At 64.9% G+C, this 45,692-nt stretch carries 44 protein-coding genes; 33 read left to right on the top strand and 11 right to left on the bottom strand.

Annotated elements, in window-relative coordinates; all coding sequences use genetic code 11:
• Window positions 1-158: 158 nt before the first annotated feature.
• The 5 genes from SY1_RS11465 to greA are packed head-to-tail and all read right to left on the bottom strand — an operon-like array spanning window position 159 to window position 5,024.
• Entirely contained in the window at window positions 159-1,190 is a 1,032-nt protein-coding gene (locus SY1_RS11465) for an NAD-dependent epimerase/dehydratase family protein (RefSeq protein WP_208873845.1), read from the bottom strand.
• Window positions 1,191-1,206: 16 nt separating this feature from the next.
• On the bottom strand, window positions 1,207-2,343 hold the full coding sequence (locus SY1_RS11460) for a hypothetical protein (RefSeq protein WP_015557117.1): 1,137 nt from the start codon (window positions 2,341-2,343) through the stop codon (window positions 1,207-1,209).
• On the bottom strand, window positions 2,340-3,317 hold the full coding sequence (locus tag SY1_RS11455; protein ID WP_015557116.1) for a glycosyltransferase family 9 protein: 978 nt from the start codon (window positions 3,315-3,317) through the stop codon (window positions 2,340-2,342). Before SY1_RS11455 ends, SY1_RS11460 begins: the two co-directional genes overlap by 4 nt.
• A gap of 5 nt (window positions 3,318-3,322) precedes the next feature.
• Window positions 3,323-4,522, bottom strand: coding sequence for a glycosyltransferase (locus tag SY1_RS11450; protein WP_208873844.1), 1,200 nt, complete (start codon window positions 4,520-4,522; stop codon window positions 3,323-3,325).
• Window positions 4,494-5,024, bottom strand: coding sequence for a transcription elongation factor GreA (gene greA / locus SY1_RS11445; RefSeq protein WP_243440685.1), 531 nt, complete (start codon window positions 5,022-5,024; stop codon window positions 4,494-4,496). Before greA ends, SY1_RS11450 begins: the two co-directional genes overlap by 29 nt.
• A 356-nt stretch (window positions 5,025-5,380) precedes the next feature.
• Between greA and SY1_RS11440 the strand changes: the two genes are divergently transcribed.
• The 10 genes from SY1_RS11440 (at window position 5,381) to SY1_RS11395 (ending at window position 17,308) form a co-directional block, all read left to right on the top strand.
• A complete protein-coding gene (locus tag SY1_RS11440) occupies window positions 5,381-6,100 on the top strand; it encodes a Bax inhibitor-1/YccA family protein (RefSeq protein WP_015557115.1) in 720 nt (239 codons plus the stop codon).
• A gap of 306 nt (window positions 6,101-6,406) precedes the next feature.
• The gene (locus tag SY1_RS11435; protein WP_015557114.1) at window positions 6,407-7,843 is read left to right on the top strand and encodes a Na+/H+ antiporter NhaC family protein; all 1,437 of its coding nucleotides are present in this window, start codon (window positions 6,407-6,409) and stop codon (window positions 7,841-7,843) included.
• 326 nt (window positions 7,844-8,169) lie between these two features.
• Complete coding sequence (locus tag SY1_RS11430; RefSeq protein WP_208873842.1) at window positions 8,170-9,936, top strand: ribonuclease J; 1,767 nt, start codon at window positions 8,170-8,172, stop codon at window positions 9,934-9,936.
• 86 nt (window positions 9,937-10,022) lie between these two features.
• Window positions 10,023-10,823, top strand: a complete 801-nt coding sequence (locus SY1_RS11425; RefSeq protein WP_243440684.1) for an undecaprenyl-diphosphate phosphatase — start codon at window positions 10,023-10,025, stop codon at window positions 10,821-10,823.
• A gap of 10 nt (window positions 10,824-10,833) precedes the next feature.
• Entirely contained in the window at window positions 10,834-11,481 is a 648-nt protein-coding gene (locus tag SY1_RS11420; RefSeq protein ID WP_015557113.1) for a Maf family protein, read from the top strand.
• A gap of 21 nt (window positions 11,482-11,502) precedes the next feature.
• Window positions 11,503-13,392 (top strand): DUF5693 family protein, encoded by a 1,890-nt coding sequence (locus SY1_RS11415; RefSeq protein WP_015557112.1) that lies wholly within the window; start codon window positions 11,503-11,505, stop codon window positions 13,390-13,392.
• Entirely contained in the window at window positions 13,389-14,390 is a 1,002-nt protein-coding gene (gene csaB / locus SY1_RS11410) for a polysaccharide pyruvyl transferase CsaB (RefSeq protein ID WP_015557111.1), read from the top strand. The genes SY1_RS11415 and csaB overlap by 4 nt, the downstream gene beginning before the upstream one ends.
• 327 nt (window positions 14,391-14,717) lie before the next feature.
• Window positions 14,718-15,797, top strand: coding sequence for a RelA/SpoT domain-containing protein (locus SY1_RS11405; protein ID WP_208873840.1), 1,080 nt, complete (start codon window positions 14,718-14,720; stop codon window positions 15,795-15,797).
• 54 nt (window positions 15,798-15,851) lie between these two features.
• Window positions 15,852-16,439, top strand: coding sequence for a glycerol-3-phosphate 1-O-acyltransferase PlsY (gene plsY / locus SY1_RS11400; protein WP_341524235.1), 588 nt, complete (start codon window positions 15,852-15,854; stop codon window positions 16,437-16,439).
• Window positions 16,440-16,522: 83 nt separating this feature from the next.
• Window positions 16,523-17,308 carry a M48 family metallopeptidase gene (locus SY1_RS11395; protein ID WP_015557110.1) on the top strand — a complete coding sequence of 262 codons (786 nt, stop codon included), beginning with the start codon at window positions 16,523-16,525 and terminating at the stop codon, window positions 17,306-17,308.
• Window positions 17,309-17,407: 99 nt separating this feature from the next.
• Here SY1_RS11395 and SY1_RS11390 read toward each other — a convergent pair whose 3' ends face one another.
• Window positions 17,408-17,779 carry a hypothetical protein gene (locus tag SY1_RS11390; RefSeq protein WP_015557109.1) on the bottom strand — a complete coding sequence of 124 codons (372 nt, stop codon included), beginning with the start codon at window positions 17,777-17,779 and terminating at the stop codon, window positions 17,408-17,410.
• 220 nt (window positions 17,780-17,999) lie between these two features.
• On the opposite strand from SY1_RS11390, the gene SY1_RS11385 reads away from it, so the two are divergent.
• Genes SY1_RS11385 through SY1_RS11375 form a run of 3 tightly spaced genes read left to right on the top strand, consistent with a single transcriptional unit; the run spans window position 18,000 to window position 21,529 of the window.
• Window positions 18,000-18,848 (top strand): hypothetical protein, encoded by an 849-nt coding sequence (locus tag SY1_RS11385; RefSeq protein WP_015557108.1) that lies wholly within the window; start codon window positions 18,000-18,002, stop codon window positions 18,846-18,848.
• Window positions 18,849-18,898: 50 nt separating this feature from the next.
• A complete protein-coding gene (locus SY1_RS11380; protein WP_015557107.1) occupies window positions 18,899-19,792 on the top strand; it encodes a tetratricopeptide repeat protein in 894 nt (297 codons plus the stop codon).
• Window positions 19,793-19,852: 60 nt separating this feature from the next.
• Window positions 19,853-21,529 carry a formate--tetrahydrofolate ligase gene (locus tag SY1_RS11375; protein ID WP_015557106.1) on the top strand — a complete coding sequence of 559 codons (1,677 nt, stop codon included), beginning with the start codon at window positions 19,853-19,855 and terminating at the stop codon, window positions 21,527-21,529.
• Window positions 21,530-21,607: 78 nt separating this feature from the next.
• On the opposite strand, the gene SY1_RS11370 is transcribed toward SY1_RS11375, so the two are convergent.
• Genes SY1_RS11370 through SY1_RS11360 form a run of 3 tightly spaced genes read right to left on the bottom strand, consistent with a single transcriptional unit; the run spans window position 21,608 to window position 24,255 of the window.
• Window positions 21,608-22,357, bottom strand: coding sequence for a hypothetical protein (locus SY1_RS11370; protein ID WP_015557105.1), 750 nt, complete (start codon window positions 22,355-22,357; stop codon window positions 21,608-21,610).
• 30 nt (window positions 22,358-22,387) lie between these two features.
• A complete protein-coding gene (locus SY1_RS11365) occupies window positions 22,388-23,602 on the bottom strand; it encodes an SPFH domain-containing protein (protein ID WP_015557104.1) in 1,215 nt (404 codons plus the stop codon).
• A 50-nt stretch (window positions 23,603-23,652) separates the two neighbouring features.
• Window positions 23,653-24,255: a DUF4234 domain-containing protein gene (locus SY1_RS11360; RefSeq protein WP_015557103.1), complete on the bottom strand. Its 603-nt coding sequence runs from the start codon at window positions 24,253-24,255 to the stop codon at window positions 23,653-23,655.
• A 482-nt stretch (window positions 24,256-24,737) separates the two neighbouring features.
• Here SY1_RS11360 and SY1_RS11355 point away from each other — a divergent pair, with 482 nt between their 5' ends.
• The 15 genes from SY1_RS11355 to SY1_RS11285 all read left to right on the top strand — a co-directional run bounded on the left by SY1_RS11355 (window position 24,738) and on the right by SY1_RS11285 (window position 39,333).
• Complete coding sequence (locus SY1_RS11355) at window positions 24,738-25,946, top strand: M26 family metallopeptidase (protein WP_208873839.1); 1,209 nt, start codon at window positions 24,738-24,740, stop codon at window positions 25,944-25,946.
• A 111-nt stretch (window positions 25,947-26,057) separates the two neighbouring features.
• Window positions 26,058-26,336: a glutaredoxin family protein gene (locus tag SY1_RS11350; RefSeq protein ID WP_015557102.1), complete on the top strand. Its 279-nt coding sequence runs from the start codon at window positions 26,058-26,060 to the stop codon at window positions 26,334-26,336.
• 32 nt (window positions 26,337-26,368) lie between these two features.
• On the top strand, window positions 26,369-26,707 hold the full coding sequence (gene rpsF / locus SY1_RS11345; RefSeq protein ID WP_279369737.1) for a 30S ribosomal protein S6: 339 nt from the start codon (window positions 26,369-26,371) through the stop codon (window positions 26,705-26,707).
• 14 nt (window positions 26,708-26,721) lie between these two features.
• On the top strand, window positions 26,722-27,249 hold the full coding sequence (locus SY1_RS11340; protein WP_015557101.1) for a single-stranded DNA-binding protein: 528 nt from the start codon (window positions 26,722-26,724) through the stop codon (window positions 27,247-27,249).
• Between the two features lie 95 nt (window positions 27,250-27,344).
• Window positions 27,345-27,623, top strand: a complete 279-nt coding sequence (gene rpsR, locus SY1_RS11335) for a 30S ribosomal protein S18 (RefSeq protein WP_015557100.1) — start codon at window positions 27,345-27,347, stop codon at window positions 27,621-27,623.
• 156 nt (window positions 27,624-27,779) lie between these two features.
• Window positions 27,780-28,694, top strand: coding sequence for a DUF2232 domain-containing protein (locus SY1_RS11330; protein WP_208873837.1), 915 nt, complete (start codon window positions 27,780-27,782; stop codon window positions 28,692-28,694).
• Between the two features lie 95 nt (window positions 28,695-28,789).
• Window positions 28,790-29,242, top strand: a complete 453-nt coding sequence (gene rplI / locus SY1_RS11325) for a 50S ribosomal protein L9 (protein ID WP_015557098.1) — start codon at window positions 28,790-28,792, stop codon at window positions 29,240-29,242.
• Between the two features lie 5 nt (window positions 29,243-29,247).
• Window positions 29,248-30,582, top strand: a complete 1,335-nt coding sequence (gene dnaB, locus SY1_RS11320; protein ID WP_015557097.1) for a replicative DNA helicase — start codon at window positions 29,248-29,250, stop codon at window positions 30,580-30,582.
• 308 nt (window positions 30,583-30,890) lie between these two features.
• Window positions 30,891-33,503, top strand: coding sequence for an ATP-dependent chaperone ClpB (clpB, locus tag SY1_RS11315; RefSeq protein WP_015557096.1), 2,613 nt, complete (start codon window positions 30,891-30,893; stop codon window positions 33,501-33,503).
• Window positions 33,504-33,742: 239 nt separating this feature from the next.
• A complete protein-coding gene (locus SY1_RS11310; protein ID WP_208873836.1) occupies window positions 33,743-34,666 on the top strand; it encodes a hypothetical protein in 924 nt (307 codons plus the stop codon).
• 79 nt (window positions 34,667-34,745) lie between these two features.
• Window positions 34,746-35,552: a Transketolase, N-terminal subunit gene (locus SY1_RS11305; RefSeq protein ID WP_015557095.1), complete on the top strand. Its 807-nt coding sequence runs from the start codon at window positions 34,746-34,748 to the stop codon at window positions 35,550-35,552.
• Between the two features lie 6 nt (window positions 35,553-35,558).
• A complete protein-coding gene (locus tag SY1_RS11300) occupies window positions 35,559-36,479 on the top strand; it encodes a transketolase family protein (RefSeq protein ID WP_015557094.1) in 921 nt (306 codons plus the stop codon).
• Window positions 36,480-36,529: 50 nt separating this feature from the next.
• A complete protein-coding gene (locus SY1_RS11295) occupies window positions 36,530-37,225 on the top strand; it encodes a cell division ATP-binding protein FtsE (protein ID WP_208873835.1) in 696 nt (231 codons plus the stop codon).
• On the top strand, window positions 37,212-38,102 hold the full coding sequence (locus SY1_RS11290) for a cell division protein FtsX (RefSeq protein WP_208873834.1): 891 nt from the start codon (window positions 37,212-37,214) through the stop codon (window positions 38,100-38,102). Before SY1_RS11295 ends, SY1_RS11290 begins: the two co-directional genes overlap by 14 nt.
• A gap of 10 nt (window positions 38,103-38,112) precedes the next feature.
• A complete protein-coding gene (locus tag SY1_RS11285) occupies window positions 38,113-39,333 on the top strand; it encodes a murein hydrolase activator EnvC family protein (protein ID WP_208873833.1) in 1,221 nt (406 codons plus the stop codon).
• A 518-nt stretch (window positions 39,334-39,851) separates the two neighbouring features.
• Here the strand turns inward: SY1_RS11285 and SY1_RS12875 are convergent.
• Window positions 39,852-40,001: a hypothetical protein gene (locus SY1_RS12875; RefSeq protein WP_208873832.1), complete on the bottom strand. Its 150-nt coding sequence runs from the start codon at window positions 39,999-40,001 to the stop codon at window positions 39,852-39,854.
• Window positions 40,002-40,388: 387 nt separating this feature from the next.
• Between SY1_RS12875 and SY1_RS12870 the strand changes: the two genes are divergently transcribed.
• The 5 genes from SY1_RS12870 to SY1_RS11255 all read left to right on the top strand — a co-directional run bounded on the left by SY1_RS12870 (window position 40,389) and on the right by SY1_RS11255 (window position 44,192).
• Window positions 40,389-40,631, top strand: coding sequence for a murein hydrolase activator EnvC family protein (locus SY1_RS12870; RefSeq protein ID WP_423868980.1), 243 nt, complete (start codon window positions 40,389-40,391; stop codon window positions 40,629-40,631).
• 134 nt (window positions 40,632-40,765) lie between these two features.
• The gene (locus SY1_RS11270) at window positions 40,766-41,998 is read left to right on the top strand and encodes a S41 family peptidase (RefSeq protein WP_015557091.1); all 1,233 of its coding nucleotides are present in this window, start codon (window positions 40,766-40,768) and stop codon (window positions 41,996-41,998) included.
• A gap of 93 nt (window positions 41,999-42,091) precedes the next feature.
• A complete protein-coding gene (locus tag SY1_RS11265) occupies window positions 42,092-43,387 on the top strand; it encodes an adenylosuccinate synthase (RefSeq protein WP_015557090.1) in 1,296 nt (431 codons plus the stop codon).
• A 30-nt stretch (window positions 43,388-43,417) separates the two neighbouring features.
• Window positions 43,418-43,894, top strand: coding sequence for a GNAT family N-acetyltransferase (locus SY1_RS11260; protein ID WP_208873830.1), 477 nt, complete (start codon window positions 43,418-43,420; stop codon window positions 43,892-43,894).
• Window positions 43,895-43,937: 43 nt separating this feature from the next.
• Window positions 43,938-44,192 carry a hypothetical protein gene (locus tag SY1_RS11255; protein ID WP_015557089.1) on the top strand — a complete coding sequence of 85 codons (255 nt, stop codon included), beginning with the start codon at window positions 43,938-43,940 and terminating at the stop codon, window positions 44,190-44,192.
• Window positions 44,193-44,299: 107 nt separating this feature from the next.
• Here SY1_RS11255 and lpdA read toward each other — a convergent pair.
• A partial coding sequence (lpdA, locus tag SY1_RS11250; RefSeq protein WP_208873829.1) for a dihydrolipoyl dehydrogenase occupies window positions 44,300-45,692 on the bottom strand: 1,393 nt, incomplete at its 5' end.

The raw sequence follows: 45,692 nt of genomic DNA, 5'->3' as shown, positions 1-45,692 counted from the left end.
GGGGCTGGGGGGTGTTGAGCCTGAGAAACAACCCCTCCGGTTCGCTGACGCGAACCACCTCCCCTGAAAGGGGAGGTGGTTCATATTAAACGCGAATTGGTATGACAGTTATCGACCGCTTTTTGCCCTGTTCCTGAGGGGCGGGGCTTCCCGATGCGTCAATCGGACGCCTGAGCGGCAAGCGCCTTCAGGCCATCCTCGAGGAACTGTAGGGGGCGGTAGCCAAGGATACGGGCGGCTCGTTCGATGGATGCCGAGGAGCGGCGGATGTCGCCCTTCCTTTCCGGCTCGTGGACCGGCTGGACGGTGCAGCCGGGCGCGAAGTTGGCTGCGACGAGCGACAGGAGCTCGTTCAGGGTGACGCTTTTCCCGCAGGCGACGTTGAACACGCCGCCCGCTGCGTCCGGAGCGTCGGTCAGGGCTGCCAGAAGGTTGGCCAGGACCACGTTGTAGACAGGGCAGAAGTCCCGCGTTGCCGTCCCGTCCCCATAGAGGACGGGGGATTCGCTCTTTCGGACGGCGTCGATCCAGCGCGGGATGACTGCGGCATAGGCTCCTTCGGGGTCCTGCCTTGCCCCGAAGACGTTGAAATAGCGAAGGCCGATGCAGTCAACGTGATAGAGGCGGGTCCAGAGGTTGGCGTAAAGTTCGTTTACGGCCTTGGTCAGCGCGTAAGGGGAAAGGCAGGCCCCCGTCTCCGCTTCGATCTGGGGGAGGCGTTGAGCGTCCCCGTAGACGGCGCTCGAAGAGGCGTAGACCACCCGGTGCGCGCCTCCCTTTCGCGCGGCCTCCAGGACGTTGACGAACCCCCCCGCATTGACAAGGCTGAACCGATCCGGGGCCTCTATGGAGCCTGGCACGGATGCCAGGGCCGCGTGGTGGAGGACGAAGTCGGCCCCCTCGGCCGCCTCCAGACACCGTTCGGGGTCGGTGATGCTCCCCTCGATAAAGCGAAGGCGGGCGCCGGAGTCGGGCCCGGCCGCCTCGACGGCGAGGTCGAGGTTTCGCCGTCGCCCCACGCTGAGATCGTCCAGTGCGGTGACCCTCTGTCCCATGGAGAGCAGGGCCTCCACAAGGTGCGAACCGATGAAACCGGCCGCCCCCGTGACCAGCCAGCGGTGCTCCTTCCCCTGGAGCGCGGGGAACATCGGGTGAAGCGTTCGATACTGCGACGTCGGCTTCTCGCTCAATGACGTCATCTCCTTTTCAGCTGTTGTCTTTCTCGGTCGCCGCGTCCAGCATCGCGACGTTCCACGTTCCGCTGAGGGACAGGGCGGAGTAATAGATGCGGTGCCGTCCGCTGCCCAGGGGCACCAGCGAGGATCGGTAAACCCTCTTTCCCTCAAAGTGGTAGGCGGGAGTGAAGGGCTTTCCTTCGACCTTCCATGAAAGCCCGTCGCCGCTGCCCATGAAGAGCTCCGCCTCGTAGCCGCGTTCGGCCGCCGTCGTCAGGAGGATGCGGAGGACCCCGTCGTCGTCGACCACGTCGAGGTGCCATGGGGCGTTCACGGGGAACGGCGAGCTGACCGCGGCGTGCACCGGATCGCCCCAACGGCGCCCGTCGGGGCCTGAGCGCCGAACGATGAAGCGCTCTCCGCCCTCGCAGTCCACCGTCCAGAGCGCGTACTTCCCGTTCAGGACCAGCGCGCTTGGCGAGAGAAACTTACGGTCCAGCCCCGTGGGGCGCCTTTCCTCCAGAACCGCCTCGGGCGGCGTCCAGTGGACCCCGTCCCGGGAGGTCGTCAACAGTATCCGGTTCTCCGTCTCCGAGTGGAAGACCGCCGTCCAGCGATAGTAGTACAGCAGCTCGCCGTCCTCCTTCAGGAGGAGCGAGGGGTCCGAGTGGAACTCCGCGCGGGCCCCGTTCCGCGGCTTGAGCGGGACTCGGGCCAGGGGAGGGTGCAGCCCTTCCGGGACCGTCCACTGGATGCCGTCGTAGGAGACACAGAACTCCGGGTTCTCGTGGTAGTCGGTCCCAAGGGGGTAGGGCGTCATGGCCATGAGCCACGTCCAGCCTCCGGCCCCCCAGCCCTGGGGGACGTGGAGGATGTCGGGGTGCGTGGCCTCGCCGGACCCGTCGGAGGTCGGCAGGTTCAGGAGGATGGGGGAGTGATCCGGAACGGCCCCGTTCAGGCGGGCGAAGGGGGAGCGGCAGATCCGTTGAGGGTTCCGCTCCATGACCCACAAGCGAAGCGACGGAACGCAGAGGCCTACGTGGCGCAGGCCCTTCTCCGCCTCGCGGACGAGGCCGTAGAGCAGCTGTCCCGGACTTTTTCTCTTGAGGATCAGGGCCAGCAGGACGAGTGCCGGCAGAGCGCAGAGCGCCGTCACGGTCAGCCTCATCGGATCGAGAGCTCCTCCCGCATCCTTTGGAACGCGGCGAGGGCCCGCTGCGGCGCAATGTCCGCGAGGCAGTCCCTGGGGCAGCCGTAGTTTCGGCAGCCGGCGAGGGGACAGGCGACGCGGACCTCCCGGAACCAGGGCATGCGGAAGCCCATCTCCCAGGCGTCCGTGACGCCGAAGAAGCCCAACGTCGGCGTCCCGACGAGGGCGGCCAGGTGGAGGGGGCCTGTGTCGTTGCCGACGGCGGCGGCGCAGGACTGCGCCAGGGCTGCCATGAGGGGGAAGTCGGCCCTCCCCACGAGGTTCAGCACGAGGGGGCTTGCGAGCGCTCCGACGATCTCCTGGGCCGTCTGCATCTCCCTCGTGCCGTGCCCGTTCAGGACGACGCCCCACCCCTCGCCGACGAGGGGACGAAGGAAGTCGATCCAGTGGGGGATGGGCCAGAACTTCTGGGGCTTGCTGGCGCCGATGATGCAGAAGAGGCGCCGGGAGGGCAGGGGCTTCAGCATGGCCTGCGCCTGAGCCCTGTCGCTTTCCGTCGTGAAGATGGCCGGTTCGGGGCGGCTGGTGAAGTCCACCCCCAGCGCGTCCAGGTACTCCCAGTGCGTCGTGGTGTAGGCGAACTGAAGTCCGCTGTTGTAGCCCAGCCGGATGGGGGCCTTGCTGAGGAGGGCGGTGAGCGCGGCGGCGGCGCCCCGGTGCTGGCTGACCAGCCACTGGTATCGGCCGCGTATCCGGCGGATGACGGAGAAAAAGCTCCAGGGGCGCTTGAGGTCCCAGAAGAGGAGGTCGTCGATGTACGGCTGTCTGCCGAGGAGGCCGCCGTACTCCTTCTGCGTCAGGAACGTCAGCCGCGTGCCGGGAAAGGCGCTCTTGAAGGCCCGCGCGCCGGCGGCGCACTGCAGCACGTCCCCGAAGGCGCTGAAGCGAATCCACAACACCCTGTCCCCGTCCTTCGGACGAACGATGCTCATGGCTCCTACCCCTCTCCGCTCTTTTGCAATCTGCCGTCGTCCTGCGCCGCCTCGAGGATGAGGTCGCGCCACAGAGCGGCGGACCTGGCCACGGAAAAGCGTTCGGCGGCCCGGATCAGGTCCGCGCGAGGCAGGGGATCGAGGAGCGCGTCCCGAATTGCGCGCACAAGCGCCAAAACGTCGCCCACGGGGACCAGACGTCCCCACCGACCGCCCTCCAGGATCTCCCGCGGTCCGCTTCGGCAATCCGTGGCTACGACGTTGGTTCCGCAGGCCATGGCCTCCGCCAGGACGCTGCCGAACCCCTCGCAGCGAGAGGAAAGCACCAGCGCGGAAGCCCGCGCCATCCACGCGTAGGGATTCGTCTGACGTCCTGCAAAGCACACGCAGTCCTCCAGGCCGAGCGTTGCGGTCAACGCCTCAAGCCGCCCCCGCTCAGGGCCCTCCCCAAGGAGGACGAGGCGAGGTGCGAAGCCGGCCTCCTCCCGGAGAATTTGGAAGGCCCGCAGCAGGTCGTCATAGGCCTTCAGGGCCACCAGACGACCCACGGCCAGCAGCACGGGGACCTCCCCGCCCATCCACGGGTGGTCCACCGGAGCCTTCGCCTGCTCAAGCATGGAGGGGGCCACGATGGGGTTGTAGATGACGCGGGCCTTCCCGGCGGGGACGACGCCAAGGGCCGTCAGGTCCTCCGCGACGCCCTGCGACACGCAGACGACGCAGCGTGCCTTGCGGTAGAGGGATCGGGCGCGGAGCCTCCGCCGCAGGCGGGAAAGCGCCGAGCCGTCCGCGATGCGCTGGCTGAGCGTGCTGTGCTCCGACGCGACGAGGGAGAAGGGGAAGCCCCACAGCACCTTTGCCCACGCGGCCAGCAGGTTGGTCGTGTGTCCGAGGGAGATCACGACGTCCGATTGCGCTGCCCTGAGGGCCCGGCCCAGTTTGGAGGTGGGGAGGAGCAGGGCAAGGGGTTGGCTGGTGCAGCCGAGTTCATGGACCTCGATGGTCTGTGGTAGGAGGCTGCGGAGGGCCCCGCCCCGACGGAGGACGAGGCAGAGGGGATGGACGCCCAGGTCGGAAAGCCCTCTGGCAAGGTTCACCGCGACGCGCTGAAGCCCGCCGATCTCAAGGTCGGGGCAGAGGATGAGGACTCTGGGAAACGCCGCTCGTTCCGGAGCGTCAGTTCCTTTTTGCCTTGATGCCGCCACGGTCGATGCTCGTGATCTTCAATCGGCGCGTGCCGCGGGGGATCTTGACGTGGACCTCGTCGCCGATGGCGTGTCCGAGGATCGCCTGGCCGACGGGGCTCTTCTGGGAGATGCGCTGCACCGCCGAAGTGCTTTCCTTGTTTGAGCTGGAGAGCTCCTCGGAGCCCACCAGGGTGTACGTGTAGTCCTTCTTCGAGTCGAGGTCCTGAAGCGAAACCGTCAGGCCGATGCCCACCCGATTCGTGTCCAGGTTGGCCTCATCGACGACGTTGACCTTGGAGAGCATCACCTCCAGCTCCATGATGCGCCCCTCGACCCTGCTCTGCTCGTCCTTGGCTGCCGCGTACTCCGCGTTCTCGCTGAGGTCGCCGAAGGCGCGGGCCTCCTCGAGCTGACGGGCGACCTCCAGCCGACGGACCGTCCGAAGGTTCGTCAGCTCCGCCGTCATGCTCTCAAAACCGCTCCGCGTCACCACCGATTGATTGTCGTTTTTCCTGCTCACCACTTGAAGCCTCCTGAAAGCTCTGTCTCCACGATCCGGTCCAGTGCCGCCGAAATCATTGGCTGGGGCGTATTTTAACATATTTTTCAACCCTCCGGGCGACAGGCCTTGAGCGCGCGCAGGGCCCGGCTGCTCCCGCTTCGTCCACGAAGGCAGCGAAGGGGACGTTTTGAGATCGCCGTCGCTCCGCCTTTCGCCCCATGGCGTTCGGATTGGTGGTTTGATAAAATAAACTCAACCTAGAGAGCGCGTGGGGCTTGCCCCCGCCGCTGTGGCCCTGGGGACCTCGAAGCGCTCGTGGGGCACCGGCTTTAAGACAGGACATCGAATTTTATTTTCGTAAAGGGGAGATTGCAATGTCGCAGGAGTTTACCAGGGAGCTTTCCTACTCGGTCGCGGACTCGCGCGTCGATCTGGTCAACGCGCTTTTCCGTCGCGTCTATCAATGGATGGCGATCGGACTGATCCTGACGGCCGTCACCGCCTACGGGGTTGCGTCCAACGGGACCCTGATGAGGGTGTTCTACGGCTCGCCGATGCCGCTCATCGTCGTCGCCGTCGCCACGTTGGGCCTCGTGTTTGCGCTGAGTGCGGGGATCCGGCGCATCTCAGCCGGCGCCGCGTCGGCCCTGTTCGTGATCTACAGCGTGTTGAACGGCCTGCTCTGCTCGGGGGTGCTTCTGATCTACGCTCAGGAGTCCGTGTACGCCGCCTTCTTCTCCACGGCGGGGATGTTCGCCGTCATGAGCGTCTACGGGCTTTACACCCGGCGCGACCTGACGTCGCTCGGCAGCTTTCTGTACATGGGGCTCTTCGGGCTCATCATCTCCGCCCTCGTCAACCTGTTCGTCCGGTCCACCATGGTGGAGTTCGTGAGCAGCATCATCGGCGTCATCGTCTTTTTGGGGTTGACCGCCTATGATACGCAGGCCATCCGCCGGATGGGGGACGAGATCGAGGACGGGGAGGACGGCGTTACGATCCGCAAGGTGGCCGTCCTGGGCGCCCTTTCGCTCTACCTCGACTTCATCAACATCTTCCTCTACCTTCTGCGCCTCTTTGGAAAGCGCCGCTGACGATCGCTCGATATCGTTGGCAAGAAACTGAGCTTTAGGTTAAAATAAGCAGGGAGTCCCCGTCGCGGCGAGACGGGGACTCCCTGCTTTATGGACGGCAGGGTGAGCCGAGTCCGTTCGAGGCCGCCTTTGCTGTCGCCAGCTGCCGAAGTGGACAGGGCGGGCGCCGGGGGTGCAGGTACAAAAGGCACCGCAGGTGCGGTATGGCCAAGTTGACGTCCACCCCACGACAGCTTTTAAGATGGCATGGATTGTCCCCGTCCACGCAGGACGGCATTTTAGCGGAACTCTTGAGGAGGAAACGGCATGAGTGACAGGAAACTGGAGTTTTACGGCGGGGAATGGATGGCGTTTTTACCGTTTGTGATCTTTCTTTCCCTGATCCTTTTGACGACATTTTTCTGGGGGTCCATCTCCGATGGAGCTCTCTGGGTTCCTGCATTTCTGGCGTTGATCGTCACCTTCTTTTTCTCCAGGGATAAGGCGCATTACGCGGATGTGGTTATCTCCGGCATCGCCAGCAGGGAGGCGATCACGCCGGTGGTCTGCTGGCTGTGGGCGGGCGTGTTCTCCCGGCTGTTGCGCGTCTCCGGACTTGCGGCGGCCATTGCCGGCTACGCTGCAGGGCTTGGCGTGGGGAGCACGGCGTTCCTTGTCATCACTTTCCTGGCGTCCTGCCTGTTCGCCACGGCCAGCGGCACCGGCTTTGGCACCATCGCGGCGGCCATGGGGGTCCTGTACCCGGCGGGCGTCGAGCTGGGCTGTCATCCTGCCCTCCTGGCCGGGATCATCATATCGGGCGCCGCTTTCGGCGACAACCTGGCCCCCGTCTCGGACACCACCATCTGTTCCGCCACCTCGCAGGGGGTGGATGTGCCCGGTGTCGTTCGCTCCCGGTTCAAATATTCCTTTGTCGCAGCCTGCATTACCATCGCGATAACCGTCTTTCTCTCCACGAAACTGGACACAGCGGCCTCCGCGGTCAACGCGAATTTCTCTTACGACCCCAGGGCCTTCTGGATGCTTGCGGCGGTGATTTTAACGCTTGTTATGGCCATGAGGACGGGAGACATCATCATCGCGACGACGATAGGCATTGTGGCCGCTGCGGTGGTTGGCGTGGCCTCCGGCCAGTTTGACTTTCTGCAGGTCGACGCCGTCAATCCCGCGCAAACGGCCCTGATCGCGGTTCACGGTGAGGGGCTGGACCGGACGGTGGACGGCATCTTCTACATGGGCCTGGCCAGTATGCTTCAGGTCTGTATCCTGGCGCTGCTCCTCTTTGGCTCCATCGCCATCATGCGCGCCGGCGGGGGGGACAAAAAACTCCTGAACGCTCTGGGGACGGTGGCCTCCACCGCCTGCGGCGCGGAGGTCGTGATCTCCCTGATGGTCATCATCCTGTCGGCGGTGATGGGGCTGAACGCCCCGGCGATCCTGGCGGTTGGCGCCTCCTTCGCCAAACCGCTGTCGGAGAAGTACGGCTTCACGGGATATCGGGCGGCGAACCTGCTGGATGCGCAGTCCAACACGCTCGTTTACTCCATGCCCTGGACCCCTGCCGTGATCTACACCATCAGCTTTGCGTCGGGGACGAAAGCGCCCCTGGCGGCCATTCAGGTTACGCCGTTCGTCGTCTACGGCTACGTGCTCATGTTCGTGATGTTCGCCTCGATTTTCCTTGGGATTGGCCGAAATGACGGTTCTGAGATACTGAAGAAGAGGGCGTCGCAGGGGGAGTGAGCCTTTCCCGCTGTGCGGCAGGGCGAGTGGGCCCGACCGCGACGGCAGGAATTGACCCGCGCTGCGGGTGGGGTTTCAAGTAACAGGGGAAACCATCAAGATCGTCGAGTAAAAGTATTGTTGAGTGAAAGTGAAGTTTGTTTTCGCTCGGCAGATGAGGACGCCATAAGATGAAGCTGCGAGGGGCGGACATGCCGGCGTCGGCCCCCGCTCGCAGCCGAACGGGGCGATTCGTAGTGAACGCAGGTCTGCCTGAGAGCGGCGGACGGTATCAATCATAAATAAATTTACGGACATAAATAAATTTACGGAGGCAATGCGCATTCATGGCAGAGAAAACTGCACGGTCGCGCCGGAGGCCCAGGGCGTCCGGCGTTGGGAAGGGCAAGGAGCACTTGAGCTTCATCCCCCTGGGAGGGCTCGGCGAGATTGGAAAGAACATGTACGTGGTGGAGTACGGGGACGACATGATCGTCATCGACAGCGGGCTGATGTTCCCCGACCAGGAGCTTCCTGGCATCGACTACATCGTGCCCGACATCTCCTACCTCGAGGCCAATCGCGAGAAGGTCCTGGCCGTCCTCATCACCCACGGGCACGAGGACCACACGGGAGGGCTCCCCTACGTCCTTCCGCGGCTGAACGTCCCGCTCTACGGGACCAGGCTGACGCTGGGGCTGATCAAGAACAAGCTGCAGGAGGACCTGCCCAACTTCCGGCCGAAATTCAACGAGGTCAAGGCGGGCGACGTCGTCCAGATCGGCCCCTTCAAGGTTCGCTTCATCGCCGTCGCGCACTCCATCCCGGACGGCGTGGCCCTGTCCATCGAGACGCCGCTGGGGCGCATCGTCCACACGGGGGACTTCAAGCTGGACTCCACCCCCATCGACGGGCGCATAACGGACTACGGCGCGTTCGCCGAGGAGGGAGACAAGGGAGTGCTCCTCCTGACGTCGGATTCCACGAACGCGGAGCGCACGGGCTTCACCCCCTCCGAGCGCATCATCAGCGGCACCCTGGACCAGCTCTACCGCAACTACAGGTCTCGGCGCATCATCATCTCCTCCTTCGCCAGCAACGTCCACCGCGTTCAGCAGGTCGTGGACGTCGCCATGCGCTTCAACCGCAAGATCGCGTTCCTGGGCCGCAGCATGATCCGCAACGTGGAGCTGGCCCGCGAGCTGGGGTACCTCAAGCTGGACCAGAAGATGATCGTCCCCGTCGAGGACATCGGCAGGGTCCCGGACAACCAGCTGGTCATCATGACGACGGGCAGCCAGGGGGAGCCCTTCTCCGGCCTCGTGATGATGAGCCGCGGGGAACACCGCATGGTCACCCTCGGCAGCCACGACGCCGTGTTCCTGCTGGCGTCCGTCATTCCAGGCAACGAGAAGCTGGTCAACAACACGATCAATCGCCTGTTCGCGCTGGGCTGCGAGGTGGTCTACGAGCCGGGCAGACAGATACACGTCTCCGGACACGCCTCCTCGGAGGAGCTGAAGATCGTCCTGAACCTGGTGCGCCCCGACTATTTCGTCCCGGTCCACGGGGAATACCGCCATCTGGTGCGCCACTCCCAGCTGGCTCAGGAGGTGGGGGTTCCCCCCCGGAACGTCTTCATCATGGCAAACGGCGACGTGCTCACCTTCACGAAGGGGCTCCAGCCGAAGCTGAAGGGACACGTGCCGTCGGGCGCGGTCCTGATCGATGGAAACGCGGTGGGCGGGCTGAAGAGCGACGTCGTGAGGGAGCGTCGGGACCTGGCCGAGGACGGCGTGCTGGTGGTTGCGGCAACCCTTGGCGAAAAGGGGGCGCTGGCGGCCCCCCTGGCGATCGAGACGCAGGGCGTCTTCATCTCAGACGACCACAAGCGGGTGTTCGACGAGATCCGGGCCGCCGCCGAGCGCGGCATCAGGGAGTTCGCGGGCAGTCGCTCCGTCGATCGGGAAGCCGTTGCGAAGGTCATCCGCAGCCGGGTCCGCGACGTCCTGCGGCGCCGAAACTACTCCTATGCCGTGGTCCTGCCCGTCATCTCCGTGATCGGGGAGGACCACGGGGCGGACGACACATGGATGGAGAAGGACTTTTTCTAGGGGGATGCGGCGCGCCCGGCCGGCGGACGGTTTTGCGGATTATTCCCTGGTTTGACGTTTGAGGTGATGCAGCGGTGGCTTTTAACGTGGAAACCCTTGTGCTGGGCGCCGTGCAGGGGCTCTGTGAGTTCTTGCCCATCAGCAGTTCCGGGCACCTCGCCCTGTTTCAGATATTCTTTGGCCTTGACCAGGGAGGGCTCCTGTCCTTCGACGTCCTCCTGCACTGCGCCACCATGCTGGCTGTCCTCGTCTTCTTTTGGAAGGACGTCGTCACGATCGCCGGACAATGGCTGCGGGGGCTCCTCTTCAGCGCGGAACGGGAGCGGGAGGGGTGGAGGATGGGCTGGTTCATCCTGCTGTCCTCGGCCGCGACCGCCCTGGTGGGGCTGCCGCTCAAGGGGACGGTGGAACGGGCCATGACCTCGCCCCTCGCCGTGGGCGGCGGGCTGCTCCTGACGGGGACGATCCTTGCCCTGACGCCCCTCTTCGCGGACCGGCAGGGGAGGCTTCGCGCCGCTGCGGCCATCGTCGTCGGCCTGGCTCAGGGCGCGGCCGTCCTGCCCGGAATCTCCCGCTCCGGCGCGACGATCGCAGCGGGACTTTTGATGGGGCTTGCGGTCGGCGAGGCCTTTCGGTTCTCCTTCCTGATCTCCATCCCCGCGGTCCTAGGGGCGACGCTCCTGGAGCTCCTGAAGATCCATCGCGCCGGAACGGTCGCCGCGCTTCCGGAGGGCTGGGCCTGGGCGGCCGCGGTGGCCTTTGTCCTGGGGTGGCTCTCGCTTCGCCTTCTGCGCCGCCTGGTCTTGTCCGGGCGGTGGGCGTATTTCGGGCTTTACTGCCTGTTGGTCGGATCGGCCGCCATCCTCGTGGCCCTGGACCTCTTTTAGGGGGAACCTCATGACGGAGCGACCTGTTGTCGTGCCCCTGCGCGTGAGGCTGGCTTCCAGCAGCCCCCGCCGTCGGGCCCTGTTGTCCGATTTGGGATGGGACCTCGATGTCCTGTCGCCGGACGTGGACGAGTCCCACCGTCCGGGGGAAGGGCCGGCGGAGCTCTGCGAGCGCCTCGCCCGCCTCAAGGCCGGGGCCTGCGCTGCGGACAGCGACCTCCCCGTCGTCGCGGCGGACACCGTCGTCGCCATCGACGGCCTGGCGCTGGGCAAGCCGACGGATCGCCGCGAGGCCTGCGCGATGCTGCACAGGCTTCAGGGACGGACCCACGAGGTGATGACCGGGCTCGCCGTCTCCTGGCGAGGACGGCTTCTCTCCTGCGTGGAGCGGACCTCCGTCACCTTTCGCCCCTTGAGCGAGGAGGCCGTCCGCGCCTATGCCGCCTCGGGCGAGGGCGACGACAAGGCGGGGGCCTACGCGATACAGGGGCGTGGGGCGCTTTTGGTCTCTGAGATTCGGGGAGACTACTTCAACGTCGTGGGGCTCCCCCTCTGTCGCCTTGGCCAGATGATGGAGTCCCTCGGCTTTTGTCTGAACGGGATGCTGGGATGGGACCGGCCCGGCGTTTGCGTGGAAGAACGCTCTTTCGGTTTCTGAGGGTAAAGTGGAGGTTTGAAGATGTCTCGTCGTTGTTTCTTATGGCTGACGCTCCTGTTCGCTGTGGCTTGTGCCCTCCCCGGCCTGCTGCCGCGATGGCGCGCCGAAGGCGCGAACCGGACGGTGGCGATCGTCACCGATTTTCGATCGATCCTGCCCCTGGCGCGCAGCGCGGGGCTCTCGACCTCCGAGGCCCTGAGCCGGCTCAAGGGGAAAGGGTTGAGCGGCCTCATGGTGAGCGAGCTGACGGGGGAGGACCTGGAGAACGGGATCGGCCCGGCGGTGATGCTGAGCCTGAGGCGGGGCGCGGGGGAGGGCCAGGGGACGCTGCTCTCCATCATGCCGGAGAGCCCACACGCCGAACGCCTGTCGCGGTGGCTGCGCATCCGCCTGGTGGCGTCGGCTGACGCGCTCTCTGCGGGGCCGGTGACCCTGCCGATCCCCATCAACATGATGAAAAACGTCGGCGTCGTCCCGGACGTCGAAGGGCTCGATGCGGCAAAGGAGGCTGGGCTCCCCATCTTTTATCGCCCCGCTCAGACGCTCGGCTGGCTCGTGGCAAACGCCGCGGCCGCGCTTCGGGCGACGGCGGATGCCTATCCCATCGCCGCCTTCGCCCCGGCAGGGGAGATCGTCCCCGGCTATCCCGACGTCAGCGGCCTCGCCTCCGTCTCCCATGAGCGCGACCTCCCCGTCGCCTCCGTCGAGTTCTCTCGTCAGGTCGGGGCCGGCGCGCTCGACGCCGCGGCCTTTCCCCTCCTCCTGCCCCTGCACAGCGTCACCAACGAGGAGTTGATGGCGCGCAACATCACAAGTCGGGCGCTGCGTGAGCGGCTCCTGCGCGCCGCCGTGGAAAGGAGCGTTCGCCTGCTGGTGGTGCGCCCTTCCCCCCAGAACATGGGGACCGCCACCTTCGATGACGTGGCTCAGGAGATCGCCGCGCTCGCCGACACGTTGATCTCCCATGGCTTCACCATGGGTTGGCCCCGTCCGGCGTTCGGGAGCGGATGGGGTGCCGCAGCCCCCTGGCCCGCGGTCGCCCTGGCCGCCCTCCTGCTCCTGATGTCCTGGCGCCTCGCAGCCCGCATGAACGCCTGCACGTCGGGGCCGATCGGGCTGCGCGCCGCGTCGTTCTTTGCCGCCTCGACCGCGGTCCTGGCCCTTCTGCTGTTCAAGTTCCCCGCGGCAGCCCGCCTGGCCGGGGCCTTCGCCGCCCCCCTCGTCGTGACGGAGGCCGCGCTGACCGCGCTGGACTTCCAGGGACGCCCGCCGCTGTGGCAGAGGGTCGTCGAGGCCTTCGGAGTTGCCGTCGTGGGGGGGCTGGCCCTGGCCGCCCTCTTCAGCGTCCCGTCCTACATGCTGAGGCTCAAGACCTTCTCCGGGGTGAAGCTGACGCTCCTCCTGCCGCCGCTCCTGGTGCTGGTCCACGACCTCAGGAACCGCGTCCACCCGGAGTCCCTGACGGACCTTCTCCGTCGCCCGCCGCTGTGGGGGGAGCTCCTGCTCGGCGGGGTGCTGCTGGTCGGGCTGGCCGTCATGCTGTTCCGAAGCGACAACGTTCGGTTCATCCCCGGCTTTGAGGCCCGGATGCGCGAATTTCTCGAACGTTTGCTCGTCGCGCGGCCCCGAAGCAAGGAGGTCTTCCTCGGATACCCTTGTCTCTTGCTCCTGGCCTTCCTCGTCAAGAGAGGGCTTTGGGCGCAGTATCGGGAGGTCCTGCGCATCGGGGTGGTCCTGGGCTTCTCGTCCGTCGTGAACAGCTTCTGCCATTTTCACACGCCCATCCTGTTCATCCTCCTGAGGGAGTTCAACGGGCTCTGGACCGGGCTGCTGGTCGGAGCGCTCCTCGTGGCGGTCGTTCGCTGGCTCATGCTGCCCCTTCTGAGGACGATGCGCCCGTTGGCGGAATGAGCCGCCGCTATCGCGTTGCCCTGGCCGGCTATTACGGCTTCGGCAACCTGGGGGACGAGCTCCTGTTGCGGGCCTCGCTGGAGGCGTTGGAGCGCTGCGGCGTCGGGCGCGATCGGGTCGTGGTCCTGTCCAGCGTCCCGGCTGAGACGTCCTGCATCCTGGGCGCGGACTCCGTGGACCGCTGGAACCTTTCCGCCGTGCGAGGGGTCCTGCGGTCCAGCGATACGCTGCTTTTGGGCGGCGGAGGGCTCTTTCAGGACAGCACGAGCCTGCTCTCGTGCCTCTGGTATTGGGGGCTGGTCCGTCTGGCGTGCCTGTGTGGGGCGCGCCCCTGGGCCCTGGGGCAGTCGATCGGCCCCCTGAGGCGACACGCGGCGCGATGGCTGACCCGGACGGCGCTCGCCTCCTGCACGGTGCTTCAACTTCGGGACGGCCCCTCCATGGAGTGGGCACGGCGCCTGGGGGTTCGGGCGACGCCGGGAGCGGACCTGTCTCTGGCGCTTGAGATGCCAAAAAACGCGGCCCCTGCGGGGAGGGAGAGGCTCCTCGTGAACCTGAGGCCCGTCGCGGGGCCTCAGCGGTTCGTCGAACTTGCCGCGTCGTGCGTCGATGCCTTTGACGGCGAGCGGGTGGGCGTTGCCATGTCGCCGGAGGACTATGAGCTCCTGGAGGGGGCGAGGCGGATGGGGCGGCTGCGGATCGAGCGCACGGTCCTCGCGGAGAGCGCGTCGGACGTCGCGCCCCTCTGGAGCGCGGCGACGGGCGCCGTCGGGATGCGGCTGCACTTCGCCGTCCTGTCGGCGATCTACGGGACGCCGCTGGCCCTCCTCTCCTACGACCCCAAGACGGCGGCCTTTGCGGAATGGGTGGGGCTCTCCGGGGTGGGGAACCCTGCGGAAGGGGCCGTGAAGCTGGTCCGCCCCCGCCTCCCGATCGCCCCTGAGAAGGTTCGCGAGGACGTGGATGCCCTTTGTCGGGCGGCGCTTTCGGAGGCATGATGGTGCCTCCGCCTTCCCCAATCTTCAAATTCAAATTTTCAAGCCGGATGGGCCGGAACGCGCATCCGTGCTTTTCATTAGGAGCCTCCTGCGTTATACTTAAGGAACGTTGATGAAATCGTTTTGCCCGTCCTCGCAGGGGGAACCGGTCAACCGCACCGCGATTCAGTGAGGCATTGCATTTTAGCGGACCGCCCTCGAATCGAATGGGGGCAACGGGCGGTCACCGCCTTGCGAGCCCCACATAATTTTTGCAATAATAGATGAAATGACTCGTGCGCATGGAAGCTAAAGCGGCGTGCAACTCGTTCTCTGGCGGTGATTGTATTGGACAAACGTCGTATTGATGAGCTGGGCATCAGTTATGTTGAGAAGTTCTCCCTTTACGAGGAGTACGCCTCACGCATACGCAATCTGGTTCAGGACCTTATCGAGGGAGAGGGGGTGGAGTTTCAGGCGATCGAAGGATGGGCGCAGAAGCCGGACGAGCTGCTCAGAGCCCTGAACGCGCTGGACGAGGACAGCCTCTCAGGGGTGGACCTGGTGACGGTGCGGGTGCTTTTGCGCTTCCCGGAGGACGTTCAGCAGATCGAGGAGGTCGTCCGTTCGGAGTTTGACGTCGACATGGGGCGCTCCATCCCCTCAAGCGGGTTGGAGGACCCCTTCCGCTTCGGCTATCCTGCGGTGGTCTACACGCTCTCGCTCTCGGAGACGCGCTCCACGCTCCGCGAGTGGGCGAAGTACAGGAACCTGAGCTTCCGGCTTGAGTTGAGGACGATGCTCCAGGACGCCTGGGCCGCCATTGCGCCCAGGGTGGACCTGAACGTCAGCACGGTCTCCGAGAAGAAGCTGAAGCGCAAGCTGGTGCGCCTGGCGGCGCTCTTGGAGGAGGCCGACGAGGGGTTCCTGGCCCTTCGCGCGCAGGTCGGCGACGAGGCGCTCCTCGTGCCGTCCGCGCCGCAGGGCCGGCGGCGGCCCCAGGAGCCGCTTGTCGCCGAGCGCACCTTTACCGATGATGAGCTGTACCACTACTTCAAGGAGGATCCCAGCCTGCTGGGTACCTGGAACGCCATCGCGCTCAAGGCGGGGTTCCCGCCCTTCGTTCCGGATTCGGACTACCTGAAGGAGAGTTTCGGCTGCCTCTGTCGGATCTTCCGCGCTGCGGGGATCGACACGATCTCCGACGTTCGGGAGTTCCTGGGGGAGATGGAGGAGGACGACCGGGGGCTGAGGCAGCTTCAGGGCGTGCGCATGGACGTCCGGCGCAGGGACGTCTCGTGGCGCATGGACCCCTTCTCCGCTCTTTTCCTGCTGGTCCTGAACTCCAAGTGGGACGTCCTGAAGGACAAGGACCTCGTGAAGCTGGGGATCAAGCGCGGCAACGATCGCATTTTGGGCATCGACTGAGCCTGCCTGCCGCGCAGGCCGCTTTTGCGGAGGGGGGAATGGGATTTGCAGGTTGTGCTGCTTTGGATGCTCATCTCGTATTTGATCGGCTCTCTGCCCACGGGCTATCTCGTCGTGCGCCTCACCCGCGGAATCGACATTCGGACGGTGGGGTCGGGCTCCATCGGGGCGACGAACGTTCGCCGCGCCCTGGGGCAGGGATGGGCGGTCTTCGTCACGATCGTGGACATGTCCAAGGGGGCGCTGGCGCTCCTGCTGGCTGCGCACGCCGGAACGACCTCCCACGAGCTCGTCGCGCTCTCCGCCTTCGCGGCGGTGGTCGGACACAACTACCCGATATGGCTCAAGTTCCGCGGAGGAAAGGGCGTCGCGACCACCTACGGCACCATGTTCTTCGTCTGGCCCTACAACTCCTTCGCCATCGTCCTGATGTGCGGCGCGATATGGTACGGCGTCATGTCCTGCACCCGCTACGTCTCCCTGGCCTCCATGCTGTCCCTCCTGATGCTGCCCGTCTTCTTCTGGATGCTGGGGGCCCCGTGGCAGTTTCAGCTCCTGGCCCTGGCTCTGGCGCTCCTCTCGATCTTCCGTCACCGCTCCAACATCTCCCGCCTGCTGCAGGGGAAGGAAAACCGCGTTTGACGGGGGCGACGACCTTTGACGCAAAACGCTGTTCCGACCGACCCTGACGAGGCCGTTCTGACCGCGCCTGCCGTGCGGCAGCCATGGAAACGGTGAGGTGCTTTCTCGACCCCGTGCGGGGAGATCGGGGAAGTGCCGTTCGTTTCACGGCGGACCTGAGCGGCGGGCCGGGGGGAAGCTTCTCCGGAACGCTGCACCGCGCCCCCCGCAGGAGGACGGTCCGCCTGATCGTGGACGAGCGTGGCCTCACCGTCCTCGTCCCGCGTCTCTTCCGGCCGGAGAGGGACCTGGAGGGCCTTTTGGAGCGAAACCTGGATTGGATCCTTCGAGGGTTGAGCCGGCTCCTCCCGCGCCCTCGCGACGCGGGGCGGGGCCCCGTCGCTCTGCCGGGGGTGGTGCGCCTCCCGGCCCTCTCCGAGGAGTGGCGGGTTGAGGTCGTGGAGGCCGGGTGTGCGTCGGCCTCCGAGGGGGTTATCCCCCTGGCTTCGGGCCTCGGCCGGACGGAGGCGCTACGGGCCCTGAGGGAGTGGGTGCGCCTTCGTGCAAGGCAAACGCTGCCGCCCATGCTGCTGGAGTTGGCGGCGGAGCAGGGGCTGGTCGTGGCCCGCGTCCTCGTGAAGGAGATGCGCAGCCGCTGGGGCAGCTGCTCGGTGCGCCACAACGTCAACCTGAACTCCAGGCTCCTCTTTTTGTCGCCCGACCTCGTGAGGCACGTCATGCTGCACGAGTTGTGCCACATGGCGGAGATGAATCACAGCCCGGCCTTCTACGCCCGGCTCCGGTCCATGGACCCGGAGACGGACCGACACCGGCAGGAACTGCGCTCCGCGTGGAGCCGACTGCCCCCCTGGGCCTCCGAACCGCTGTAGTCGCTATTCCTTGAGAGAAGAGAAGCGCACGGACTCCCGCCTGAGCCCGTGCGCTTCTCTCTCGCATTTTTCAGGACAGGTTTAATTCGTCACATGGGGTCACGCGACGGCGTTCCTCTCCTGAGCCTTTCGCTTCATGGCGCCGGCCTCTATCATCTTCGTGCGGTTGGCGTTCTGGAGCGCCACCTGCGCCATGAGCTCCCGGCTGTTCTCCCGCTGCTCCTGATTCCTTCGCTTAATGGCCTCCTGTCGCATACGGATTCGCCTCAGCTTCTGGGATTTTTCCACCATGTCGGTGTGTCGGTCCCACGCCCGAAACGTGGCCTCCGAGGTCCTTGCCCTGGCCTCCTCAACCTGCTTCAGCGCGTCCTCGACGCTGGCGAACCCCTTGGTCTCGACGACCTCCCCCGCGCCGGACGGAGTACGCGTCGAACCCTGGAAGCCGCTCATCTCACGGTCCACCCTCAGCATCGTTTCCTCACCTCCTCGACGGCAGATCGCCTTTTGCGCCTATTATAGCATCGGATGCGAATCGACGTGACGGAAGTGCGCGAGAAGAACGAGAGAACGGGGCTTGCGTCGGGTGCGATTTCCGCGATTCCCTGTATAATGAATAAGAGCGACATCTCTGGTGCCGTAGGCGCCCCTTTTGAACGCGAGGGCGGCGCACGATGATGGAGAGTGATCTTGTATGCGACGGTCGTTTAGAAAAAGCGCTGCGCTCGTTGCGGCGTCGGTGTGCCTCGTGTTTTTCGGCGCGTCGTCCTCCGGGGCGTCCTTCGTCTACCCTGGCCCCTGTCCTGCGTCCCCCGTCGGGGTTGCGGTGTGGCCTTTTTCTCAGGGCGGAGCGGTGATCGCAGCGTATCAACAGCCCTACGCCATGAATTTCGAGGTTTGGAAGCCCATGGGGTTGCCGGCCGGGTGGTACGCTACCTTTGACGGCTTCCCCGTCGCGCAGGCGGCCCAGAACCGCTGGGTGTACGGCCAGCTTGGGCCGGACGGGGCGCTCGTCCCGACCTGTATCCTGGTGGGGTCCGTCGTCCCCGGGCAGGTCCCCGGTCTGACCCGCATCGCGGCGACGGGGCTGTGCGGCCGATACGTCAACGATCCCGAATTTTGCAAGATCATGAACTACCGCTGTGACCGCATGGGGATCATCGGGGACCCCATGGCGCGGACCGTGGTCGCCTGGCGTTCGGGGAGCGAGGGCGCCTGGGTGTGGCTTGGGGATCGCTGGAAGAAGATCACGCCGCAGGCGGGGGAGTACACCTGGCAGGCGCTGAAGCGCCGGCGCCAGTGGATCGGCGGGGAACTCCGCAGGAACTGCATCGGTTGGCTTTGCCCGGAGACCTGTGACCTTGCGGACCTGGCGCGTCAGTGGGGGCTTTTGTGGGGCGGCGAGGTCCGGTTTGACGCTCTGGGCGGTTATCGCGGCGGCAACGGCGCGGAGAACGGCAACCGCAGGAGCCTCCCCGCAACCAGGGCCCCGGAGACGCCGGAGAAGAAGCCCGACAACGGCGGCCACTGGGATGTCGAGTAGGGCAGAGCGAGAGGGGCGGACGCCTGCCTTTCAAGGAGAGTGATTTTTGCATGGGCGAAGATGAAGTGGACGTCGAGGCCCTTCTGGACAGGGCCTATGAGTCCGAGGACGCGGAGGAAGTGGAGGCGTTGGTGACGCGGGCCCTGGAGATCGAGCCCGACAATCCGGAGGCGCTCTTGCTGCGCGCCGACCTGACGGAGGACGACGAGGAGCGCCTGTCGATCCTTCAGGGGGCGCTCGAGGCCGTGGAGACGGTGCTGAAGGAGGAGGGGGTCGGTGAGGAGGCCTACGAGGACAACCCCCTGGGGACCGTGTCCCTGGCGTTGATGCAGCGCATGGCGTTCACGCTCTATGGCGTCGGGGACGACGAGCGGGCCATGGAGCTGATCGAACGCCTCCTGCGCCACGACCTGGACGACAACGGCGCGGTCAAGAGCCTCTACTACAGAATACTGATCGAGCAGAATGCCTGGCAGCTCATCCTCAGCAAGACGATGCAGGACGAGGAACACCAGTTGGGCTGGGCCTATTCCAGGCTCTGTGCGGCCTTCATGCTGGGGCCGAAGGGAGCGGAGCGGGGGACGGCGGCGCGCATGTTCTGGGAGGCGCTGACCATGTCCCCGAACGTCCCCTTCTACATGCTGGGGTACTTTGCGGAGCCCGTGGACGACTCCGAGGCGGAGGAGGAGGACTTCAACTTCGCCTCGCTCTACGCGGACGTGTGGTCCACGTCGCGGGACCTCCTCAACTGGTTCTCCCGCGGGGTGATCCTGTTTGGTTTGCTCTCCGGCCGTTTTGGAGAGGAGAGCGGTGATATGCTTGAGATCCTGACCTCCCTTGGCGGACGGCAGGAATACGAGGCCATGGGCAAGCTCCCGATGGAGGGCGACGACGTGGCCGTCATCGAGGCGTTGGCGGCACACCACTGTCTGGCAGGACAGTGAGGGGCGGCGCGTGAAGCCACGCGCCCGAAATCCTTAAGAGAAACGGAGTGACTGATTCAGATGGCAAACGTACCGAGCGACATCGAAATTGCGCAGGCGGCAAGGCCCCAACCGATTGTTGAGGTCGCGAAAAAGCTGGGCATCTCAGAGGACGAACTGGAGTGCTACGGAAAGTACAAGGCCAAGGTGCTCCCTGAGGTGCTGAGGGAGCGCGAGAAGAAGCCCGACGGCAAACTCGTCCTCGTCACGGCGATCACGCCGACCCCGGCGGGCGAGGGCAAGACGACCACCAGCGTCGGGCTGGCGGATGGGTTGAACAAGATTGGCAAGAGGGCCTGCGTGGCGCTTCGCGAGCCCTCACTAGGGCCCAGCTTCGGCGTGAAGGGCGGCGCTGCGGGCGGCGGCTACGCCCAGGTGATCCCGATGGAGGACATCAACCTGCACTTTACGGGCGACCTGCACGCCATCACCACGGCGCACAACCTCTGCGCCGCCATGCTGGACAACCACCTTCAGCAGGGTAACGAGCTGAACATCGACCCGCGCCGCGTCGTGTTCCGCCGCGTGATGGACCTGAACGAGCGCGCGCTGCGCAACATCGTCATCGGGCTTGGCGGGAAGGCGAACGGCGTGCCGCGCGAGAACGGCTTCGACATCACGGTCGCCTCGGAGGTCATGGCGATCCTGTGCCTGTCCATGGACCTGACGGACCTGAAGGAACGCTTTAAGAAGATGGTCCTGGCCTACACCTATGACGGAAAGCCCGTTACGGCGGGCGACATCGGCGCGGCTGGCGCCATGGCCGCCCTGATGAAGGATGCCATCAAGCCCAACCTGGTGCAGACGCTTGAGGGAACGCCCGCGTTCATCCACGGTGGCCCCTTCGCCAACATCGCCCATGGGTGCAACAGCGTGCAGGCGACGCGGCTGGGCCTGAAGTCGGCGGATTACCTGGTGACGGAGGCCGGGTTCGGCGCAGACCTCGGAGCTGAGAAGTTCCTGGACATCAAGTGCCGCGTCGCGGGGCTGAAGCCCGATGCGGTCGTCGTGGTCGCCACGGTGCGCGCGCTCAAGATGCACGGTGGCCGCAGCAAGAAGGAGCTGGGCACCGAGGACCTGAAGGCGCTGGAGGCGGGGATCCCCAACCTGCAGAAGCACATCGAGAACGTTCAGAAGTTCGGCCTGCCCGTGGTGGTGGCGATCAACCGCTTCCCGCTGGACACCGAGGCGGAGCTTGCCCTGGTGGAGGCGAAGTGCAAGGAGCTGGGCGCCTCCTTCGCGCTGTCCGAGGTTTGGGAAAAGGGCGGCGAGGGCGGCAGGGAGCTGGCGCAGAAGGTCGTTGAAGCCTGCGAGAAGCCCTCGCACTTCAAGTTCATCTACGACGCGAAGATGAGCCCGAAGGAGAAGATGGAGGCCATCGCGCGTGAGATCTACGGGGCGGAGGGCGTGGACTTCACGCCTCAGGCCGAAAAGGACCTTCAGGTCATCCACGAGTTGGGCAAGGACGACCTTCTGGTCTGCATGGCCAAGACGCAGTACTCCTTCTCGGACGACGCGACGAAGGTGGGGCGTCCCAGCGGCTTCCGCATCACGGTGCGCGAGGTGCGCCTCTCCGCTGGAGCCGGGTTCCTGGTGGCGGTCACGGGAGAGATCATGACGATGCCCGGCCTGCCCAAGAAGCCCGCGGCGCTCTCCATCGACGTGGACGAGCACGGAAAGATCACGGGCCTGTTCTGATCCCGCTTTTGAAGCGGAAACGGCCCGTCGCCGGACGCGGAAACGTTGTGGCCCTGAGGGAACCTCAGGGCCACAACGCTATTTTGCGTTGATAACCTCCATGTTGCGCTGTTTCAGGGCGCTCTCCGCGGCGTGGCAGGCTGCCAGCACCGCCTGCCACTTTTCGACCCGATCCGCCTCCGTGCCGTTCGTGAGGGCAGCGACGGCCCCATCCAGGGCGCTCAGGGCGCCGATCAGGACATTTTCCGTGCTCCTGGAGGCCGGGGTGGGGTCCGCGTACTGAAGGGAGTCCGCCAGGCGAAGGAGGGGGGAGAAATCCTCTCCGGGCAGGTTGAGGGAGAACTCGAGGTTCTTGACCAGGTCCTGGAGGTGGCTTGCCTTGAGCGAGAGGCTCAGGCGTCCCTCCCTCTGGTCCCTGCGGTCCGCGCCCCCGGGCTTCAGCATCGCCATGTGGATCAGGAGGAGGGGGAGGAGGAAGGCCGCTGCCCCTCCGACGTGGATCAGGAAGTACGTCGTCGTCGAGAAGTGAAGGTAGACGTTGGCGATGGAGGCCCCGACGACAAAGATGAAGTAGGCCGCCACGACGATCAGGTGGGAGAAGTTGCCCGGCGCCTCCCGCCCGTCGGAAAGCGCGACCTTTGAGGAGAAGAGCAGGCCCAGGATCAGCGCAAAGGCGAGGGAGACCATGGATATCCAAAACGTCGTTCCCCGCTCCTCCGGCGTCGTGAGGAAGAAGATGAAGACGCCCGCCGTGACGGCGATGAGGGAAAAGGCGAGGACGAGGTTAAAAGCCTGGTGTAGCTTGTCGATAGCGCTTTTGATGCTCATGGCGATCCTTCCTTTCGTGACGAATGCCGCTTACGGCAGAAGTGATTTCCCGCACTCCGGGCAGAATTTCGACGCCGCTTCGAGCCGCGTTCCGCAGTTGGGGCAGGAGAGCGGCAGTCCGCAATGTGGGCAGAACTTGCCGTCCTCCGCGCAGGGCTTGCCGCACTTCGGGCAGTTGCGCGTGGAGGCCGGGGCCTGGTTCTCCTCCTCCGCAAGCCGCGCCCCGCACGCAGGGCAGAAGGAGCTTGCGGGGGGGCAGGGCTTGCCGCACCTGGGGCAGCTTGCTTCCGAGGCCGCAGAGGCTACGGGCGGGCTGGCGGGTTGGGTGCCCTGGGTGACGTACTGCCCCATCTGGGCGGCCATCTGTCCGATGGCGCCGCCAAGCCCCATGCCTGCACCCAGGCCGACGCCCGCAGCCATCAGGGACCCCCCGCCGCCGTCTCCGGTGTTCTGCGCCGTCGCCTCCAGCACGTCGAAGGAGCGCTCCTGCTGGTAGCTGTACCCCTTCAGGTCCATGCGCGCCCGCTCGCTCATCGCCCGCTTCAGGTCCTTAACGGCCTCGTCGTCGTCCGGGACGTTGATGGAGCCGAAGAAGAAATTTACGGACTCGATGCCGTATTCGTCGAACGCGGGGCGCAGGGCTTCCGTCGCCTCGTCCGACATGTCCTGGAGGTAGGCGTTGATGTCGAAGATGGTGATCTTCTTCTGCGATATATAAGTGGCGATCATGTCGCCGATGCGGCTCAGCAGGAGCCCCCGGAACGAGTTCACCAGGTCCTCGCGGGTGATCTGCACGCGGGTGCCCGCCAGCTTGAGCAGGAACTGCCGGCTCTCCTTGACGCGGATGCCGAACTGGCCGTAGGCCCGGACGGGCAGCGGGACCTGGTATTCGGGGTCGCGGAGCAGGATGGGGGTCTGCGTTCCCCACTTCACGTCCAGCACGTTCACCTTGTTGATGAACCACACCCACGCCTTGAAGGGGCTCTCGCCTCCCGTGGGCAGGTTGATGAGGTGCCGCAGGATGGGAACGTTCTCGGTGGAGAGCGTGTAGCGTCCGGGACCGAAGAGGTCCAGCGCCTGCCCGTCGCGAAAGAGGATCGCCTCCTGAGTCTCCTGGACGATCAGCTGAGTCCAGTTCCCCAACTCGTTGCTCCGCACCGGGTCCCTGGCGTCCGTCCAACGCCACGCGAAGACGTCGCCGCTGTCGATCTTCTCATTCCACTGTACGATCTGTAGCAAAGCCATGATGGGCCGTCACTCCATTCTCGATAAATTTTTAAGTTTGCCTGCCGCGCCTAGACGGCGGGCTTCAAGAGCTCCATGAAGATCATCTTGTTGATTTGGGTTTGAAGGTAGAGGGGCCCGAAGACGACGAGAAGGGCCGCCGACGGCGCGATGGTGTGAACGACGACGGCCTTATCGAGGTATTGGGCGGCATGGGCCTGAAGGATGTCCTTGACGCGGAAGGCCAGCCAGATGGAGAGAAAGAAGCTTGCGCCGAACACGCAGTGGTTGTATGCCGAGGCCGTCTCGGCGTCTACCCCGATCCCCTCCCAGGCACCTGGAAGGCTCAGGGCGCCGAGGTAGAGGACCAGCTGGACGATCGTGGCGAAGGCGGGCAGTTTTTTGGGGGAGTTCATGCGGTTCAGCGATCGTGCCCTCGTCAGATACCAGACGGGGCTGTAGATGCCCATGGTCGCGATCCATAGGAAGGGCAGGGACAGGTCTGAGACGTGCTTGATGGCGGCGAGCCCTGCCAGCTTCTTCTTCCGCTGAAGTGCCTGTTTCCGCTGGATCTTTTCGTCCAGGAGCATCTCGTCGTAGGGCGTCGGGGAGCCGCAGAAGGAACAGAGCTCTATTCCCGCTTCCAGAGGGGCTCCGCAGTGCTGACAGATCATCGTCGTTTTCCTCCTAAAAATTGCTGAACGGGCGAGGCCCGCGCCGCGACACCTATTTTCGTCCGCGTTTCGCCGCTTTATTTTGCAGAACGGCGGGGGTTATGTCAATATTGAGTTGCGTTTTCATGGGTGGTTTTTCCTGCCGTATTGAAAACAAAATCGTGAAGGGGACGAGATGGCGAGAACGAACGACGGAAATTCGTATGGTGGAGTGCCCAAAGATCGCCTGAGTTGGGATAAAATAGTAAAGAGAATGCCTTGATCGAAATGGAGTGCAAGGTGGTCTTGAGCTTTTGAGTTTCAAAATATAAAGCGAAAGGATGTCAAGGTCGATGGTGTCTGTCGAGAGATCGCCGCGTGAGGGAAAAGCGGGAAAGGGCCTGATGAGGGTTGGCTTTGCTCTCTGTCTTTTATGCGTTCTGAGTTTCACCTTTGTGTTGCCTGAGCTTGCCCCTGTCTCCGCCGAGGGCGCTCCACGGGTTGTGACCAGGACGCCTGACGGAAAGAGGACGGTGCGGAAGGCGAGGCTACGCAGGAGAGAGGCCGGCAAACGAAAGGCGGTCTCCCCCTTCACGGGAGGGCGGGGCACCGCAAAGAGCCCATGGACCATCGGCACGGAGGCGCAGCTTCGCGCCTTTGCCGCTTTGGTCAATGGCGGGAGGAACTACGCGGGCAAGTACGTTCGGCTGACCGCCAACGTGGACCTTGGAGGAAGGGCCTGGGTTCCCATCGGCTTCTCGCGCATCGGTAGAACCCTGGCGTTCAGCGGCGTCTTTGACGGCAATGGGCACACGATCAGCGGCCTGTCGCTGAAACACGCGGGGAAGGACCCGGTGGGCCTGTTCGGCACGCTCTCGGGAGCCTACGTCTGCAACCTCACCGTTGAGGACGCCGAGGTGAACGGAGTGACGGAGGTCGGGATCCTGGCCGGTGCCGCGCAGAAGTCCACGGTGAAGAACGTCTCCGTGTCCGGCTCCGTCGCCGGCAGCCAGAACGTGGGCGGCATGATCGGCAACGCGATGGAGTGCCGCCTCCTGCACTCGGAGTTCATCGGCAGGGTAAAGGGCGCGGGGGCCAGTGCGGGCGGCATCGCCGGCGGCGCGTTCGGATCCGTCCTGATGAACGTCTCCGTCTCCGGCAGCAGCATCGAGGGGCGTGAGAACGTGGGGGCCATGGCGGGGACGTTTCAGGCCGGGCTCCTTCAGAATGCTGCAGTCGAGCGCTGCACCGTCGCCGGAACGGAAAACGTCGGCGGCGTGGCGGGGGCCGCGGCCGGTCCCATCCAGTTTCAATCCGTGGCCTTTGACGGCAACGTGGAGGGCGTGGAGAACGTGGGGGGAGTTCTGGGGTTCAATGCCCAGGGCACGGTGAAAGACGCCTCGGTCCAGGGCAACGTCATGGGGACGAATCAGGTCGGCGGCGCGTTCGGCCTGTGGCGTGGGGGGACTGCCATGCGCTGTCTCTCGACGGCCTCCGTGAACGGCAGGGCCAACGTCGGCGGGGTCACCGGGCAGATGGAGAAGGGGCTGCTGGATCACTGCACGTCGGACGAGGAGGTTCGGGGCGGCGATATCGTGGGGGGACTGATCGGTCGCTACGTCGGCGGCAGGTACACGAACTGCCAGCCGTCCGTGGTTGTACATGCCGGGCTCAAGAGCGGCCGCGAGATCGGAAACGAGAGCGAAAAATAATTCGTGAGAAAACAGAGGAGGCGGCCTTTTGGAGCCGTCCCCTTCGTTCATATGAGTCATATGAGTTGTGATCCATAATTTGTCCGGAATTTGGGGAGGTGCGCTGCAGCGATGAAGAAGGTCACGTTTTTTTACCTTGAGGCCTGCCCCTATTGCAAGAACGCCCGGAGGGCCATGGATGAACTGAAGGCCGGGGATGCCCGGTATCGGGCGATCGAGATGGATTGGGTGGAGGAGAGCGAGCGCCCGGAGGTGGCTGAGAAGTACGATTACTACAGCGTGCCGACGATGTTCATCGGTTCGGAGAAGCTGTACGAGGCGCATAAAGGAGAGGAGTACGAGGAGTGCAAGACCAACGTCAAGCGCGTCTTTGAAGCGGCGCTTGCGTAAACCTCTGTCTGTCGTTATAATAAAAAAGTTTTATGCCCTGCCTCTTCTTCCGGAAGAGGCCATCAGACCACAGGGAGGAGGTGACAGACGTGCGGCATTACGAGATGTTGACCATCCTTAGCGCTGAACTTGAGGACCCCAAGGAGGAGGTCGGCAAGATCGAGGAAGTCGTGCGCAGTCTGGGAGGCAACGTGACCCAGACGGATGTCTGGGGAAAGAAGGCGCTGGCCTACCCCATTCAGAAGAAATCCGAGGGGAACTACGTGCTCTTCAATTTTGACCTTGAGCCGGCGGCGACCTTTGAGCTGCGCCGTATCCTTGGATTGCGTTCCAACGTCTATCGTCAGATGATCATCCTTTTGGACGAGTAGGGGAGGGAACGGCCATGGCCAGAGGGTTCAATAAAGTGGTTCTTATGGGCAATCTCGCCCGCGATCCAGACGTTCGCTACACGGTGGAGAGGCGGGCGTGGGCCCGTTTCACCGTGGCGGTCGGCTATGCGTGGAAGAACAAGAGCGGGGAGTATCAGGATGGAACGGACTTTATATCCGTCGTCGCCTGGGGCCCTCTGGCGGAGCGCTGCGGCCGCTACCTCAAGAAGGGAAGCGGCGTCCTCGTGGAGGGCCGGATACGTTCGCGCAGCTACGACGCGCGCGACGGGTCCGGGAAGAAATACGTGACGGAGGTGGAGGCGGGGGAGGTCGTCTTCGTGGGTGGAAAGAGGACCTCGGACGAGGGGGTCCCCTACGACCCCCAGGCTGCCCCCGATTCCTCCTCGCCGTCCTCCTTCTCCAGCGACGAGGATTTCGGCAAGAGCATCCACGAGAAGGGGTTCAGCGACGACTTCCCGATGGATTTTGCGGAGATGGAAAAGGACGCCAACAAGAGCGCCGAATCGGACATCCCCTTTTGACGAGGGCGTCCGAGAGGACCTTCGTGGGAGCTGCCTGTCCGGGCAAGCGCTCCTCTGTCGGCGGTCCGTGGGGATTTTTAAGGAGGATATCTTAGATGAACGGAGAGAGGGAGAGCAGGCCCGCAGGCGCCGCCGCGCCGCGCGGCGGTATGCGCAGGGGCTCCAAACGACGCCCCAAGTTCTGCTATTACTGCGTTGAGAAGCAGGAAAAGGTCGACTACAAAGACGTTGAGAAGCTGCGCAAGTACATCAGCGAGCGGGGAAAGATCGTTCCGCGCCGCGTCACGGGGAACTGCGCAAAGCACCAGAGGCTTTTGACCGAGGCCATCAAGAGGGCGCGCTACATGGCGCTCCTGCCTTACTCGCTGGACTGATCCTCTCCTGTTGCGCGAGGGGGCATCTGTTCTTTGACGGGATGTCGGCTGAAATTTCATGGGGAGAAGCCACAGGGCTCTCCCTTTTTCATTCCTTGAAGGGGGTGGACTATGCCGGGGCCGGAGAGCGTTTTTAAACAAAGAACCCTTGGCCGTGTGGTCTTTTTTTCCCTTTTGACGGTCCTTCTCTTGAAGGTGAAGGACTACGTTCCGGCGGTGACCTTCTGGGGGTTGTTCTTCTCCCCACTGCCGCTCGCCCTCCTGGGGTGCCGGGAGGGGCGCAGGTCGTTGGGGCTGGGAGTGCTCCTGACGGGGGGGCTGACGGCGCTCCTCCTGTCGATCCCTTCCGCCCTGTACTTCGTAACCGCTTCGGCTCCCCTCTCCGCTGCCCTTGCCGCGAGTTCAAGGAAGAGCTGGAGCGGAGGAGAGGCACTTCTGGCCTGCACCTTCGTGTCCGTCACAGAGAAGCTGTTCTTCTTCTTCCTCCTCTGGGCGCTGACGGGGCGCAACTTTTTGGCCCCTGACGCCGGACAGGTGGAGGAGATGATGGGGCGGCTGTACGCGGGCTTCTCGTCCGGTTTTCGAGAGACGATCTCGACGCAGGAAAATATGAGACAGGCCGCTGCGTTGCTGCCCTACATGACGCCCTCGATGCTCCTTCTCTACGCGGGGTTGGATGCGCTCTGCAACTACAAGCTGTGCGGGTATTTTCAGCGAGGTCAGGCGCACCGCCCGCCCGCCCTGCCCGCCTTTACGGAATGGCGTTTCCCAAAGTCCCTGCTGTCGGCGTTTTTCCTCGCTTTCGTCATCAACCTCCTGTGGGGGCTGGACGACTGGAGGGCAGGTGCCCTGTTTGCGGCCAACCTGGAGCTGGTCCTGAACGTCCTCTTTTTCGTCGAGGGCCTTTCCCTGGCCTTCTGGTGGATAGGGCGACGAGGGGTGGGCCCCGTCCTTCGGACGTTGGCCGCCGTCCTGTTCCTGATCCCTCTGGCGTGGCCGTGGCAGGTGCTCATGGGCATCGGCGACATCGTCTTCGACTTCAGGAGCAGGGCGACGCGCCGCAGGACGTAGGGTGCGGGTAATGCCTTCAGGGAAGCGCCGATCGGCCTTAGGTCGGTGTTTTCCCGACGCGGGGACTTTTGTGCTTTTTGAAGGGAGAATCTTTCATGCAGGTGATTTTAAAGGCGGACGTCAATAAGGTGGGCAGCGCCGGCGCGCTTGTGAACGTCAGCGACGGGTACGCCCGCAACTTCCTCTTTCCGCGGGGGCTTGCCGTCGAGGCGACCCCCAGCAAGGTGGCGGCGTGGAAGGAGGAACAGGCCAACAAGAGGAAAAAGGAGGCGAAACAGCTCCAGGAGGCTGAGGAGACGAAGAAGGGGCTTCAGGGAAAGGCCGTGAGGATCGAGGCGAAGGCGGGGGAGAATGGGAAGCTCTTTGGGAGCATCACCACGGCTCAGGTGGCCGAGGCCCTGAGCCGGCAGTACGGTCGGACGGTGGACAAGCGCGACATCAAAATGGACGACGTCATCAAGCAGCCGGGCAGTTTTCCCTTCGCGCTGAAGCTGCACGCCGGCGTCCACGCGGACATGACGCTGTCTGTGACCACCCAGAAAGACTGAACCGAATGCAGCTTTACGACAGGGTCCCGCCCCAGAACCTGGACGCGGAGCGGGCCGTTCTGGGCGCGTGCCTTCTCGAGCACGAGGCCCTGGGGGTCGCCCTGGAGACCCTGAGGCCGGAGGATTTTTACGACCTCAACCACCGAGCCGCCTACGAGGTGATGGGGGAGATGTTCAACGCCAGCCGGCCCGTGGACCTTGTCACCATCGGGGATGAGCTGGCCCGGCGCGGCGTCTTTGACAAGCTGGGGGGACAGCCCTTCCTCGCCGCCCTGGTGGCGGAGGTCCCGACGACGGCCAACATCGCCTTCCACGCGGGCATCGTGCGGGAGAAGTCCGTCCGTCGCCGGCTGATCGACGCGGGGAGCAAGATCGTCAGCCTGGCGTATTCGAGCGAGCTGGAGAGCGCCATGATCGTGGATGAGGCGGAGCGAGCCGTCTTTGAGGTCTCCCAGCGCAACAATCGGGCCGACTTCCGCCCCGTCAGCGACATTCTGGGCAGGACGTTTCAGAACATCGAGCAGCGCTATCAGGAGAGCGGATCGGACGTCAGCGGCTTCGAGTCCAGCTTTGCGGATCTGGACCGTTTGACGGCCGGTTTTCAGCCCGGAAGCCTGAACATCATCGCCGCGCGTCCCTCCATGGGAAAGACGGCCTTCGCCCTCAACATCGCGCAGTTCGGGGGCGGCGGAAGCCGGTCGGCCGTCCTGATCTTCAGCCTTGAGATGTCCGCGGAACAGCTGGTGCAGCGTATGCTGGCGGCGCAGTCCGAGGTGGACCTCCAGGCGATGAACACCGGGACCATGAGCAGGGGGGACTGGGACGAGCTTCAGAATGCCGCCGGCGTGCTGACGCAGAGGCCCATCTTCATCGACGACAGCTCCATGCTGACCACGATGGATTTTCGGGCGCGCTGCCGCAGGTTCAAGTCCCGCTACCCGACCCTGGGGCTCGTGATCGTGGATTACCTGCAGCTGATGAGCTTTGGCGGCCGTCAGACGGACAACCGCCAACAGGAGGTCTCCGAGATCTCCCGCATGTTGAAAGGGGTCGCCCGCGAGTTGGCCTGCCCCGTCATCGCCCTCTCCCAGCTGTCGCGCGAGACGGAAAAACGCCCCGACAAGAAGCCGATGCTCTCGGACCTCCGGGATTCGGGAGCCATTGAGCAGGACGCGGACACGGTGATGTTCCTCTATCGAAGGGACTACTACGAGGAGACCCAGCCTGGGGTGGACAGCGAGGCTCAGCTGACCCTGGCAAAGAACCGAAACGGCCCGACGGACACGATCACCCTCGTCTTTCAAAGGGAGATTACGCGCTTTCGCAGCTGGAAGGGTTAAGGAAAAGGGGACCGGTCGATGGACGGTCCCCTTTTCCTTGCAGGTGTCGCGCGCTGACGCCCGCCCCGCGTTTTTTGGGATTGCACCCATCTATAAGGCCATAGGGGGCCGGCGGCCTCCGCAGGCACGCGCCCCCGCACCTGCCGCCCGGTCGTCGGTTCGAAAGGCCGATTACGAAAAATAACCGATTGCGGGCATAAAACCTTTCTCTATAATTTTGGTCATTATTGGTCAGGGATTGAGGCCTACGGGGCCTTTGACCAGGGACGATAGATCAAGAATATACCCTTCATGGGGAGGTTATAGGCATGGACTTCAATAAATTGACGACGAAGAGCCAGTCCGCTTTAGCGGCGGCGCAGGACCTTGCGGCGGCCCGCAGCCACCAGCAGGTGGACGTGGAGCACCTTCTGCTGGCGCTCTTGCAGGACGCGGAGGGGCTGATCCCTCGGATGCTTCGCCGCATGGAAGTGGACCCCAAGGTGCTGGAGAAGCTCGTCTCCGACGAAGTGGCCCGTATGCCGCGCGTATCGGGCAGCGGGGCGGAGCCGGGAAAGGTCTACGTGACCCCGCGGCTCAGCAGGCTCCTCGCCGCGGCGGAGGAGCGCGCGAAGGCGCTCAAGGACGAGTACGTCTCCGTCGAGCACCTGTTCCTGGCGATGCTGGACGAGGGGACGAACACCAACCTGGGGCGCATCCTGAATCGGCTGGGCATCACGGAGGACCGCTTCCTGAAGGCGTTGACGGAAGTTCGCGGCTCTCAGCGGGTGCAGAGTGCGGACCCCGAAGCCACCTACGAGGCCCTCGCCAAGTACGGGCGCGACCTGGTGGCCGCGGCGCGGGAGGGGAAACTGGACCCGGTGATCGGGCGCGACGAGGAGGTCCGCCGCGTTATCCGTATCCTGAGCCGTAAGACGAAGAACAACCCCGTGCTGATCGGCGACCCGGGGGTCGGCAAGACGGCCATCGTGGAGGGGCTGGCGCAGCGCATCGTGCGCGGAGACGTGCCGGAGGGCCTGAAGGACCGGACGGTCTTTGCCCTGGACATGGGGTCGCTGGTTGCCGGGGCGAAGTTCCGCGGCGAGTTTGAGGAGCGGTTGAAGGCCGTCTTGAACGAGGTGAAGCAGAGCGAGGGGCGCATCGTCCTGTTCATCGACGAGCTGCACACCATCGTTGGGGCCGGTGCGGCGGAGGGCGCCGTGGACGCGGGCAACATGCTGAAGCCCATGCTGGCGCGGGGCGAGCTGCATTGCATCGGGGCGACGACCGTCGATGAGTACCGCAAGTACATCGAGAAGGACGCGGCCCTGGCGCGGCGGTTCCAGCCCGTGACCGTGGATCAGCCCGACGTGGAGGACACGATCTCCATCCTGCGCGGCATCCGCGAGAAGCTGCAGGTCCACCACGGCGTGCGCATCCGCGACAACGCGCTGGTGGCGGCTGCGGTCCTCTCGAACCGCTACATCACGAACCGCTTTTTGCCCGACAAGGCCATCGACCTGGTGGACGAGGCCTGCGCCATGATCCGGACGGAGATCGACTCCCTGCCGTCGGAGCTGGACGCGGCCAGCCGGCGCGTGATGCAGCTTGAGATCGAGGAGACGGCCCTGAAGCGAGAGCAGGACGCGGCGTCCCAGGAGCGCCTCAAGGTGCTGCAGAAGGAGTTGCAGGAGGCTCGCACCGAAGCGGACGCCCTCCGCGCCCAGTATGAGGCGGAGAAGAAGAGCATCGTGGGCATCCGTCAGCTGCGCAGCCAGATCGACGAGGTGAAGGCCGAGATCGAGAGGGCCGAGCATCAGTACGACCTCAACCGGGTGGCGGAGCTTCGCTACGGCAAGCTGCAGAAGCTGGAGGAGGAGCTGAAGGCCCGCGAGGCGGAGAAGGAGGGGCAGAACGCCCCCGGAAGCCTCCTGCGCGAGGAGGTCACGGAGGACGAGATCGCGGATATCGTCAGCCGCTGGACGGGGATTCCCGTGACGAAGCTCCTGGAGGGGGAGCGCGAGAAGCTCCTGAAGCTGGACGAGGTCCTCCATCGGAGGGTCGTCGGACAGGACGAGGCCGTTCAGTTGGTGGCGGACGCCGTGCTGCGCGCGCGAAGCGGCATCCGGGACCCGCGCCGGCCCATAGGCTCCTTCATCTTCCTGGGGCCCACCGGCGTCGGCAAGACGGAATTGGCCAAGACCCTGGCGGAGGCGCTGTTCGACAGCGAGGAGAACATCATCCGCATCGACATGTCCGAGTACATGGAAAAGCACTCCGTGTCGCGCCTCGTGGGGGCACCCCCCGGCTACGTGGGGTACGACGAGGGCGGTCAGCTGACGGAGGCCGTGAGGCGGCGTCCCTATTCCGTCATCCTGTTCGATGAGATCGAGAAGGCCCATCCGGACGTGTTCAACATCCTCCTGCAGGTCCTGGACGACGGACGCATCACGGACAGTCACGGCCGCTTGGTGGACTTCAAGAACACCGTGATCATCATGACCAGCAACATCGGGTCGAGCGCCCTGCTGGAGGGCATCACGGCGGACGGCAAGATATCGGAGAGCGCCAGGAGGAAAGTGATGGATGCGCTGCGCGGGGCCTTCCGTCCCGAATTCCTGAACCGCGTGGACGACATCGTCTTCTTCAAGCCGCTGACCCGCGACGAGGTCCGTCAGATCGTCCGGCTTCTCCTGGGACACCTGGAGGAACGGCTGGCCGACAGGCAGATCGCGCTGCACTTCAGCGACGAAGCGGTGAACTTCATCGGGGAGGCGGGGTACGATTCCGTCTACGGCGCGCGCCCGCTCAAGCGGTACATCACGCACAACGTGGAGACGAAGCTGGCACGGGCGCTCATCGCCGGAGGTATCCGGGACCACTCCGAGGTCGACGTCGGCCTGAAGGACGGAGAGCTCACCTTCTCCTTTGCGGAGAAATAAGGGGTGGGGTTAAGAGCGGGCAGCAGGCCAGACCGATGAACGGCCGCTGCCCGCTTCGCGTTCGGATGGGGAAAGGCCTACCGGCTGACCTTCACGCGCAGGGAGACGTCCTCCCTGCGCGGAATGAAACTGGATGTGTTTTTGTAGAGGGGTTGTGGTATGCTTTGATTGTCAACGCGCGTTTTGACCTGCGTTTTGCGGAGGGCGCGCGGCGTGACGAATCGTGAGGGGGGAACAGGTTGATCTTTGAGTTGATGTCCAATGGAACCCTGGCGAAGCTGCCGCAGGCATCCGCTCCGGAGGGAATCACCCCCCCAGAGGGTCCCTTCGTGATGTTGCTTTTGCCCCACAACCGCTGCCTGGTGGGCGTACCCTCCGCAGGGGCCGGCGACTCCTGGTCCTGGGGAAAGCCGGGCGGGGGGATGTCGGCCGTGTCGCTTTACGAGAACGAGGCGCTCACGCTGCCCGTGGACGCTTCCGCGCTCATCAGCCTTCCGAAGGACACCGTGACCTTCCTGCGGGGGGAGCTGCTGGCCCAGATGGACCCTCCGGGGAGCCACGTGTCGACGGTCCTTACCCTGAAGGGTTTTATGAAGGACCACGCCGCCTTTTTCGACGACTTCCCCTTTCAGGACGAGGCGGCCTTTGCCCTCTGTCTGAACGACGACGAGGTCCTGCGAAAGGCGTATTGGGCGCTTCGCTTTGCCATGGCGCGTGGGGAGTACGACGCCGTCACACGCCTCAAGGCTTGGCTCAAAGCCGGTCCTGAGCTGCTCGGCGACCCGGAGAACGGGGCCCGGATATGGTTTTCCATCCTGAACCTGCCCGCCGAATCGGACCTCCAGGAGCTGGAGGCCCTCTCCTTTTCGCGGGGGGACCTGAAGCACATGGCGTCGCAACGAATTACGCCGATCTTCCTGTACAACCCGCGCGCAGGGTACCTCGTCCTGGACCGCCTCACCCGAAGCGAGTTCCTGACCTGGGCGTTTCTGCCCTCCGCCCTCTGGACGGAGCTGAGGGAACGCCGAAAGCTGCCCATCCGCGAGGTGGTGCTGGGCCTGTGGGGGCAGCGCGATGTCGATCGCGCTTTGGAGGACCGCTCCCGCTACATGAGAGGGCCCGGCGGCGTCTCCTTGAGCCGGCCTCAGGTCGTCCGACCTTGAAGAGCGCGTTCCCGAACGCCCCGATTCAGGGCTCTAGGGGCGTTTGGACCTTCACCGAGCTCGGTGGCGGAGGAAGCGAATGAAACCGGGGGAGGGTTGCGGGACGGAGGCGCTTCAGGAGAGGGCTCTCTGCGTGCGTCGGGATATCGCCGGCATGCCGGGAGCGCTTCACGACGGTTACCTCTTTTCCGCCGTGTCCAGCGTGGACCTTCTGGTCTGGCTCTACGGCCGGGTGCTGCGCGTTTGCCCCGAAGCACCCCTCGACGAGGGGCGGGATCGCTTCGTCCTGAGCCGCGTCGCCGCCGCGCCCGCCCTGTACGCCACGCTTGCGGAGTACGGTTTTTTCCCGCGGGAGGAGCTGTGGGAGTACCGGCGCCTGGGCGGCATGTTGCAGTCCGCCCCGGAGTTTCGGCACGCTCCGGGGATCGACGTGTCCTGCGGGGTGCGTGGCATCGGTCTGGGGCTTGCCCTGGGACTTGCGCTGGCGCTGCGGGACGCCGCGCCGGAGGTCAGAGTCGTCTGCCTCCTCGGCGCGGACGAGCTGGCCTCAGGACCCGTGTACGAGACGCTGACCCTCGCCGCGGAGGCGGCGCTCCCCGGCCTGATCCTCATCGTCGAGTCGGACGGGGAAGACGCCGATGCGGCGAGGGCGCTTTCCGCGGTTGCGGGCTGCGAGGCCGTCCGTGTGGACGGCCACGACGTGGAGGCCCTGAACGCGGCCTGGGGCGAGTTGACGGCGGAGTCCCGCGGGAAGGGGATGCGTGTCCTGCTGGCTCGAACCGTCCGCGGTCGCGGGCTGCCGCACGTCAGCGACGACCTGATGGACGACGAGGGGCCTCTGGACCGTCAGGCGGCGGACGTGCTGATCAGCAGGATGAAGGCGTGAGCTCTGATGACGCTTCGGAAGGTCTACCGGTCGTTTGTGGAGGAAGCCCTGGGGCACGGCGGCGAGTTCGCCGACGTGGCGCTTGTGGGGGACTGTGCGCCGCCGCTTTGGGCCGGGCAGCGTCCCTACGTCCCCGGCGTTGGGGAACAGGGGCTGGTCCTGATGGCGGCGGGAATGGCCTATGGCGGCCGCAGGGTCGTCCTGAGCGGGGCGACGTCGTTCCTCCTCGGCCGAGCCTATGAGCAGATTCGCTCTGCGATCGCCCTGACCGCGTTGCCGGTCTGCATCGTGGGGTACGACTCCGGCTTCTCTGCGGGCTATGAGGGCGCGGCACGTCAAATGCTCGAGGACGTGGCCCTCATGCGCCTCCTGCCGGGGATAACGCTTCTCGTCCCCTCGGACAGGGACGCCTCGGTCGCCCTGCTTCGGGAGGCCCTTCGCCGCCGCCGGCCTGCGTTCCTCCGGTTTGCGGAGGAACGCGACGTCGCTTCGGGCGAGGGGCATGAGCCCCTCTGCTTTTCAGGGGCCCGAACGCTGCGGCCGGGGGGTGACATCACGATCTGCGCGTGTGGTATCATGGTGAAGGAGGCCCTGAAGGCCGCGGACATTCTGGCGCAGCAGGGCCTGCACGCCGAGGTCATCGACTGCTGCTGCGTCAGCCCTCTGCCCGGTCGCTCGATTCTCTCGTCCCTCCAAAAGACGGGGTGCTGCGTCGTGGCGGAGGAGCACTTTTTGGCGGGAGGGCTCTTTGAGAGCGTGACGGCCCTCGCCGCGCAGGAGTACCCGGTGCCCGTCCTGCCCGTGACGGCGAGCGGCGGCTTCGGGCAGAGCGGGTCAACGCAGAACTTGAGGGACTATTACGGATTGACGGCGACTCAGGTCGTCAGCGCCGCGGTGCAGGCCTGGGCCAGGCGCAGGGTAGGATAGGGCGCCCGGCGCGTCCTGCGATGAGCTGATTATCGAAGGGGAACGCCATATTGAAGATCACTTTTTCAGGGGTGAGCAAGGTCTTTGAGCCTGATATCGTCGCCTTGAGAGATATCAACCTCGAGATCAACAAGGGGGAGTTCGTCTACGTCATCGGGGCTACCGGATCGGGCAAGTCCACCCTCCTGAGGATCATCACGCGGGAGCTTCTGCCGACCCGCGGCTCGGTTCGGGTCAACAAAGTGAACCTGCGGGAGATGCGAAAGGCGGACATCCCCTATTACAGGCGCGACGTGGGGCTGGTGGCGCAGGATTTCAAGCTGATTCCGCACCTGACGGTCTACGAGAACATCGCCTTCGTGATGGAGGCCATGGCCGTGCCGCCGAAGATCGTCTCCTATCGAACGAACGAGGTCATCGAACAGGTGGGGCTCTGGCGACGCCGTTTCATGCGGCCGGCTCAGCTGTCGGGAGGGGAGCAGCAGCGCGTGGCGATAGCGCGCGCGCTGGCCAACTCCCCTTCGCTCTTTATCGCGGACGAGCCGACGGGCAACCTGGATTTCAACACGGCAGCGGACGTGATGAAGGTCCTCTTCGCCATCAACGCCGGAGGGGTGACGGTCGTGATGTCAACGCACAATCAGTACATCGTGGATTCCTGCCGTCAGAGGGTCGTTGAACTCGACGCCGGAAGGCTGATTCGCGACGAGATGTCGGGAGGATACTTCGCCGATGACAACCTTTAGATACATTTTGAGGGACATGGGGCGCCTCATCGTCAACCACTGGGTCCTGGGTATGCTCACCCTCGTCACCGCCTCCGTGATGCTCTGGATCCTTGGGATGACGACGCTCTTCTCCCTCAACATCGAAAACCTGCTCTCCCGCCTCGAAAGCGAGCTGGTCATTCAGGCCTACGTCCGAAAGGGCAGCGACGTGGAGCAGGTCTTGCGAAAAATTCAGGCACTGGAGGCCGTGGCGGCGACGAAGGCCTACTCCCCGGCGGAGTCCCTCGCAAAACTGCAGGAGAAGATGGGCAGTCAGTCGAGGGCCCTGGATCTCCTGGGAGACAACCCCATCCCGTGGAACTTCGAGATCCGGGTCCAGAACGCTTCCGACGTGGAGCCCCTGGTTCGGACGCTCATGGCCATGCCGGAGGTCGAGGACGTCATCTATGCGGGGATGGTCGTCCAGAGGGTCAAGGCCCTCTCCCGAGTCTCCTCCCGCGTGGCATTCATGATGTTCGTCCTCTCCATCGTCATAACCGCGCTGGTCGTCTACAACACGATCCACATCTCCCTCTACTCCCGGCGGGAGGAGATCGGCATCATGTACCTGGTGGGAGCGACCCGTGCCTACATCGCGACGCCCTTCGTCCTGGAGGGCACGCTTCTGTCCCTCGTGGGGTCCCTGATCGCGGTGGGAGGAATCGTCTCGACGTACCTGCCGGGCATCTCCATCCTTCAGCGCAACCTGCCCTTTCTGACGTCGGGGCTGGTGGCAGACCCCTACGTGATCGCGCGCTTCTGCGTCCTCCTCGTCGGCTTCGGGGCGACGCTGGGTTGGGTGTGCAGCTACATCGTGGTGGCGCGCTTCATGCACGCCGAGACCCGACCGGAATAGGGGCGCCGTCTTGAAAGGCAGAGTGCAGTTCGCGGGGGTCCTGATCCTCGGCCTTTTGCTGCCGCTCCTGGCGCCCGTTGTGTGCCCGTCCCGGGGAAGCGCCGCCGAGAACATCGACACGCGCATCGCCGCGGAGGAGAGGCGGCGCCGAGAGCTGGACAAGCGCGTCGAGGACTACCGTCGAAAAATTCGGGAGATGGGTGCCAAGGTGGACAGCCTCCTGGGACGTATCGACGCGCTGGAGCAGGACGAGAACCTGGCCGCTCAGGAGATATCCGTCCTGGAGCTGCAGCAGAACAAGATCCATGAGAACATCGCCATCCTGAACGCCGAGATGACGCGGGAGCAGGTCAAGATCGACGAGCTGTCCGACAGGATGCAGCACAGGATCGTGGACCTCTACAAGTATGGAACGTCCGAGGAGATGAACCTCTTTTTCTCCTCGGAAAACGTCTTTCAGGCCGTCGAGGCCGTACACATGATGCAGCTCATCGCCCGCCACGACGAGGTGCTCCTCTCCCAGCTTCAATATCGCTATCAAAACCTGGACCTCTCGCGCAGGACCATGGACGAGCACCGCGCTCAACTGAAGGCGCAAAGCCAGGCGCTGAGGGAGCAGAAGGAGAAGTACCACAAGACGATCCTGGCCACGAACTCCTTCGTCGGCCAGATCCAGCGTCAGAAGAAGCTGGCCGAGAAGGCCTCGCGGGAGGCAGAGGAAGCCCAGAAAGCCGTCGGCCAGACGATCCTGGCGTTGATGCGCCGCAAGCAGGAGCGCAGCGTCCAGGGGGGCGGGCGGCGAAGGGGCAGCGGCGTGGATTACCTGGCGGGCCAGGGCCGCGGCTCCATGTTCGACTGGCCCCTTCGGGGCCCCATCTCCAGCAACTTCGGTCTGCGAATCCATCCCATCTTTAAGACCAAGAACTTTCATTCCGGCATCGACATCGCGGCTCCGGCCGGCACGTCGGTGAAGGCGGCAGCAGCGGGGGAAGTCCTCTTCGTGGGCTGGCTGAGGGGGTACGGCCAGGTCGTCATCCTGGATCACGGCCGGAACCACTCGACGGTCTACGCGCACCTGTCCTCGGCCTTGGTCCGCGAGGGCCAGGTGCTGAGGGCCGGATCGGCCCTGGGCAGGGTGGGCAGGACGGGGACGGCGACGGGGTATCACCTTCACTTCGAGGTGCGCATCGGCAGCACGGTGAAGAACCCGCTGGACTATTTGAGGCGCTAGGCGCTGGCGCGGTTAGAGGCCTTCTATCAAGATGTGGAAAGGTAAAAAAACTTCCCTGCCGCCGTCCTCCTCCTGTCGTTCCTGTGGTCCGCGGCTCAGGCGGCGCCGTCCCCGCAGGACGCGGCCCTCGACGACATGATCGCGATCCGGGAGCGGGAGCGGGAGAGCCTGAGCAGGAAGATCGAACACTACAACGAGCTTGCCCTGAGCAAAATGAAGGAGTCCCGAAGCATCCTGGGGCGCCTCATGAACCTTCGCCGCAGCGCGCTGGAGTCCCAGGCCCGCATGGATTTTCTGGAGAAGGAAAGCGGCAGGCTGCAGGGCTCCATGGCTCAGCTGAACCTGAGCATCGCGGAGACCAGCAACCTCCTGGCGGACCTCCTCATCAAGCTGCGAACGAGGATCGTGGACATGTACAAGTACAGCTCCCAGGAGAGGCTGGACGTGCTCCTGGCGACGCGGAGCACCCACGAGGCTCTGATCATGGCCTACATGCTGCGGCGTTTGGCCAATCAGGATCAGAAGGTCGTCGAGACCCTTGCCAGGAAGGCGGACGAGCTTGAACAGTCCAGGGAAAAGCTGGAGAAGAGCCGGGCGCAGGTCCAGCGCCAGCAGACGGAGTTGAAGAAGAAGCGCGACGAGTTCGCCGCGACGATCCAGCGGACCAACGTGCTCCTGAAGAACGTTCAGGGAGAGCAGAAAAAGGCGAAGGCGGCGGCTCAGGAGCTCATGAGCGCACAGCAGGCGATAGGGGACAAGATCATCGCCCTGATGCAGGAGAAGGGGGCGCGGGGGCGACGGGAGGAGAGAGCTCCCGCACCTTCTCCAGCTCCACCCGCCTCTCCGGGGGCGCCCGCGCCACAGAAACCGCAACGACAGCCCCAACAGTACACCTACCTCGCGAACGGGGCGGTGCTGGAATGGCCGCTCCAGGGGCCCATCGCCATGGCCTTCGGGTCCAGGGTACACCCCGTCTTTAAGACGAAGGTGTTCAATTCCGGGATCGACATCCGGGCCGCCTCAGGGGCCCCCGTGAGGGCTGCAGGGCCGGGGAGGTGTTGTTCACCGGCTGGATCCGGGGGTTCGGCCAGGTGGTCATCGTCGATCACGGTCGTGGGCTCTCCACGGTTTACGCCCACCTCGCCTCTGTCTCGGTCACTGAAGGGGACGCGGTCAAGACGGGGAGCCTTCTGGGGAAGGTGGGAAACAGCGGGGCCAACACGGATTACGGGCTGCACTTCGAGGTGCGCCGCAGCGGCAGGGCGGAGGACCCGCTGCGCTATCTGAGGCGGTTTTAACCCGCCTCCCTTGCGCGGGCACGCCCTGCGTCCGGGAAGCCGCCAAGGGGCCGGACTGTAATATTTTGCGCGGCTGCGGTATACTTCTGGGGCGCGCCGTTTCGCGCACGTTTATTGAGGATGGTGTTTGTAAGATGAAGCAGAAGATCGGCAGGTCGTGGGTGAACGCTGCGGGGTTTCTCCTGGCCCTTTTGGTCGCCGGCGCCTTCGCGGCAGGACACGCCGGGGCCGCAGACGTCTCGGATCTGGACAAGCTCTCGCCGTTCAGCGTTCGATCCCTGTGGCTTCTCCGACAGGCCAGGGCGATCATCGAAACGTATCAGGTGGACGCGGAGGAGAAGCCGACCTCCGAGGAGGACCTCCTTCAGGGGGCCATGAAGGGCATGGTGGAGGCCTGGAAGGACCCCTATACGCGCTACGTCTCCCCGGGCCAGCTGAAGGACGAGGAAATCGAGATGGAAGGGCGCTACGGCGGCCTTGGAATGTACATCGGGACCCGCGACGGACAGATCCTGGTCATCAGCCCCATGGAGGACTCGCCGGCGGAGCGCGTCGGCCTCAAGACGAAGGACCAGATCGTGAAGGTGGACGACGAGGTCGTCATCGGCTGGACGTCGGAGCAGGTGGTGCAGCGCCTGCGCGGCGCGCCCGACACGAAGGTTACGCTCTGGGTGCGGCGCGAGGGAGAGGACGAGCTCCTGAAGTTCGACGTGACCCGCGAGATCATCAAGCTCAAGAGCGTGCGCTATCAGATGCTCTCGGACGACGTGGGCTACCTGCGGCTCACTCAGTTCAAGCAGAAGACGGACGAGGAGGCGCGGAACGCCCTGCGGGACATCCTGCGGCAGGGGGCGAAGGGGCTGATCCTGGACCTGCGCAACAACGGCGGCGGCCTCCTGGATGCCTCGGTGAAGATCGTCAGCATGTTCGTGAAGGGCGGCCTGGTGGTGGAGACGCGGGGGCGCGCCGAACGGGCCAACGAGAAGTACTTCGCCGACGAGGCGCTCTTCCTCACCGACATGCCCATGGCGGTTTTGATCAACGGCGGAAGCGCCAGCGCCTCGGAGATCGTTGCCGGGGCCCTGACGGACAGGAAACGGGCCGTGCTGGTGGGGGAGAAGAGCTTTGGGAAGGGGTCGGTGCAGACGCTCTTTCCCCTGACGGACGGTTCGGGCCTCTACGTGACGATCGCGCGGTACTACACGCCGTCAGGGCGCGTGATCGATCACGTGGGGCTTACGCCGGAGGTCGAGGTCAGCGGAGACCTGAATCGGGACGTGATGAAGGACGCACAGCTCCAGAGGGCGGCGGCCGAGGTCAAAAAACGGCTCCAGCCGCCGTCCGGGCCGGAGAGGCAAAAGAAGTAGCACGGGACGTCCCCGTCGGGGGCAGGGGGGAAGCGACCTTCCTCCCTGCGAGGCCCCCGTTCGGACGTTTTGAGGAGGCAGTGCTGAATAATTATGAAGAATAACGTAGATCTGCTCGTCGGCGCCCAGTGGGGCGATGAGGGCAAGGGGAAGGTCGTCGATCTCCTTGGGGCGGACGTGGACATCTTCGTCCGCTATCAGGGCGGCGCGAACGCGGGGCACACGGTGATTGCAGACGGCGAGAAGGTGGTCTTTCACCTCCTGCCGTCGGGGATGCTCTATCCGGGAAAGCTCTGCATCCTGGGCAACGGCCTTGTGATCGATCCGGAGCAGTTCTTGAAGGAGATCGCGAACCTCAGCGAGAAGCAGCAGGACAGGGCCCGTCTGGCCATCAGCCCCCGCGCCCATGTCGTGATGCCCTACCACAAGATACTGGATCAGGCTCAGGAGAAGGCCCGTGGCAAGGGGCGCAGGATCGGCACGACGGGACGCGGGATCGGCCCGTGCTACGTGGACAAGTACTCGCGCTGCGGCCTCCGGATCGAGGACCTGCTGGACGCGGACGTCCTTCGCGATCGCCTGACGCCGCTGCTTGAGGAAAAAAACCAGATACTGACGCGTCTCTACGGCGAAAAACCCCTTCCCTTCGACGAGGTCTACGAACCCGCGCGCCAATGGGGCAAGACGCTGGCGCCCTACGTGGACGACGTCGCCGTGCTGCTCCGCAGGGCGGTGGACGACGGCCAGCACGTCCTCCTGGAGGGGGCGCAGGCGGCCCTCCTGGATATCGACCACGGCACCTATCCCTACGTCACGAGTTCCTCCACCTCCGCGGCCGGCGCCTTCACGGGGACGGGGCTCTCCCCGCACGACCTGAATCGCGTGATCGCGGTGACGAAGGCCTACACGACGCGCGTGGGGGAGGGGCCCCTGCCCACGGAGGACCTGACGGAGGCGGGGGAGACCCTGCGCAGGAACGGCGGAGAGTTCGGCGCCACCACCGGCAGGCCACGCCGCTGCGGCTGGCTCGACCTGGTGGGGCTGAAGTACTCCATGGCCCTGAACGGCGCGGACACCATCGCCCTGACGAAGCTGGACGTGCTGACCGGAATAGGGCCCATCAAGGTCTGTGTCGCCTACGAGTACGAGGGAGAGCGGCTGGACCGCTTTCCGGTCAGCACGCGGGTGCTCGAGGCGGTCAAACCCATCTACGAAACCCTGCCCGGCTGGTCTGACGACATCGCCCGGTGCCGGACCATCGACTCCCTTCCTCAGGCGGCCCAGGACTACGTGCGCTACATCGAGAAGGAGCTGAACGTCCCCGTTGGCCTGATCGCGGTGGGGGCGGACCGCGACCAGGCGATCAACTGCGGGCTCCTGCGAGACTGACGCAGATAGGCTCTAAGGAGGCGGGAGGGCGTGTACGTCCCGGAAATTCGTTTTTGCGGGCCTCGCGACCTGCCTGCCCTCATCGCACTGAACGCCATGTCCCGATCCCCCTGGCCCGAGTCGATCGTCGAGGGGGACCTGCGGGAGGGCTCGGAGGCTGAGATCAGTTACCTCGGCGCCTTCTCGACCGCCCCGTCCCGGGAGCTTTTGGGGTACGCCGTGTTGGGACGGGAGGGGCGTGCGGGGCTTTTGATGTCCCTCCTCGTCCACCCGGACTTTCGCCGGCTCGGCATAGGGGTTCAGCTTCTGGCCGCCGTGGGGGACTGCGCCCTGTACCTGAACCTGGGGCGGCTCCGTCTGCGCGTCAGGAGGTCCAACGAGGCGGCCCTGTCGCTCTACGAGGGGATGTCCTTTCGCAGGGAAACGACGTGCCCCGGCTACTACTCCGACGGAGAGGACGCGATCGTGATGAGCGCGCCGCTTCCCCTGGCGGTGCGGAAGGGCTGAGGACAGCGGCGGCCTTCGGGGTCTTTTGCGGAAGGGAGCGTTGATGATGAAGGTTTACATCCCCTTCAGCGACGGGTCCTCCGTCGCCTTTGACGGGACGGGGTTCACGCTGCAGGAGCGCCCCAGGGTCATGGACGAGGCCCTCAGCGCCTCCCCCGCCAGCAAGGCGGCGGAGGTGTGGACGCGAGATTGGGGCGCGGTGGTTCGCGCCCTCGAATCCGCCTGGACCCGCCAGCGCGACCTCCGGCGGCGGGATCGGATGCGGCAGGTCTACTCCATCCGTCGGGTGCACGAGTGACCCCGATGGCTTAGATACCTCTCCTGCCCCTGCGGGAGCGGCACGACGAAGGGGAGCGCCTCGAGGCGCTCCCCTCGCTTTTGTCCGCCGGACGGGGACCCGCGGCGTTATCCCTTCGGCGTGTGGATGCCTCGGGCGAAGACGTTCCCCGCGGCCTCCGCCACGGCCTCCGCCACGGTGGGGTGTGCGTGGATCGTGTTCAGAAGGTCCTCAGGCGTCGCCTTGAAGTGGAGCGCCAGGGCCCCCTCCGCGATCATGTCCGTCGCCGGGCCGCCCACCATCTCGACGCCCAGGATCTGCCGCGTCTCGTCGTCTGCGATGATCTTGATGACGCCGCTGGTGTCCCCCGTGATCATGCTCTTGCCGTTCAGCATCAGCGGGAAACTGCCCACCTTGACCTTGAGGCCGCGCTTCGCCGCGTCCTTTTCCGAAAGTCCCACGGTCGCGATCTCAGGCGACGTGTAGATGGCGCCCGGCGTCGTCGTGTAGTCCATGTCCACCGCGTGCCCCATGACGTTCTCCACAGCCACCTCACCCTCGCGGGAGGCCACGTGGGCCAGCATGTAGGCGTTCACGCAGTCGCCGATGGCATAGATCCCCTTGACGTTGGTCTCCATGTGGGCGTCCGTCACGATGCGCCCCCGCTTCATCTCGATGCCCAGGGCTTCGAGGCCAAGGCCCTCCGTGTAGGGCTTGCGGCCCTTGGCCACCAGGAGCTTCTCCGCTTCCAGCTCCGCCTGGCCCTCCGGCGTCGTGAGCTCGATCTTGAGCCCCTCTCCGGACCGGGTGACCCTGGTGATGCTGGCCCCCGTGCGGAAGCTCACCCCGCGCTTCTCCAGGTTCTTCCGCAGGATGAGGGCGATGTCCGTGTCCAGGTTCCGCAGGATCTCCGGCGAGGTGACGGCGACCGTGACCTTGGTCCCGAAGGCGGCGTAGGCTGCGGCGAACTCCATGCCGATGATGCCGCCCCCGGAGACGACCATGGAGGCCGGGGGAGCGGGCAGCGAGAGGGCTTCGTCGCTGGTGATGACCCCTTCGAGGTCGTACCCCGGTACATCCGGGACGTCAGGCACGGACCCCGTGGCGATCACGATGGCGTCGGCCTGGATGGCCCTGCCGTTCACTTCGACGGTGTGGGGGTCCCTGATGGCGGCGGCGCCCTCGATGTACTCGATGCCGTTGCCCTGCACGAGGCTCAGCGTCCCCTTCACGAGGCGGGAGACGGTCAGCGTCTTTCGCTTCATCAGCGCGTCCCAGTCCAGCCGCGTCCCCTCCACGAGCACCCCGATGCGCTTTGCCTCGGACTTCAATTCCGTGAGGAGCTCCGCCGTGTGCAGCAGCACCTTGGTCGGGATACAGCCCACGTTGAGGCAGGTGCCCCCGATGGTCTTCTTCTCGATCAGGGTGACCGAGGCGCCGAGGTGCGCCGCGTGAATGGCGGCCACGTATCCCCCCGGGCCGGCCCCAATGATGACGATGCGCTTTGAACTCATGTTGACC

Source organism: Fretibacterium fastidiosum (genome assembly GCF_000210715.1).
GTDB lineage: Bacteria > Synergistota > Synergistia > Synergistales > Aminobacteriaceae > Fretibacterium > Fretibacterium fastidiosum.
Note: the sequence above shows the minus strand (reverse complement) of the source record. Positions and strands in the feature narration are given on the sequence as shown.

Bases quoted from the DNA above. Each gene is read 5' to 3' on its own strand.
- SY1_RS11460 (WP_015557117.1), bottom strand. From the start codon at position 2,343: ATGAGGCTGACCGTGACGGCGCTCTGCGCTCTGCCGGCACTCGTCCTG.
- SY1_RS11455 (WP_015557116.1), bottom strand. From the start codon at position 3,317: ATGAGCATCGTTCGTCCGAAGGACGGGGACAGGGTGTTGTGGATTCGC.
- SY1_RS11440 (WP_015557115.1), top strand. From the start codon at position 5,381: ATGTCGCAGGAGTTTACCAGGGAGCTTTCCTACTCGGTCGCGGACTCG.
- SY1_RS11435 (WP_015557114.1), top strand. From the start codon at position 6,407: ATGAGTGACAGGAAACTGGAGTTTTACGGCGGGGAATGGATGGCGTTT.
- SY1_RS11430 (WP_208873842.1), top strand. From the start codon at position 8,170: ATGGCAGAGAAAACTGCACGGTCGCGCCGGAGGCCCAGGGCGTCCGGC.
- SY1_RS11420 (WP_015557113.1), top strand. From the start codon at position 10,834: ATGACGGAGCGACCTGTTGTCGTGCCCCTGCGCGTGAGGCTGGCTTCC.
- SY1_RS11415 (WP_015557112.1), top strand. From the start codon at position 11,503: ATGTCTCGTCGTTGTTTCTTATGGCTGACGCTCCTGTTCGCTGTGGCT.
- csaB (WP_015557111.1), top strand. From the start codon at position 13,389: ATGAGCCGCCGCTATCGCGTTGCCCTGGCCGGCTATTACGGCTTCGGC.
- SY1_RS11395 (WP_015557110.1), top strand. From the start codon at position 16,523: ATGGAAACGGTGAGGTGCTTTCTCGACCCCGTGCGGGGAGATCGGGGA.
- SY1_RS11390 (WP_015557109.1), bottom strand. From the start codon at position 17,779: ATGCTGAGGGTGGACCGTGAGATGAGCGGCTTCCAGGGTTCGACGCGT.
- SY1_RS11385 (WP_015557108.1), top strand. From the start codon at position 18,000: ATGCGACGGTCGTTTAGAAAAAGCGCTGCGCTCGTTGCGGCGTCGGTG.
- SY1_RS11380 (WP_015557107.1), top strand. From the start codon at position 18,899: ATGGGCGAAGATGAAGTGGACGTCGAGGCCCTTCTGGACAGGGCCTAT.
- SY1_RS11375 (WP_015557106.1), top strand. From the start codon at position 19,853: ATGGCAAACGTACCGAGCGACATCGAAATTGCGCAGGCGGCAAGGCCC.
- SY1_RS11370 (WP_015557105.1), bottom strand. From the start codon at position 22,357: ATGAGCATCAAAAGCGCTATCGACAAGCTACACCAGGCTTTTAACCTC.
- SY1_RS11365 (WP_015557104.1), bottom strand. From the start codon at position 23,602: ATGGCTTTGCTACAGATCGTACAGTGGAATGAGAAGATCGACAGCGGC.
- SY1_RS11360 (WP_015557103.1), bottom strand. From the start codon at position 24,255: ATGATCTGTCAGCACTGCGGAGCCCCTCTGGAAGCGGGAATAGAGCTC.
- SY1_RS11350 (WP_015557102.1), top strand. From the start codon at position 26,058: ATGAAGAAGGTCACGTTTTTTTACCTTGAGGCCTGCCCCTATTGCAAG.
- rpsF (WP_279369737.1), top strand. From the start codon at position 26,369: ATGCCCTGCCTCTTCTTCCGGAAGAGGCCATCAGACCACAGGGAGGAG.
- SY1_RS11340 (WP_015557101.1), top strand. From the start codon at position 26,722: ATGGCCAGAGGGTTCAATAAAGTGGTTCTTATGGGCAATCTCGCCCGC.
- rpsR (WP_015557100.1), top strand. From the start codon at position 27,345: ATGAACGGAGAGAGGGAGAGCAGGCCCGCAGGCGCCGCCGCGCCGCGC.
- rplI (WP_015557098.1), top strand. From the start codon at position 28,790: ATGCAGGTGATTTTAAAGGCGGACGTCAATAAGGTGGGCAGCGCCGGC.
- dnaB (WP_015557097.1), top strand. From the start codon at position 29,248: ATGCAGCTTTACGACAGGGTCCCGCCCCAGAACCTGGACGCGGAGCGG.
- clpB (WP_015557096.1), top strand. From the start codon at position 30,891: ATGGACTTCAATAAATTGACGACGAAGAGCCAGTCCGCTTTAGCGGCG.
- SY1_RS11305 (WP_015557095.1), top strand. From the start codon at position 34,746: ATGAAACCGGGGGAGGGTTGCGGGACGGAGGCGCTTCAGGAGAGGGCT.
- SY1_RS11300 (WP_015557094.1), top strand. From the start codon at position 35,559: ATGACGCTTCGGAAGGTCTACCGGTCGTTTGTGGAGGAAGCCCTGGGG.
- SY1_RS11290 (WP_208873834.1), top strand. From the start codon at position 37,212: ATGACAACCTTTAGATACATTTTGAGGGACATGGGGCGCCTCATCGTC.
- SY1_RS11270 (WP_015557091.1), top strand. From the start codon at position 40,766: ATGAAGCAGAAGATCGGCAGGTCGTGGGTGAACGCTGCGGGGTTTCTC.
- SY1_RS11265 (WP_015557090.1), top strand. From the start codon at position 42,092: ATGAAGAATAACGTAGATCTGCTCGTCGGCGCCCAGTGGGGCGATGAG.
- SY1_RS11255 (WP_015557089.1), top strand. From the start codon at position 43,938: ATGATGAAGGTTTACATCCCCTTCAGCGACGGGTCCTCCGTCGCCTTT.